A 57,671-nucleotide genomic window follows, 5' to 3' on the forward strand; every position below is an offset into this window, starting at 1 on the left:
TCTTAAATCCTTCTTCTCCGTATTTCGAAGAATTTAAGAAGGAATGTCCGGAGTACGTGGAAACTCCTTATATTCGGGATTGCGAACGTCTCGCCTTCGAGATCCAAGGATACGAGGAAAGAGTCAGGGAGATCGGAAAGAATGCGGCTATACTCGCGGATTTTTTCCATCATCATCCTAAAATTAAGGCAGTGCATTGGAGCGGTTCCGAAGAAAATCACGGAAATTTTTCGAAGATCGCCAGGGAAAAGGATCTTCATTGCGGGGTAATCACGATAGAACCGGGAGTTCCTTTGGAATCCTTCTACGATTCTCTGCAGCTTTTGAAAGGTCCTAGCTTCGGAACGGAATTCACATTAAATATGCTTTATATGTATTTAGCTCACTATGAATTAGTATCCACCGAAGCAGGAAGAGGATTTCTAAAGGAAGTGGGACTGGATCCTTGCTTAGTGAGAATTTCCATCGGGCGTGAAAATCCAGACTTCCTGATCTCAGAGTTCAAGAAAGCCCTAGGCGACAAGACCTAGGGCTTATTTTAGAATAAACCGCGATCAGGCCGCCGAACGTACTCCTTGCAGGCTAACGGTTCCTTTTTCGGGAACTTGTAGAACGAGTTTATATAAATACGGGAAGATACCGAATCTGGAAATTCCCAACAGATAAATTCCCGCTATTGCCACTATGCTTCCTAAAATCCACCCCAAACTATGAAGCAAGACGCTGGAAAGAATCGCGAGTCCTAAGGAACCGACGAACACTGTTGCCAAGAAAGCGAGAACGGAAGATAATCCGGAGGGAGAGTTCTTCACCGCTAACTCTTCCTTACCACCCAAGGCCCAACCTTCTTTTTCTATGCTCAGAAGAGATACGATGAGAACAGGAATAAGAATCGCGCCCATGGCGTATAACGTAATTGCTACGTCCGAAAATAGCCAGTTAGCGGCCGTATTCCAGGTCCAGCCGTTCTGAAATTCCGCTGCGGTAGAAGAGAAAAATCTTTTATAGCCGGTTCCGTCCCAACCGTGTACTAAGATGAAGAACATTCCGAAATATCCTAGAGGAACTTGCAAGTAGGCTAAGAAGTTCCTACCGGCCTTTAGGAGAGACCAAACCACCCAATAGCCTAGAATACCTTGGGAAACATTGGTCAAACCGAATAAGGCCACCAACCAACCCGGCATACCCTTATCTCCCGCGTGCATGGTTTCCCAACTCGTAAAATGCCAGACCAAGTACAATCCAGACGGAGCGAATAACAGGGAAAGATAGAGAAGGTTAGCGATAAAATAGGCATTCTTCCAAAAAGAGGCCTTCTCCTCTCTTTTAAAAGAAGGGAGAGAGCCTTGGGTCGCTTCCCCTTTTTGCAATTTCTTAATTTGGCGAGCAGCGGCCATTGCATAGCCTGCCCCCAGGCCATAAGCCCAAAATACGTCCACTTGTACCATTTTCATCTCCTCACAGAGGTTTTAAATAAGAATGACATGTCATTCAGTTTTTGTCAATGGAATTTTCCAGGTCATCTTCTTTCATTTCAGAAGAATAGGAAACGATCGGCGTTCTGAACGTGTTCTAAAATTAGGCTTTACCCGATTCATAAAAGTGACATGAGTATCAATTTCTAAGCAGAAAAATACGTGAGGAAGAATGAAACGAAAAACGCTTATCATCGCATTGACGCTCCTATTCGGGTCTTGTCGATTTTTGGGGGTTGGCTCGATTCCTTTGGAAGAATTGAAAAGCAAATACGCGAATTCAGAATCGAAATTCGCTCCGATCGGAGATTTAAATATCCATTATAGAGACGAGGGTCGTGGACCCGTGATCGTCCTGCTCCATGGAGTTTGCGCATCCCTTCATACTTGGGACGGATGGACCGAAAGATTGAAATCCAAGTATAGAATCGTGCGGATCGATTTGCCAGGGCATGGTTTGACGGGACCGCCGGAAGATATAGATAAACTGAACTTAGAGGAAGGAGTCGAGGTATTGGATCGATTTATGAAATACTTGAATATCGATCAATTCTACCTGGTGGGAAATTCCATGGGGGGCTATATTTCCTGGAATTATTCCCTCAAGTATCCAAAGAAAGTTCGTAAGATGGTTCTAATAGATGCGGCCGGTTATGTGCAACCTATGCCGGATATGATCGCACTCGGAAGCCATCCATTAGTCAGCCCATTTGCTCGATATATGTTACCTTCTTTTCTTGTGGAAAAGAGCGTAGAAGACGTTTATGGAGATTCTTCCAAAGCAACGGGAGAGATCAGAGATCGGTATGTGGATCTTTCGTTTCGAAGAGGGAATCGTCTCGCCTATAATTATTTCTTTAGAACCGCTAGGGAAAAATTCTCCGACCCCAAGGTTTCTGACGGAATCAAATCGATTTCCGTTCCTACCCTTATTCTTTGGGGCAAAAACGACAAATGGTTGAAATTGGAATACGCACAAAATTGGCAGAAGGACATTCCCAACTCCAAATTTATCGCCTACGAAGGTGCGGGGCATATTCCCATGGAAGAAATTCCGGACGAGACTTCCAAGGATTTAAGAGCTTTCTTGGAAAATTGATCCTAGCTAGCGTTTGCCCATTCCTTCCAGCATCAGGGTGGGCATTTCTTCCAACCATCGTTTTGCGAATTTGGAATCCGATTTAGAGGAAAGGCTGATTCGGATTCCTTCGAACATCATCGCGTTGATCGCTTGGGATGCGATTCTAGTATCCAGTTCCTTGCGGAGAAAACCCTTCTTCACCCCATTCTTAAGATAAAGCTCGGTTAATCTGGCGCTCTTATTGATGCCTAACTGAACTTTTCTTTTTACGGTTTCATCTAAGGCCATCGCTTCGAAGAATACGATTTTTGCCTGTCTCGGATCGGAGCTGAAAAGGCGGAAAAGCTCCAAGCCGATATTGCGGATTTGATTTCTATATTCTTCTAGAGTATCGGATTTTTCGGGACTCTCTTTTTTTACGACTTCCAGTAGCCCGATTAGAATCCTATCCACCAAAGCGTGAAGGATATCCAACTTATTCTTAAAATAGCGATAGCAGGTGCCGTGTCCGATATTCAACTTTCCGGCGATATCGGCGATTCCCGCTTCATGGTATCCTTTCTCCGAAAAAACGTCCAGAGCCGCTTCTAGGATTTGTTCCCTTCTTGCCTCTGCGCGATTGGCGATGGGGCTGGGAGCTTTGGTTCTCATCGTGTTCCTTACTCCGATCGAACGCTAGGATAGGCAAGGAATTTTCTTAATTCGGTAGATCGAAGCGAATTAAGAAATCGGTTCCGCTTCCGACTGAACTGGAAAAGTCCAGTTTTCCCTTTAGCTGCTTGGTTAAGACCTGTACTAAAGTGAGGCCGAAAGAAGGAGTCTCGATCGGATTCAGTTCGCTAGGTAGTCCGATTCCGTTGTCGGAGACTTTTAAAATTACGCTTCCGGACTCGAGCGCCGTTTTCACACGGATTTTAGGTTGTCCTCCTATCGGAGTAAAATCTCTCGGGAAAGCGTATTTGAAACAATTCGTAAGTAGCTCGTTCAAAGCTAAACCGAGAGGAATTGCTATATTGATTTCCAAATACAAGGTTTTGGAATCTATTTCTAGAAGTACTTCCGGACCGATCTTGTAAGCAGCTTGTATATTTTCCGCCAATCTTCTGGAATAACCCGAGAATTCCACATTACCCAGATCCGTAGATTGGTAGAGTTCGTCATGGATCAAGGCCATAGTTTGGATTCTATTTTGGCTTTCCACGAAAGCGTCGTGGATCTTAGGATCGTTTTCATATTCCGATTGCAGACTGAAAAGGCTGGAGATCACCTGCAGATTATTTTTGACCCGATGATGTATCTCCTTTAGCATCACTTCCTTTTCGCGTAAGGAAGTTTTGAGTTGTCTCTCCGCTTGCTTCTTTCCCGTGATTTCCATAGCTGTTATAATCACGGATCCGAAAGTGGATTCGAATTCGGGAGCTAGCGCCCAACGGATTGCAGCGTCGAAGGTTTTTCCTTTGCAGGTCCGCAGAATCATATCCGTCTCTAAGATTCTTCCTCCGAAGCGGATACTAAACAGCACTTTTCTGAAATGCATTTCGTTTCCGGATCGAAAGAATTCTTTGGTCAGTTCGATTACTTCCTCTTTGGACTTGGCCTGAAAGACTCGAATCGATTCCCGATTGGCATCCAAAACTTTTACGGACTCGTAGCATCTAGAGACAAAATCCTCGTTCTTAACTATGAACTGAAAGAATTCCTTCTTTGACATGTGAGGCAAGGAATCCAGGGTTTTCTTTACTTCGCTGTAATCGCATTCGAAAATTGCGATGGGAACGTTCTCGAAGAGGCTCTTATAAATCGCTTCGCTATTTCCTAAAGAGCGATTAGAGCGATCCAGCTCTTTGGTTCTTTCCCGCACTATATCCTCGAGTTCCTTATGCGATCTTACTAGTTTCTTTTCGGTATCCAACCTTTCCCGGACCACGGTAGTCACTAAAAGGGAGCAGATGGAGATAGCCGATAAAAAGCTCTGCAAGAGAAGAAGAGTCACTTCTTTGGAAGGCGTTATATAAGGAGTGTTTGAGTTGATTGTTCCTAGGATGGCGATCGCGGAGATAAGAATCAGAACCAAAGAAGATTCTCGTAATCCGAAACGAAGAGAAGAGAGTACTGTGACGGTAATGAGCAGATACGAAAGCGGGAAATATACCGGAATGGAATTGATTTTAAAAAAATAGAATAGTCCCGCTCCGATAAAGGAAAGCAAGGAAACGATACCGAAGCTTTCCCACCAAGAATGGGTTTTGAGTCGGTAGAATCCGGGCCCCAACCAAGAGAGAAAAAACGGGAAATATACGAAAATACCTAGAGTGTCTCCCGTCCACCAGATAACCCAGGTTTTCAAAATCGTATCTAAGGGAAGAATTCCTAATAGGAATAATCCGAAATTAGCGACGGTCGATCCAACGATGCATACCAGAGCAGAGATCCAAAGAAAGCGGATCACATATACTACGTTTTTAGTAAGATCCAATTTAGGAATGAATCGTTGGAATAGACTGGAGCCGATATACGATTGGAGAGTGCTTCCGAATGCGATGAGAAGAGCCTCCACAACGAAAGGCCAGGCTCCGATTTGCTGGATCGCTTGCGATTTGATTTCGTAATTATAGTAAAAGGATCCGAAGAATACTCCTATAAGACAGACCTTACCGAATAATAACGGAGCGGCTAGAGCGAGCCCCGAAGCGGGCCAAATGGGAGACGCGTATTCAGAATAAGCGGCCATACTATATCCGATTTTAGCCAAAGCGAAATAAACGCCTGCTACAATCAGGATTTTTGCCGAAGCCGTTCCGGCCTTTCTATATTCTATGAGCATGAATCTCCGAAAGATTTCCATTTCGCTGTCCGAATTCGAGAGCCGGTTTAAAGTCGGCCTAAAGACCGATCCATGAATTTGAAGCGCTATACGGATATCGACGTTCCCTTTATTTTTTTAGGCGGAGGATTTTCGCCCGAGGGATTGCCGATTCTAGTTCATCCGAAGGAAATTCTTACTACTAATCGACGAAGAGAAGCAAGGAAAATACTAGAAGAAATTCGAGAACGACTCGCAAAAGGATTTTGTGCAGCGGGTTGGATCTCCTACGAGGCGGGGGAAATATTCTTAAACGACTCGGAGGAGGACAAGGACTACGAAACTCCTCTTTTATGGTTTGCACTTTCTTCCGAATACTCGACTCTATCTCACGAAGAATTGAGTCTTTGGGAGGAAAGATTTTCGGACTCGGGATACTTCGCTCAAGTGGGAAATTTTCCCGACCGAAATCATTATCTAAAATCTTTGGAGACGATTCACGAGCATCTGAAAAGCGGAGACGTGTATCAGGTGAATCTTACTTTTCCGATCGAAATAGAACATATCGGTTCTACAGGCAGATTTTTCTTCGACCTCAGGAAGAATCAACCGGTGCCGTACGAGGCATGGATTCATACCGGAAATACGAATCCTTCCGGTCCGATGGACATCCTATCTTTTTCGCCTGAATTATTTTGGGAAAGAAAAGGAACTAAGATCCGTACTTTACCCATGAAAGGAACCAGACCCAGAGGGGAGAATATAGAGCAAGATCTTGCCTTAAAGGAGGAATTATTCCATTCTCCCAAGGATAGGGCCGAGAATCTTATGATCACCGATTTAATGAGAAACGATCTGGGTAGAATTTCCCAGGCCGGATCGGTGGAAGTTTCCAAATTATTCTCTATAGAAGAATATCCTACGGTATTGCAAATGACGAGCGAGATTCGTTCGGAACTCTTACCCGGTACCGATTGGATTTCCGTCCTAGAGGCTTTATTTCCCGGAGGCTCCATTACGGGGGCTCCTAAAAAAAGATCGTCCGAGATCATTCGAAGTCTGGAAGGGGATAGAGGAATTTATACGGGTGGGATCTTCTTCTTAACTCCTGAACGGGATACTGTATCCATCGCGATTCGAACCTTGGAGTTTCGGGAAATTTCCGGAGAGGTTCGAAGAGGAAGAATCGGAGTCGGCTCGGGAATTACGATCGATTCGGATCCGAGTTCCGAGTGGGAAGAATCTTGGTCCAAACTGAAATTTCTAAAGGACAGACTGCAAGATCCGGAAGGAACTTTTTATATTTTTACGACCTTAGCCTATAAACGAGGAACCTTTTATTCTTTGAAAGAGCATCGGGAAAGAATAAGGAGCTCCGCATTAGAGTTGGGATTTCTGTGGTCTGATTCGGAATGGGAAAAAGAAATACTCGATCTTCGATCCCGCCTTTCTCGTATGGAAGGAAATTCTTTTCGTATAAGGATCCGGTTGCATAGGAATGGAAAAATATACTCCGAGCAAAATCCTATGGCCTCTTTTCCCAAATCCGGAAGAGTCCTGGTTTCCAAAAAGAGAATCGATTCTAAAAATCTTTTTCTATATCATAAAACCAATATTCGAGAACTCTATTCTTCCGCATTCTCCTACGCTCTTTCCGGAAATTATATGGATATGATTTTTCTGAATGAAAAAGGAAACCTAACGGAAGGATGTATTCATTCTGTCTTTTTGCAAAAGAACGGAGAATGGTTTACTCCGAATTTGGAACATGGCTTACTTCCCGGGGTGGCTCGGAAAAAATGGATTCGAAGGCTTCACGCGCAGGAAACGTCGATCTCCGAAGAAGATTTAAGAATGGCCGAAAGGATAGTACTCGTAAATTCTTTGCGCGGTCTTCGACCGGTAGCCGGGATCGATTTTGAATGAGAACTTTTATCGGCATATCTCTCTCCGAAGAAACCAAGGAATCTTTGCATAGAATTTGTATCGGCTTGGAAGGAATCCGGTGGCTGGATCCGGAGAATTTTCATTTGACCCTTGCATTCTTGGGAGAATTGGATCCGGACCAAATCGAGATCGTATCCGAAATTTGTTCGGAAATTCGATTCGAACCGTTTAGAATCGATATTAAAGGGGTGGGCATTTTCGGACATAAGTCACCTGAAGTTTTATACACTTCCGTCATCGCTTCCGAGGAACTGAAAAATCTGCAGAAATCATTGGATTCTTCTCTTCGTAGAGTCGGATTCAGCCTCGAAAAAAAAGAATACAAACCTCATATCACGATCGGTAGATTTCGTAAGACCCAGGAAAAGAAGTTGGATCAATATCTGCAGGAGTTCGAAACTTTCGAGTTAACTGGAATCCAGGTTTCGGAATTTCATATTTTTTCCAGTCGGACCGGGCCGGAAGGGGCCATGTACAGGGTCGAAGAAACGTATCCGCTTTCGATAGAGTGAACGATGGAAAATCCGAAACAAAACGATTCTACTCTTCCTATTATTCGGGACTTTTCCGATTTTTTTTCCGACCCGAAGATCAGCACGGAAGAAGTGGTCGGTATAGGAGGAGATTTGAGCCTAGATCGTCTCTTATACGCGTACACACATGGGATATTCCCTTGGGCGGATAAACCTCTGCTCTGGTTTTCTTTGGACCCCAGAGCCATATTCGATCTGAACGTTTTGCATATCAGCTCCCGGGTTAAGAGAAAGATTCGCCAAAAGAAATATTCGATCACGTTCAATCGTGCCTTCGAGCAAGTTATGCGTTGCTGTGCCTACAGGGAAGACGAGCAGACTTGGATCACGGATACATTCTTGCACGGTTTTGCTCGTTTGAATCGGGAAGGCTACGCTCATAGTCTGGAAGTTTGGGACGAGGAAGGACGATTAGGAGGGGGTGTTTATGGGGTCGCGATCGGAAAATTCTTCGCGGGAGAGTCCATGTTCTCTTTTCTTCCCGACTTCGGTAAAATAGGTCTGCATTTTCTTTTCGAAACATTAAAGAAGGACGGGTTCACTCTCTTCGATACCCAGCAGATGAATCCGGTCACTCTCGGGCTCGGCGCCTATGAAATACCCAAGAAGAAATTTCTGGATAGACTTAGCGAGGCGGTCTCCCCGCCTTCCAAATGGAATCCGCCTAGCTTCGAAATGTGATTTTTCTTTAAAATGGATTTGATTTGCTTCGTATAATTGTAAAATTACGACACAAACCAACGTAACTATAGGAAGACCTCTTATGAACCTATTCAAGAAAATTCTTGTAACTCTGCTTGTTTCAGCAATCGCTCTATTCGGATTCACCGGAGTTAGCGCTCAAGAAACCGCAGGAGACGAGCCTGCTAAAACCGAAGACACCGCTAAATCCGAGAAAAAAGGAAAGAAAGCGAAGAAGCACAAGCACAAGAAGAAAGGCAAAAAAAAGGGCAAGAAAGAATCTAAAAAAGGAAAAGAAGAAGGATCCAAGTCCGAAACTCCTGCTCCTGCTGAAGAAGGCGCCGGAGAAGAGCAACAATAATCCGTTGATTCTTTCCATTCCGTCCGAGATATCTCGGACGGAACTCTTCTCGATCGTATAGCGATTGTAATTCTATCCGATTTTGCACTGCACCCTAGCATATCTCCTGCTAAAATTTAGTTGACGCGCCCTCTTCCCACATTAACGTAAACGCCGCTTTATACAATAAGCGTAATATACCCCTTCTTCAATAGGAAACAACTCCAATGTATAAGAATTTAGCAGACATGTACCTAAAGGCGGCCGAGTCATTTGGTGACAGACCGGCGTTTTGGTCCAAGGATGAGACCAAGGAGTATCGTGCTACTTCCTTCAAACAACTCGTAGACCTAGGCCTTTCCTTAGCCGAAGCACTCATAGATTTAGGAGTGAAAGCGAGAGAGCATATCGGCGTGTTAGCGGATAACCGTCTAGAATGGATCATCGTAGACGCTGGAGTATTATTCACCGGTGGCGCCAACGTCCCTCGCGGAACGGATGTGACCGATTCGGAAATGGATCATATCTTAAATCACTCCGAAGCTTCCGTAGTATTTGTCGAAAACGACAAAATGTATGAGAAATTTGTTAAGAATAAGTCCAAACTGAAAGGCGTAGAGACCGTAATCATCATGGACAAAGATAGCAAGACCAAGAGCAAAGGCGTCCTGCATCTTTACGACTTGATCGAAAAAGGAAAAGAACTCAGATCCAAAGGCGGACATAAGGCCGAGAAACGCATAGAGGCGATCAAACCGGACGATTTATTCACACTGATCTATACTTCCGGAACCACGGGTATGCCGAAAGGGGTTATGTTAATGCATTCCAACATGATCCACCAGATGGAAAATGTCGTGCCTTTGATTTTGAAAAAGTCCCTACTTAGGGACGACGATAGCATGCTATCGATTCTTCCCGTTTGGCATATTTTCGAACGGGTGGTCGAATATTCTGCAATTTCCCTGGGGATTTCCACCTTCTATACCAAGGTGGCCGACCTCCGAAACGACCTGGCAAAAGCGAGACCTTCCTTCATGGCTTCCGCTCCTAGGGTTTGGGAAAGTATCTACACCGGAATTTATAACCGGATCAACGATCCTAAACAGACCCCGGCAATTCGTAAGTTTCTCTTCAATACGGCTTATTTCTTCTCTAAGAACTATAACGCCGGACTACGCTTTTTGACCGGAAAAGAGGTGGATTACGAAAATAGAAATATTTTCAAATCCCTGGCTTTGGGCATCCGTTCCATCGTCCAAGTGCTTCTGACAGGACCGTTTACAGTTTCTTTCATCACGGGTGTAGCTTACGCATATGTGAAGATGTATAAGCCTGAGTTGGCTTTCTTAGCTCCCGTGCTTCTGACGGTAGCGATCTTGGGATTGATCTTCAACTTTAAGACTTTGGATGCCGTGGTTCTTGCAAAAATTCGCCAGGCAACCGGTGGACGTTTGAGAGGAACATTGTCCGGTGGGGGAGCTTTGCAACGCCATGTGGACAATTTCTTTAACGATATCGGCCTTCTGGTTTTGGAAGGATACGGAATGACCGAGACAGGACCCGTGATCTCCGTTCGCCATTACGATCATCCGATCATCGGATCGGTCGGTTATGTGGTTCCTAAAACCGAACTTCAATTGAGGGACGACCACGGAAACGTTCTGACACATATCAACGATCAAAAGCAACTTCTAGCCGGAAAACTGGGAGTAAAAGGGATCGTTCATATCAAAGGGCCCCAAGTAATGAAGGGATATTATAAGAATCCGGAAGTTACTAAAAAGACCATCGTGGACGGATGGCTGAACACCGGAGATATCGGGTTCATCAATTACAAGTACACTCTGACTTTAACCGGTCGTGCAAAAGAGACTGTTGTTCTTTTGGGTGGGGAAAACGTGGAACCGGTTCCTATCGAAAACCGTATGGACGAGTCTCCTTACATCAAGCAGTCCATGGTATTTGGTCAAGATCAGAAAGTGCTCGGCGCGATCATCGTTCCGGATCTGGAAGTTTTATCTCCTTGGCTAAAAGAGCAGGGGATCAGCGCTTCCGAGCTGAAGGATATAATTGAACATCCGAAGGTGATTGAATTCTTTAAAAAGGAAATCAGAGAATACAATAGCACTAAACAAGGATTTAAATCCTTCGAATTGGTACAGCACGTCGTTATCGCTCCTAAACCTTTCGAGGTTGGGGACGAGTTGACCAACCTTCTCAAGATGAAGCGACATGTAATCACGGAGAAATACCAAAAGAGAATCGATAAGGTATACAAGTAAGCCTTATCTTTCTAAAATATCGAACGTAGAAAGAATCCCTCGGGTAAGATCCGGGGGATTCTTTTTAGTATAACTTGAAAATTCGGGGAGAAACTTCCTCCCCGGAAGCGGGAAGGGAAGGATCGTGTGAAGTAAGGATTCTTGTCCCTTGGCTTGCTAGTAATTCCGCATAATCTAAAAATTCCCGATGGAGACGTGTAGAATGTACCAACTCGGAAGGGAGTGTCTTCGACTTGGCGCAATCTTCCGGAAAGTAACATTCGTCTCCGGAAAAAAGGATTCTTTCGCCCGGTCTACGCAGCCATTCTACCGCTATCGATCCTTCGGTCCGTCCTTCCGTAAATAGGATGCGAAAGTCGGGAGCTAATTCTATTCCGGGATTTAAGAGGATAAACTTTCCGGCTTTTTGTTTTTCGGTGATGGTCTTGCGGATTCTGGTAGGAGACTTAGCGCTTATCAGAAATTTTGCCGCTTTCGGATGAAGATAGATTTTAGCGTTCGGAAATAGCCAGATCCCGCCGGAATGTTCGGGACGATAATCCGTGAGAACGATATCCGTCACGGATTTAGGAGGTAGTCCCGCTTCGGAGAGAATCTTATCGGGGGAGATCCAACCGCGTATCTCCGGAAAGTCTCGGGTTTCGTAGGATGAGATACCGGAATCGATCAGAATCGTTCTGCCTTTATCCTTGATACAAAAAAAGAGAAAGGATATCTCCTTAGGCTCTTCTCCCTCATCTCCACGAAAAAGGGAAATTTCTCCCTTTCCGTAGAGAATCGCATAAATTCCGTCCGATGCGATTCCCAGCTTTTTTCCGAAAGTTAGCTTAGTCGGAGAAGAGCCGCACTGCCATAGGAATAGAAGGCAAATAAAAATCCGAATTCGAGATGTTTGCATAAAATGAGGGAAAGGTTGCCGATGGAATATTTTCCAAGAAAAAATAAAAGTAAGGTTCTTGGGAAAGGGTTTTTTCGTTTTTTCTTGCATTCCATCCCCCCGATTTGCACCGTAGACGTCTAATTAACAAAAGCAACGGGGACGAATTTGGTTTCGACTGTTGTAGTTAAGGTACGGTGGCATGTAGGGGTGAGGGGCCTCTTAAAAACCTTCAAAACTTTAAACGCTAACAACGAATTAGCACTAGCAGCTTAATCGCTGCTTCGGAAGGAAAGCTTACTCTCCCGGTGGTTCTTCTTCTGACTCAAACGGGAGACTTTCTAAGCCGGTTTTCGGTTCCCGATTTAGAGAGTATTTGGATCGAATAGGAAGGACACGCCTGCTTATGGGCTAAGGCCTTCCGAGATTTAAAACATAAGACAAACACGTAGAGGCCGTATTAAGACGCAATAGGACCCGGGTTCGAACCCCGGCGTCTCCAAGTAATTCTTTCAACCCAAGATTGGGGTTTGAAGCGAGACCGTGAAAGCGGAAGCAGCGACCCATAGGGAGCGTCGCGGACGCGTCCGAGCTACAGGAAGTAGCGAGGCAGGGTCGAGACGGCGTGGAGCTTAGTCGAACAGGAAGTAAGACTGCGTAACGTCGAACCCCGGCGTCTCCAAGTAATTCTTTGTAGTTTAGTTGTTGTATAGCAGCTACTTCGATGCCCATCCCTTCGGGCGCGTTCGTTCTCTACGGATTGCGCTCCGCGGGTTCGAAGCAATCAATTTTGAAGAATCTTCTTTCCTTGCTCGATTCCTAATTGCACCGTTTGGCGGAGCAATTCCGCATTTGTAGTCATGCGTCCCGCCGGTAGTTCGGTTTCCGGGGCGATGATCTTGAATCGGATTCCGTTCGGAGGGTTCTTTAGAATTTGCATCGCGCGATTGTACATCGTATGACGTTGAGCGACTAGCATTCTTCCCATTTCGGGAGATTTAGGAAAGGCAAGATTTCCGAACCAAGGGCGAGTCGGCTTTTGGTAAAAATGAATCGGCTTCGTAAGTACGGTGGTGATTTCCTTGTAGCCCGCATCCAAAACTGCCTCTACAGGGACAGGATCCAATACTCCTCCATCCGTATAAATTCCGCCTTCCACATTTCCAAAGCCGGTCGTCGCGATGGGCAGAGAAGTGGCCGCCTTTAAGAGAGGAAAGAGATTTTCCGCAGTCGCTCTAAGATAGACCGGACGGAAGGATTCGAAACTACTTAAGGCAACGTAAAACGGAACGGTTTTCTTTTTATTTAAGACTTCCGTTCGGATCGGAAATTTCTCCTGAAAAATATTCCGAATCAGATAGTCCTGGTCTAGGATTCTTTTTCCGTGAAGAAGATTCCAAAAGGAGATCAAACGATTTCCCGCTAAGTCAACTCTCCAAATATCCAAAGCCTGTTCGATTTCCTCCTCGCTCGGATTCGGTTGGGTTACGTAATACGCTGCCGAGCAGGACCCCGAAGACACTGCGACCACAAGATCGAATTCTTCCGGAGAATGTAAGGTTGCGAGGCTGGCCAATGCCCCTCCCGCAAAAGAACCTCGCATTCCTCCGCCTTCTATGATGAGTGCGCGGCCTTTTCTTTTTTTGTTAAATTTAGGAAGTTGCATCTTGCTTCGTATTAGTTTTACGGAAAGTAAACCAAATCGCAACGACTAAGCTGATTAGAGCGCCTAAAAATTCCCTTCCGAGTTCTATATACGGTTTTTCCTGGGCCATCTTTGCGGTGATCAGATTCTCCTCTCCGAATCGGAGCCAATTGATAAAACCGTCTCCGGTGATCGCGATTTCTATGAGCGCCATACCTATGAGAATATGGAGTAGAGGAAGATTTTTCTTTCCCATGGCCGCGAGAACGCATGTGAATGCGGAAACCAAATATAATACCGCCCAGTGCAACGGATCCGGATCGTTGTATTGCACTCCGGCCGCAAAAAGAAAGTAAGCGCATAGAAGAATAGAGAGGAAGGAAAACATAGGAATCCCCCTTATAGGAATGACTCATCTTCCGGAAACTTTTCGGTCTGAAAACTCGTTTTTTAAAAAACGTTTTGGGAACCTTTGCTTAGAATCGGCTCTCCTTCCCGTTTAAGATTGTTCTTGCGTATTGGGTTACTTTTCTTTTAAAGCCTCGTCTATTGCTTTTCTCAGTTCCGTATATTTCGCCACATTGGATTTGCGATTCGATTTTTCCGTCTTTAGTTTCTCAATAACTCCTTTCAAATTTTCATCCATGCCGGATTTTTCCGCTTCGGCTCTTTTTCGAGACGATTCTATTTCTTCCTCGGTTGATAATGGAATGTCGTGAATGGTAGCCATTTGGAGTTCTCCTACCGACTTCCAGGCGGTGGTTGAATGTTTAACAAAATCCACTCCTAAGGGATCAATTTTCATTTCCGTATATGCTTGGTAATATTCGGTCACCGCGCTTTCGCCCTTGGTCTTAATTGTTTCATAGACTCGGACATTTGCTACTCTTGTCTGACCCTCTTCCACTAATGTGTTTTGGAAAGTTACGATTCCTCCACCTGCTGCTCCCAGGCCTGAGATGATTGTTATATTTGCGGGACTAGCTGCGGTAAGTGCCGCAATAGAAACGGTTATCAGGATACCAACGAGCGTTAATTTGATTTTCTTATCGGATTGATTGTCCGCATTCTTTTCTACTTTCGCTAAGCTTTCTTTCCAACCGCTTAGGGCTTTTTCAAATTCGGCTTTAACCATATTTAGCTCTTCATTTCGGGTTTTCGTTAAATCGGCTCGGATTTCGTTTTTAATTCCTTCGGCCTTGCTGACGATATTTGTTTCTTTGTTTTTGTTTGCTTTCTGAATTACTTGATCGATCAGTTCAATCGCTTTATTCGGTTCCTTTTTGTCTTGATTTATGAATTTTTCATAAGCTTCTATCGCCTTATTTACTTCATTGTGTCGGGACGCTTCGGGTACGGCATCCTTTAGTGAAGGGTACGGATCGATGATACGGCTTTGAGATTCGGTTTTGGCTCCGAACGAGCACCGTAGGGCAAGGATGATCTGCAAAAGAATTAGGGTTTTTAAGCATGGGTTCATATAGTACCTTATTTCGTAATATACTATATAATTATATTATATAAATCAAATTAAAAAATACATTACATTGTTGCGTTATGCTCTTTTTGTGTAACAAATGGGACATAATTAGGGGAAGAGAATGTGCTTTTCTCTATGAAAAGGATCTTTATGAGATTATTCCGCTTTTGATTCCTGGCTTGGAGATCGCACGAGTTTATAAGCGACCGTTTCCTGATTGATCCAACTCTGGTGGAAAGGAACTCTTTTCACCTTCCATCCTTCCTCGGTCATCAGCTTCCGAATTTCCTTATCTCTAAAAACGGCTTCGGAAAAAACGATCTCTTCCCCTTCGGCGATCGCCTGGAGTTTTGCCGCGAAATTTACGGTGTTTCCGAAATAGTCTATATTGCTATTCAGGTTCACAGCAAGGCAGGGGCCCGCATGTACGGTGATCCGAATCCGAATCGGAGTATCCGGATTGGAATCGGAAAAGAATTCCTGCAATTGAACGGCCGCTCTTACTGCGGTTGCGGGAGAGGAGAAGGAGGCCATCACGGCGTCGCCAATGGTTTTCACAACGGCTCCCTGCAATTCGCGAACTACCTTATAAACTTCTACGAAATGGTGTCGTACTTCCGCGAAGGCGCCCGAGTCCCCTTTATTATAATAGAATTTAGTGGAACCTACTATATCTGTGAATAGAATGGTCTGTATTCCTATATCCAACTGTAAATCCGTGGATAGGGCTTCCTGTGAAAACAGATCCCGAAAGTCCTGAAAATTGAATAAGTCAGTAGGCCTTAAGCTGTCCTGATCCTCTCTTCTTTCTTCTATGATAAAGCCTTGCTGGGCAGAAAGGTCGTTTTTCAGCGTGAGTAAAGGATGAGAATCCGTTTCCACTTCTTCAGGAAGTCGGTTCGGTTGCCAGTTGAGGGAAGGGTTTTCGTTAGATTCCTTTATGTTTAAAAGGGTGTATTTTTTTTCTCCGTTGACTCTCAATCTGTAGGTTCCCGGATCGAGTAGAAGCCTTGCGGAATAGGATTCGCCGGGTTGTAGATATTTTTGGAATCGGATATGGGTTTTGGTCGCCGGTTCTGCCGCACAGAACATTCTCTTTTGAATTTCCCTAATCGAAGGATGCACATGGAACGTGATTTCTATGGAGTTCAATTGATTCGATTCGAATTGGATATCGCATACTTCACAAGCATCCCGAGTAGGAACATCTCCCAGATGTTGAGCTTCGGTCCTGACTCCTCTGCAATGAGGGCACACCACATCCCAGGATAAGGTAAATAAGCTGAGACGACATCCGTGTAGGAACACAAGTAATAGTTCTCTTTCCGGAACGGACCAGGCTTTTGCTAGGGTTTTAACTCGAATTCTATATAGGTCCGTCTCGTCCGCATCTAAAACGTAATTCAAAACCTTGTCTACGAGTTCTCTAGGTTGTCCTTCTCGTATGAATCCTACTCTTATCTGTTGGATCTTTGCTGGAAAAACCGTGCCTCGCTCGGTCTTCAGTTCCTTAAGAAGACTTAACGAACTAGGACCCAAAGAGCTTAGATTCTTGGCTTTGCGCATATCCTCCAAGAGCCCTTGCAGTCCTTTTTGGTAGGACTTTTGCATTTGAACCATTCCGAATTTTAGAAGGTTTTTACCGAAGGCGCCTTTAGGAATCCATCCGAAATATACGAAGAGTCGGGTCCCGTTTTCTTCTAAAGGGAAGAGTAGATATCTGGTACGAACGTAATGCGCAAAACCTTTGGAATATATTCTAGCGTTATTCAATTGCTTGCAATATTCCCATTCCCAAGGAACTTCTTCCCACTCCATTGGAATCCCTGCGTTTCTGGAGGTTCCGAATAGCCTACCTCCGATTTCCTTAAACTTCATTTCCGGAATCTCTATCCGTTTGTTAAAGGAAGAAGTGTCGATCAACCAAGGCCAAAGTTCTTGAGGAGAAGCGTCTAAGTCGAAATGCCAGAGACTTTCGATCGGCTTCCCGAGGCTAATCCATCTTTCCTCCCAAGGAAAGCGGTTTAGATATGCGGGTAGGTCCAATGTATCCGGATCCAATTCGTCTTCGATAGGCGCCGCCTGTTGCATTCTTCTGCTCCGAAAATCGATTATGCGGAATAAAAAAATTCCACTCTTCTTAGATTATCTTTTCGGAACTTTCGCTAAAAGAAAAGTGGAATAAGTATATGACCGAAAAATTCAGACTTTCCGAATTCGGAACCAAATTCAAGAACCAAACCGGGATCGGACAATTGATGGAGGATCTTGGAAATCCGGAACCGGGGGTTTCCATGTTAGGGGGAGGCAGCCCAGCGCTTATACCCGAAGTAGAGGAGGTTTGGAAAAAGATACTCTCCGATTTTACCGGAAAAGGAACATGGGATTCCATTCTAGGAAAGTACGAAAGCCCTTCCGGAAAAGAAGGAACTCTGGAGTCTATCGCGGAATTACTCGGCTCTCAATTCGGACTTTCGGTTCGAAAGGAACAGATCGCGATTACGAACGGCTCCCAGAGCGCATTTTATCTTTTACTCAATTTCTTCTCGGGAGAATACGAAGGCGGAAAATTTAGAAAGGCATTTCTTCCCGTATTGCCCGAATACATCGGTTATTTGGATCAGCCGATCCATAAGAATTCCTTTGCATATGCTATGGGCAAAATACGGGAAATTGGAGAGGATACTTTTCGTTATGAATTGGATCGTGAAGCGCTAAAAAATTGGGACGATGCTCGGGAACCTTTAGGTAGTGTCGTGCTTTCCCGTCCCACGAATCCCACAGGAAGAGTGGCGGATCGAGAGGAGTTGGAGTTTCTACACGAATTCTCCCATTCCCGAAATATTCCTTTTCTTTTAGATAATGCTTACGGCTTTCCCTTTCCAGGGATTTTATTCGGCAAAGACGGATTGTTTCATAAAGAAGGAATGATCCAAGGTTTCAGTCTTTCTAAGATAGGACTTCCCGGTGTGAGGACCGGATTCGTTTTGGCGGACCCTGAGATCGTTTCCGCTTTAAACAAAGCCAATGCAGTTTTGAATTTGGCTAGCGGGAACTTAGGACAGTACATTGCGTTGGAATTCCTTCGTTCCGGAGAATGGGCCAGATTGAGTCGAGACATAGTTCGGCCTTATTATCTTAAAAAGAGAAACTTCATGCTCGAGACCGTTCGAAAAGAATGGAAGGGCAAGTTACGGTATGCGATTCACGAATCCGAAGGAGCCTTTTTTCTTTGGGTCAGATTTCCAGGATTGAGTCGAAAGATTTCCGAGTTATACCCCCTTCTAAAAGAAGAGGGAGTGATCATCGTCCCGGGAAGGTATTTTTTTCCAGGGCAGGGTCCGGATTCTTTCTTAGGAGAGGACTCTGCCCGTATCAGTTTTGCAAGAGAAGATTTGGAAATTCAGGAAGGAATTCGGAAAATCGGTCAGGTTTTACGCCGATATCAAGAATAGAAGGTGTTATTATTTCTAGGTCCTCCGTTATTCTACTGAAACTTCGGAAGGCATAAAATAGTTTCAATCTCCCTTTCTGTTCCGGATTCTGACGGGAAGGAAATAAATAGAAAAACCTGAATCAGGATTGTTATCCGAGTACGTGCAAATATGGAAATCTTGGAGCAGGAAATATCCTTTGAAGAGTTAGCTTCCAACCAAACCAAGGCCCCCGATCTGGAGGCCTTGCAGCCGGACTATATCTTCTTGAATGACGGGGCCGTCGGCCTGTCCGCAACTGCGCGTTGTATCCTAGACGAATTAAGAGATTGGCATAAAAAGACCGAGAAACACGGATCCAAAAGCGTACATCCTTCTTACCTGCTCACTCTGGAAAAACTCGGGGAGTTATTAAATAAATATAGAAACTTAAGCGAGCAGGCCAAGTCTCCTCCTTCCGTGGACATGGCTTTGAAACAGATCCTGGATGTGGAAAAGAGAGGGAGAAATAAGTCGGCTCTCATGTATCCATTTCTAGTTCGGAACGGAAACAAGGTGATAGCAAGAATCGCATTAGCTTCTCCTCAGAAAGAAGCAAAGACGGATGTGACTCCTTATCGTAAGGCTTGCTTTACTTTTTCAGAAGAGACCATAGATCTTATTTTAACCAATCGCGCCAAGAAGCCTAGGGCTTTGGAAGAGGATCGTCCGGGTGCGATGCTTTTGCATAAGAATAAATCCGGACAAATCTGGTTATACCCCAAGCTCGCATCTCTCCAATCCGAGATGGCCAGTCTTTTGCGTAGAGGCTTTCAGCCTTACAGTTATATTCCCATGAACGATTTTCTAGGGGACTTCATCAATTATGCTAAGAATAAGGAAGCGGTGACCGAGATACTTCCGGACTACCATTTGATTATAGACGATTTGCAATTGAATGCGGACGGCACTTATGTAAGTCAACCCGAAGTCATTTCCCATTACAGGGCCCAGAGCGACGCATTGGAAGTTTTTGCTCTTACTTATCTAAAGCAATTGGCGGATCGTGCGGGATATTCGTTGTTCAAATCGAGAATACAAGATTTTGAAAACGTTCACGGGAGCGCCGAACCGGGAAGACGCCAAAATAGCGAAAAGGTTACGGCGCTTATTCAGCTTGTAGAGGATTTTCCTTTCGATAAGGAAAAGGATGATCTCGGAAAACGCGTCGCGGAAGCATGTATTTTATCTACTAGAATCATTCGTAAGCTGATAGAAGAGAAGGCTCTTTTAAGTGAAAGAAAAGTTGAAGGCGCCTACAAAAGTCTGAAGCACAGGATACTGACTCAGATAAAAGAAAATTCCCAGGGCAATCACACATTATATCGTTTCAGCCCTGAAAAAAGATTGGATGCGGTGGGAATCAACGATTCCGAGCAAGTCTCCAAGTATGTGTCGGAGATGGTCACAGAATTCAAATCCAAACTGGGCCTAAAGGAAATCAAGAAAGAAGACGGTACGACCGAAATCTACGCGGTCGATCCCGGATATATGGCCGCCGTTCTCCATAAATTGACCGCTGAGGCTAAAGTGAATCCTTCCGCGGAAAAGGAACTTTCGATCGCGAAGGAGATTAATGCGGCATTGATCGCTTCCAAAGATCCTGCACTGAATTCCATGCTAAAGGCCGACTATGTCGTGAAATTGCAACAAGACGCCCTGCTTATGGAAAAAGAAGTGGAGGACCGCCAAAAGAGTGAGGCGCTCGCCAAGAAGCTGAATCTATCCATGGGGCTCTTGGGCTTTGTGGGAACGATGCTATTCTTCTTGATTGCGAGCGTTCATTTTAACGCAGCCGGAATCATATTGGTCGGACTGCCGGTATCTCTCGTGATCGGAGGTTTACTCGCAGTATTTTTCCGAGATAGGGAGAAATCCGATATTCTCGCGGGAAGCGGGTCTAAGGGCGGCGGAGGTTCCGGATTCAAAGCGGATTATTCCGGAATCGCTTCTTCCGTTGGAGATTATTATGTTAGCGGAGATGAAGACGACGCTGACGAGCATTTCGGAAAATCCGAAAGTCCTAAGGAAAAGAAGATCAACCTGATCGTAAAAGGAGCGGAAAGATTCGTATTTCCGAATCGATTCACTAAGATCCAGGATAAGATCCACGATTCCAAATCTTTGCGTAAGAAGATTTGGGATAATATAGATAATATCAAGCAATCGGTGACCCATCTAAGGGGAGAATCGGATGACGATAAGGTCGCCTCCACGATCGAATACGCTTTACTCCAGAACTCCGCCATCATCGCTATTCCGGACGATATCGTTCCGCCCGGGATGCCAAGTTCCATTATTCTCAGTCATACAGATTTGAAAGCTCCTCTTATACGGGATCAGATTTCCGAATTTCTGCGTAACGAAGCCCAGAAAAAGAAATACGACAAGAAGCTGGTTAAATATTATACATTCTTAATCAATACGATCGAGGTAGAATATTACAAGTATCTACCTAGTCGCAAAAAGAAATAGCTTATCCGCATGCCAGAGCTTCCGGATCTAGTCGTCATAAGAGAGCGTCTGCTCCTCGAACTTCCCGGAGAGATTCTACAGGGAGTGGATGTGGTAGATCCGATCGTTGTCCGCAATATGTCCGCTTCTTCTTTGGAGGAAACGTATTCGAATCTTCCATTCGTAGGTTTGGAAAGAAGGGGGCCTTTTCTGAATTTTCAATTCGGCTCCCGACATATAGTTGTGCATCCCATGCTAGCCGGCAGATTCTCCTTGGATCCTAAATACAAGAAGAAGGATCTATGCGTTCGGATCCGATTCCAAAACAAGGTGCTGAATTATTCCGACGATGTTAGAATGGGTAAGGTATATTTCGCTTCTGCCGAACAACTAGTCCAAATTCCTAAATATCCAGACCAAGGCGTGGACATTCTCTCCGAAGAATTCACTCAAGATACGTTCTTGAATCTGATCAACAAAAGTAGGCAGCAGACCCGAGCGTTTTTAATGGATCAGACCAAACTCAGCGCCCTCGGAAACGCCTACGCGGATGAGGTTCTGTTCGAGGCAAAGATCCATCCCAAGACTCCGTGTCATAAACTTACGGAAGAGGAAAAACTGGGATTGTATTCGAGTATTCGTAAGGTGCTTTTCGATTCCATAGAATACATTCGAGCAAAACGAGCGCCTCTCGACGTGAAAGTCAGGGAGCATGTAAAAGTCAGAAATCGAAAGAATGAGCCCTGTCCTCGTTGCGGGACCACGATTCGTCGGGCAAATGTTCTGGGTTATGACTCTTTCTTCTGCCCGAATTGCCAAAGAATGGCCGGTGAGCAATTCATCGATTGGAATAAATCCTACTAAATTCGATTGACAGCTCGGGCTTCTATTCCACATTGGTCTTAGATTCTCGGTGATTATAGAGAGAGGGTCACACCCGTTCCCATCCCGAACACGGAAGTTAAGCCTCTCATCGCTGATGGTACTGCATGGTTCGCTGTGTGGGAGAGTAGGACGTTGCCGGGTTACCGTTATTATTCCATCTATTTCTGAAATCGTGTCCCTTCCATGGGAAACGGATTGACCCCAAGCCTTTTAGGGAAAAATTTAACCCGAAAGGCCAAACCTAGGGTCCTAAATTGCAATCTTAGATATACATAGGAAACTTATATGAGAAGAACTTACCAACCCAGCCGGATTAAACGTGCACGCACACATGGATTCCGCGCCAGAATGGCGACTCCCGGCGGAAGAAAAACTCTTTCCCGTAGAAGAGCGAAGGGTCGTTATAAACTCACCGTTTCTGACGAAAGAACGGGAAAAAAATTCTAACGAGTTAAGATCGAAGAGACACTTACATCCAAGAAGGATATCCGGGAATTATTCTCTTCCGGAAAAAGGGCGATCCAACCTCCGCTTACGATTATTTACCGCTCCAATCATTTGGAGAAAAATAGATTCCTATACTGCCCGGAAAGGTCGGTAGGTAAAGCGGTCCGGAGAAACCGGATACGGAGAAGATTGAGAGCGGCGGTCGCTGAGATCGCAAACTCTTTCCCTAAGGGCTTCGACATCGCCATCCTCGCGAAACCGGCTCTTTTTGAGAAGGATCACGCCGAACTTCTCGTATGTTTGGGTCTACTGGCTCGGAAAATAAAATGAACCAAGTAGCCATCTTTTTGATTCGGTTATACAAGCGCTGGATTTCTCCTGCGCTTCCTCAATCCTGCAGATTCTATCCAAGCTGTTCCGAATACGCAGTGCAGGCCTATCAGCAATACGATTTTTTTAGCGCTTCCTATCTGGCGGCTAAGCGGATACTTAGATGCAATCCGTTATTCGCTTCCGGAGAGGATCCCTTACCCCCTAACCCAAGAAGGAAATAGGAATGGACGACAGACAAAACAGACTCTTTCTCGCATTATTACTCACCATGGGGATTTGGTTTTTGGGGAATTATTTCCTCAATCCCGATATGGGAAAACCGAAACAACCCGCACCGGTAGAGAATCAAACTTCCGCTCCGGCCGAAACCAAGGAAGCGGATAAGCAAGCCGCTTTGACTCCCGCGAAAACCGCTCCTGCGGTGGATGCAAAAGACGTTCGCAAATTCACCTTTAAAACCGAATCGCATATCGTGACTCTTTCGAGTCTCGGCGGTAGAATCGAGAAATTCTATATTAAGAATTATAAGAATATAGAAGGAACCGAAGTCGATATCGCGAGAGCCGACTACGAGCAAGTCGAAGTGGACGGGCAAAAATTCGACGCGATTGAATTGAGCAGAGGAAAAGGTTTCGATTTCAACTTCTCACATCGCAAGGAAGAAGTCGCCAATTCCGATTGGAATTTGGTGAATTTCAAAGCGGAAGAAGACAAGGAAAATCGAACCTTAGTATTCACCGGTTCCAAAGACGGAATCGTCTTAAAGAAAACTTTCCGATTCTTCCCGAACGAAAATTATTTCAAAACCGAAATTTCCATTATAAATACCGGCCGCGAAAAATTATATTTCGGCGAAAGAGATAAGCCCGCTTATTTAAGAACTTTCGGAAGCTTAGGCCCCGTTCCAAACGGAAGAGACATGAACGGGCAGGAGTTTTCCAAATACTTCCGCGTGTATAGAATGGACGGAAGTGAGAAAGACTTCGTAGACGGAGGAGAGGCCTGGGGATTCTGGGAAGGAATCAGAAACTTCTTCTTTGGTGCTCCAGGAGGAAACGAAAGTTTCAAAGACGTATGGAGTACCGGAGAGGGCGTGGACTTTGTCGGATCCGGAAGCAGATACTTCCTCGCAGTTGCCGATACACTGAATCACCCTGCGGAAGGAATTCTATTCGATAATAGGAAGAAAAACGAGACGGGAACTATCCTCGCTTATTCCAACTTGAGCATCGATGCAGGTAAGGAAGAAACTCTGGAATTCGCAAATTATGTGGGAATCAGAGAATGGGACGGAATGCTCTTCCGGGATTCCAAATTGGATCCTTTCCGCAATCCTAAGTCCGTTTTTGCCGGTTTGAGTACGGACCTGAACAAATCCTTTAACCAAGGAATTTTCACTCCTATCCGTAACGGTATCGTTTGGTTCCTACAGCAATCCTATAAATATACGATTCCGAGCTACGGATTCGGAATTCTTCTCTTTGCTCTTTTATTCAAATTGGTTTTCTATCCTTTGAATCAAAAGCAAGCGGAAGCGATGAAGAAGATGAGCGCTCTTTCTCCGGAACTTAAGAAACTGAATGAGAAATACGCCAACGACCCGGCTAAGAAGCAGGAAAAAATCATGGAGCTTTATAAAAAGCATAACATGAATCCTCTCTCCCAATTGGGCGGATGTCTTCCTATGCTCATCCAATTGCCGATCTTCTTCGCACTGTATGTGGCTTTCGCCGATACGATCGATCTTTGGAAATCGCCTTTCCTTTGGATCAGTGATTTGAGCGAGCCGGACTTTATCTGGACTTCTCCGGCTATTCCTTTCGTCGCTGCGACCGGAGTATCGATAAATCTTCTCGTTCTTTTGATGGTGGGAACCCAATTCGTTTCCATGAAGCTAACCTCCGTTCAAACGGATCCGAACCAAAAAATGATGATGTACATTATGCCGTTGGTTATGGTATTCTTCCTTTGGAGTATGCCGTCCGGATTGACCCTGTATTGGACGGTTACGAACGTTCTTTCTATAGCTCAGCAATGGATCACTAACGTTCGCAAGAAAGACGGAACGCCCGTAAAAGCCTGAACTCATATATCGAGGATACGATATGGAAAACTACATTTTCGAAGCCGAAGGAAAAACAAAAGCCGAAGCCGAAGAAATCACATTAACGACTTTGAGATTGGAACAAGGAGACGTTCGTTTTGAAACGGTCGAATCCGGTAAGTCCGGGTTTCTAGGTCTAACTCAAAAAAAACCGGCGGTAGTCCGAGCTTTCGTTTCGAATGTCGACCTTCCGGCGGAAAAGATCATTCACGGCGTGGTGCTGACCCTTCTGCGCAAAATGGGTGTGGAAGCGGAAGTGGTCGGAATGGGAGACGTAGACGGCAAGATCTATATCGAATTGAGTAGCCGCGAATCCGGTCTGATCATCGGAAAGCGTGGAGCGACTTTGGACGCTCTGCAATTTCTTGTGAATCTGATGGTCGATTCCAAGATCCGCCACGGAAGAAAAATCGTTTTGGACACGGAGTCTTATCGCGATAAGAGAGAATTGTCTTTGATCCGTCTGAGTAAATCAGTCGCTTCTTCCGTCGCTAAGTCCGGAAAATCCAAACTCCTGGAACCTATGAATCCGTTCGAAAGAAGAATCGTTCATATGGCGCTCCAAGAAAACGAAAAGGTCTTCACCAGATCGGAAGGAAACGGGACCTACAAAAAAGTCCGTATCATTCCTATGAAAGACAAACACAAATACAAGGATGTCGTTGAGAAGAGCCCGAACGGAGATCTTCTCGAGGAAGTAAACGACTACTGAGTAGTAGGCAGTGGCTGATACAATAGCAGCGATATCAACGGCTTCCGGTGCGGGTGCGATAGGCATCCTAAGAGTATCCGGCCCGGAAGCTTTGAGGATCGTATTCTCCCATCTATCCTTTTTGGATACGCAAATCCAAATCTCCTCCATCAAACCTAGATATGCGTATACTTGTCATTTCGTGGACGGGGATCGTAAACTAGACCAAGTCGTTTTTCTTTTCTTTGCAGGTCCGAATTCATTCTCCGGAGAAGATCTCTGCGAGATACATACTCACGGGAATCAAATCCTTCTTCGAGAAGCCTTGGAGTGTTTATTCAAGTCAGGCGCAAGACCTGCCAGGCAGGGCGAGTTTACTAAGAGAGCTTTCTTAAACGGAAAGCTGGACTTAAACGAGGCGGAAGCGATCGGAAGAATCATCGGTGCCAGATCCCGTTTCGAATTGGAGTTGGCCCAAAAGAATGCATTCGGAGAAATTTCCCGTCTTGCTTCCAATCTCAGAAGCCAACTCATTTCACTTAAGGCGGAATGCGAAGCAGAGATCGATTTTTCCACGGAGGACCTCACTTATGAATCCTTCGAGGAAAGAAAGAAGCGAATCCAATCGATTATACAAATTTGTTCCAATCTCTTAAGAAGATCCAGCGAAGCGGAAAATCTTTTGGAGAGAAGTAAGGTAGTTTTATACGGAGAACCGAACACAGGGAAATCCAGCCTGATGAATCTGATCCTGGGGAGGGAAAGATCCATCATATCGGAGATTCCGGGAACTACACGAGATTATATCAGTGAGGAGTTCCTACTCTCCGGAATTCCGATCCGTTTGACCGATACTGCGGGGATCCGGGAGACGGGAGATTCCATCGAGAAGATGGGAATCGAAAGGAGCGAAAAGGAATTTTCCCAAGCGGACGTCCGAGTCTTTGTCATAGATGTTTCTCGAAAAACGGATTGGGGGAAATTCGCCGAGGAGAATCGATCCAAATTGGAAGGAGCTATCGTTGCCGCCAACAAGTTCGATATCAAGGATCCATCCTGGGATCGGAATATTCTTCTCGAAAAAAAATTCCGGGGTATCTCCGTTTGCGAACTCTCCTGCAAAACGAAGCAGGGGATAGACGAACTCATCCGCCAAATTTCCGGAAAACTGCAGAGCTTGGAAAGTTCGGAAGATTATGTCCTTTTGGAAGAAAGGAACCGTTATCATTTTTCCAGCATTACCAGAAGTCTGGAAAATTGCCTCTCTCTCATGGAAGAAAACGCTCCAGCCGAGATCTATATTAAGGAGATCGATTTTGCTCTTTTCGAAATAGGAGAAGTGAACGGTAGAGTGGACACGGAGGAAATTCTGGGTAGAATCTTTAGCAAGTTCTGCGTCGGGAAATAAAGGATTCTCTTAGAGCGGATTCCGGAGTAAAAATTTCAGGATTCTTAGTTCCGGACGAAATAGGATAGAATCTAGGTCCATTAGCCGAAAAATTGGTTTTATCCTATGAGAGAAAAATCCCTCGAATACCATTCCCTCCACCCGAAGGGTAAAATAGAAGTAGTTCCTACAAAACCGACCCGGGATTCCTTCGACCTATCCTTAGCCTATTCTCCGGGAGTCGCCTACCCTTGTCTGGAAATTAAGGATAATCCGGAGTTGGTGTACGAATATACGAATCGGGGAAATTTAGTCGGGATCATCACTAATGGAACGGCGATCTTAGGCTTGGGAGATATAGGTCCTAGTGCCGGAAAACCGGTGATGGAAGGTAAGGCCGTCCTCTTCAAAAAATTCGCAGGCATAGACGTATTCGATATCGAGATAGACGCCAAGGATCCGGAAGAATTCGTAAAGGCCGTCAAGATGCTCGAGCCTACTTTCGGCGGGATTAATCTGGAGGACATCAAGGCTCCGGAAAGTTTTTATATAGAAGAAGAATTGATCAAGAGCATGAATATCCCGGTCTTTCACGACGACCAACACGGTACTGCTATCATTACCGTAGCCGGGTTATTGAACGCTTTCGAATTGAACGGAAAACGCCCTAGCGAAGTTAAGATGGTGATTTGTGGAGCCGGTGCAGCCGGTATCGCGATTGCTGAATTGGTGCAACATATCGGGATCCGAAAAGAACATATTTTCTTAGTGGATACCAAGGGTGTGATTCATACGGATAGGACCGATCTAAATTCCACAAAATTGAAATATGCGCAGAAAACTTCCGCCCGCACTCTCGCGGACGTTATGCGTGACTCCGATATTTTCGTGGGAGTATCGACGGCCAATATGGTGGACGAGGAGATGGTTCGTTCCATGGCTCCTAATCCGGTCATCTTGGCTCTCGCAAATCCGGATCCTGAAATTCCTTATTCCGTGGCCAAGAAGGTTAGACCCGACATCATCATGGGGACCGGCAGAAGCGATATGCCGAATCAGGTAAATAACGTTCTAGGTTTTCCTTTTATTTTCAGAGGTGCCTTGGATGTCAGAGCTAAACATATCACTTTGGAAATGAAATTGGCCGCTGCAAGAGCCTTGGCGGAATTAACCAGAATGGAAGTACCGGAAGCGGTGAGTCTTGCTTACGGCGGAGAAAAATTCGTCTTCGGACCCGATTATCTGATTCCAAAGCCCTTCGATCAAAGGGTCCTTTATCACGTCGCGCCTGCAGTGGCGGAAGCGGCCGTTCAAAGCGGCACCGCTCGAAAACCTTATCCGGGAAGGGAAAAATATGTATCCTTCTTGGAAGGTCTGATGAAAGCCTAACTTCGATTCGGATAATAATCGGAAAATTAACGTCTAAACCCTTGTCTCCTATTAAGAAATGGGGTAATGTACTCCGAAAATACTCTAATAGGTTAAATAGATAGAACCTATAATAACGGAGCCTAAAAATGGGAAGCGACCATGCCCGAAGCGGAAAGTAATTCCATCTCTTCAGCTCCGAACCAAGCTCCGGAAGAAGGTGTCATTCCCGTCGAACGGGTGGATCTGATTCCGGAAGAGGAATTGCGTAACCTTCTTCTCCAGACTGCGCCTAAGGCGATGCGGGATTTGGATTTGATCGAGAAGGGAGTCGAAAACTTTTTTCTATTCAACTATTCTCCCTTCGCCCTCGCTAAATTCGAACAACTTCAATTTCTGAAACCTTCCGATCTAAAATACTTCGAAGAGAAGAACGGTTTCGTTCTATACCAATATCTATTCGTTTCCGAAGACACTAAGGAACTCGGGCTCTCGAATGTGGTTATTCGTCCGGCTTCCAGAAAGGCGGAACAGATCCAAAAAATTAAAACAGCATGTTTGGCCCAAAGCGCGGCCGCCTTCCTGCAATACGTTCATAGAAGGGATTTGAGCCTGACCGAAAGAAGAGCCGCCGGAGAATTACGGGATTGGGTTCAAAGGCAGTTTTTGAATACGGACGATAAGGGAAACACCTTGGATATCCAAGATTCCAAGAATCTTCCTTCCTCGATGCGGAATACCAAAAGTCTTTCGATAGAATCTTTCCTGACTCGAAATTTCAAGGTCCGAGAAGATATACTAACTTCTCTCGTTTCCCTACTCTCTAAAAAACCGAACGAAATCGTACAATTCTTAAGCCAGATCAAAACCGATCCCGAGGCTCTACTCGGATTGGAAAAGCGGGGTTCCCGGCCTCCCTTACTTCGATTGCATTTGGAATTTCATCTGATCCAGCCTTCTCTAGAGGAACTCGTAGGAGAAGCGAGCCTCGACGTAAAAAAGGAGAAGAGCAGCGAAGAAACCGAGCTGGAAGTAATTTATGAAATTTTCATATTCCTAGGAAGAAAGATTCTAACCAGTCTTTTGCCTGCGGAGCAGATTTCCTGGATCCAGCCTACGGGAAAAACCCAAGGAGCGGATTTTATCCGGGAATTGAAGAAGCACCCTGCGTTTACTTCCGGAAAAATCTGGGAGGGCTCGGATATTTTCATCCAAGCCTTCGAAGTGCTGCACCAGTCCATGGATTCTCTGTCTACTCTCAGAAGGGAATCTTTGATCAATCTGGCTTTTAGTAATATAGTTGTCGCGATCCGAGAGTCCAAGGAACCGCTCGTTGTGGATTCTTCTTCTATAAAGATCAAGGATAGCTCGATTCAGAATGCCGGGCTGACTAAAGAAGAAGTTTTGGACCACGTATTGGAAAGGTTGAGAGGTCGTAACGACATATTGACTAGGGAAAAGATCGCAGGTAGTTCGGCGGGTGTGGTAGCTCTTGCTTTGGAGAACGTGGTCTCCTCCTTTCTTGCAAACAAAGAGAGGAGAACTTCCATACATAACCTGATCCGTAAGAACGCACAATTGAAAGGTATCTACGCCTTCTTGCGCGAAGTTACCGAAGGTGTGGATTCTGAAATCGTAATAGATGAGCAGATCCGTCTTTCGAAAGCGATAGCCGATTGGGAAAAGGAAAATGAAAAACTGCGCTTGAAGGCGATCCAGGATTCCAAATCCATTCTAGTGAAATTATTGGAATGGATCCTGGGACTTTTCGGTATCAATATAGCTTCTTCCACTAAAAAGGATTTTGAACCCCAGGACGAATTCTCCGTTTCCAGGCCGAATAAGAAACCCGTTCCTGGAAAGAATCCGGAGGCTGAAAAGGAAGTCTCTAAGAAGAAAAAATCCTTGGGCGTTCTTATGGGTCCCAAGGAAAAATCCACCCTGATTCCCGCGAAAGTCCAAAAGTCCATAGATTATGTGGATCGAAAGAATAACGGAATCATTTGGTTGGACGAAGTCGTTAACGCCATATCCTCTCCGGAATTCGGAAAAGACAAGGTAGCCGACCTTATGTATTATGACCAGAAGCGGAGATATATCGAGATTCGCTCTATGAATTCCGTCCGGCATGTGTTCATACGGAAGGAACTGGAATCCGATTCCGCTTGGTTGGACTCCATGTTGGAATACCTACAAAACGTAACGGCGAAGAAACCCGAGTTCGCGGCCTTGGCCGATACGCTTCGTAAATTCCGGGACGAATGATTCTTCGGGACAATACCTAAAAAGTTCCTTACTACCGAAGCTTTCTCGCGTCGGTCCGACCTTCTAAAATTCAAAGTTATCCGACGGAGGATCCATGAAGACTAGGATCGAAACCGATTCCATGGGAGAAATCGAAGTTGACGACTCTAAATACTGGGGAGCGCAAACGGAGAGATCCCTGCATCATTTTCATATAGGCAACGATCGCTTTCCAAGAGAGATGATTCGTGCGCTTGGAATTCTGAAAAAATCAGCTGCGATCGTAAATTCCCAGCTTGGTCTTTTAACGGAAGAGAAGAAGAATCTGATCGTTCAGGCGGCCGACGAGGTTATCTCCGGAAAACTGGACGAGCATTTTCCTCTTAGCGTTTGGCAAACCGGTTCGGGAACGCAAACCAATATGAATTCCAACGAAGTCATTTCCAATCGTGCCATCGAAATCTCCGGCGGAACCAAGGGATCCAAAAAACCGGTCCATCCGAATGACGATGTGAACAAGGCTCAATCCTCTAACGATACCTTTCCTACTGCGATGCATATCGCAGCCGCAGAGCAATTAGTGAACAAGCTCCTTCCGGCTTTGGAGCAATTGAAAAACACCTTGAAGAAGAAATCTGACGAGTTCAAGGATATCATCAAAATCGGAAGGACCCACCTCCAGGATGCGACTCCTTTGACCCTGGGTCAGGAATTCTCCGGGTACGTAAAGCAATTGGAATACAATATCGATCGCGTAAAGGCGGTTCTTCCTTCTGTGTATCGCTTGGCTTTAGGCGGAACGGCAGTCGGAACGGGTTTGAATACTCATCCGGAATTCGCCGTGAAAGCGGCGGCCCAGATCGCAAAGGAGACGGGTTTGCCTTTCACTTCTGCGGAAAATAAATTCGAGGCTTTGGCCGCCCACGATTCTCTCGTTGAGACTCACGGCGTTCTTAAAACGATTGCGGCTTCGTTTATGAAGATCGCCAACGACGTAAGATGGCTTTCTTCCGGACCCAGATGCGGAATCGGCGAGATCTCCATTCCGGAAAATGAACCGGGTTCTTCCATCATGCCAGGTAAGGTAAATCCTACCCAGTCCGAACAGATGACCATGGTTGCTTCTCAGGTGATTGCGAACGATGTTGCGGTGAATATAGGCGGAGCTTCCGGCAATTTCGAATTGAACGTATTCAAACCGTTGATCATTCACAATGTTTTGAATTCCGTTCGTTTACTCGCGGATTCTGCCGTTTCTTTCGAAGAACATTGCGCTCGCGGAATCGAACCGAATCGAGATAAGATCAAGGAACATTTGAAGAATAGTTTGATGCTCGTGACCGCTTTGAATCCGCATATCGGATACGATAATGCCGCAAAGATCGCGAAGAACGCTCATAAGAAAGGCACGAGTTTGAAGGAATCCGGGATAGAACTCGGACTTCTGACTTCCGAGCAATTCGATCAGTGGGTGCTTCCCGAAAAAATGATCTCTCCGGGATTGGATTAAGTCGGTAAGTTTTAAGAAGAACGGAAGATAAAAAAAGGGCGGCTCTTTACGACCGCCCTTTTCGTATTCTAACCGAATTCCCTAACTTATTGTTTAGGTTGGACTTCTACGAATTTGAAAGTTACTCGGCGGTTTTTAGGATCCTTTGCGTCCAATCCGGAAACTGGAGAAGAAGATCCTGCGCTTTTGGTAACGATGCGGTTTGCAGGAAGACCTTGTTTTACGAGAGATTGTTTAACCGCTTTAGCACGGATTTCTCCGTAGAAAACGTTTCCTTTTTTATCGCCTTCGGCTTCTTCGGGACCGATTTGATCGGTGTGTCCGGTGATTTCCAGAGCCCAAGAATCAGGAAGTTTTTGGATTCCTTCTTTGATTACTGCGATGTTTACTTTCGCCCATTCGCTGAAGTCTCCCGCGCTAACGTCGGCCTTTTTGTAGCTGAAACCCGGGCGAGTGATTCCATCCGGATAACGGAAGTCTTTGATTTGATTATTAAATACGTCTGCAGGGGAGTCTACGTTGACGTTACGAGAAGCAGCGGAATTTTGCTCTGGCTCAGGAGCTGCTTGGTCTTTATTTTCCGCAGAAGAGCAGAGTGCTATTGAAAAAACCGTTGCACCGATGAGCAGGATATTTAGAATTTTTTTTACCATGTTGTTTCCTTCCTTGAATAGGGTAGGGGTTATTTCGATGAATTTATCCAAAATATACTAATTCTCGGAAAATGGGAAATCTTTTTTAACGATCCAGCCTGAATGCATCTATCCTTATCTAATAGCTATTTCTTGGGAACCATCTAATGAATCTGGAACTTCATGCCGAAGTTAACGATGAATCCGAGGGAACCAGGATCGATCGGTTTTTAAAGGACTATCTGGGAGACGAAATCTCACGAGCTTCCATACAGCACTGGATCGATTCCGGTTGGGTGGTCGATTCTTCCGGAAAAGCCGTTTTAAAATCCTCTTATAAAGTAAGCCCCGGGGAAGAATTTCGGATCTCAGTTCCGCCCAAGCCTCCTTTGAATTTGACCCCGATCAAAATGGATCTGGAGGTAATTAAGGAAACTCCCCAGTATCTGATTATACGAAAACCTCCCGGAATCGCTTCCCATAGCGGCCCTGGAGACAGATCGGCTACACTTGTTAACGGATTACTTTATAAGTTCAAGGAGCTTTCTCAGGCAGGGGGAGAAGCACGTCCAGGGATCGTCCATCGCTTGGATAAACCTACGGAAGGTCTGATGCTAGTTGCGAAGACCGATCTCGCTCACGCTAAATTATCCGAACTATTCCGAAAAAGAGAGATCACTAAGAAATATCTTGCTTGGGTACAGGGAACCTTACCGGAAGGAGAAGGTACGATCGACAAGCCTATAGGAAGACATCCGGTGGAAAGATTAAAGATGACTGTGACCCCGAAAGGAAGAGCGTCCGTCACTCATTATAGCGTGCTTAGAAGCTTGGTCTCCAATACAGGGCGCAAGTTTTCCCTTATCGAAGCGGATTTGGAAACGGGTAGAACCCATCAAATCCGGGTTCATTTCCAGAGTCTTAGGACCCCGGTGGTCGGCGATTTATTATACTCTAAGAATGCCCACTTGTTCCAAGCGTACGGACTCTTATTGCTTTCTTATTGGTTGGAATTTCAGGATCCGTTTTCGGGAGAAGAAGTGAAAGCGGTCCTTTCGCCTCCGGAAAGGTTCTTGAAATTCGAAGAACATCTGGAACGTTTTTGAATTAGAATTCCTCGCTTGCTTGCAAAAATTCGTCTACATTCTATGATAAAGAAGACGAAAGGAAGTCTGATGGAAGAGGAAAAGATCGAGAAAATCAAGCAGGGCTTTTGGCCCAAAGTAAAGAAGGTCGCAGGTAAGGTTCCTTTCCTTGCGGATGCGATCGCCTTGTACTATGCCATGCTGGATCCAGAAACTCCTTTGAAAGCTAAGTTGACCATCGCGGGAGCATTGGCATATTTCTTAACTCCTTTCGACGCGATTCCCGATATTCTTTTCGGTGCGGGATATTTGGACGATGCGGGAGTCGTAGCCGCCGTTCTTGCTGCAGCTTCCGTCTATGTGAAAGACGAGCACAAAAAGAAGGCTCAGGAGTTCTTGAATTCGGGTCCCCAAAACGCCACCTAGATTTTTCCTTCGCACTTTCTTTCCCCTTCTCAAAACGGTATTTAACTTACTTTACCGGTAAGGCCTGTATCAAAGAATGAGCCTTGCTTGGAACCGCTATGAGTTACGAAAACGAAATTAAAATTAGATACCAACACTTCCTAAATTTCGCTCCCAAAATCATGGAGTTCCTGACCTCGACTCATGAAAGCGAGGACTTGAAAGTAACTCATAAGGGAAGCATAGAATCCGACCTTGTAACGATCGCGGACAAGGGTTCGGAAGAATTGATAGTAACAGAAATTAGAAGCGCTTTTCCCGAAGATCATATTTTGGGAGAAGAAGGAAGTTCCCACGAAGGAACGAGTAGGTTCAAATGGATTATCGATCCTTTGGACGGAACGGTCAATTATTCCCACCGGCTTCCCTTGTACTGTTGCTGCATCGGTTTGGAGGATATGGAAACCCGCTCCGCAGTGATGGGTATCGTCCCCCTGCCTGCTTTAGATCAGGTTTATCATGCGATGCTCGGCCAAGGTGCGTTTCGAGATAAGACTCGGATTCGAGTTTCCGAAACTCATGAAATCAAAAAGGCGTTACTCTGCACGGGCTTTCCTTATGATCGGGACGATAAGATAGATCGGTTGATCTTTAATTTGAGAAATTTTCTGATCAAGGCGAGGGGAATCCGAAGAACCGGTTCCGCCGGATTGGACATCTGCTGGGTGGCCGAAGGTAAATTCGATGCATTCTGGGAAGAAGATCTCAAGCCTTGGGATATGACCGCTGCGGCCGCAATATTACAGGAAGCGGGAGGAAAGCTCAGTACTTTTGCGAATAACACTTTCCATCCGTACGTTTCCAATGTGATCGCTTCCAACGGAAAATTGCACGAGAAAATGGTGGAAGTTCTCGAAGAGTTCGTAGGTCTTCCTTAATTCTTTTCTCGTTCTAGATTAAAATCCGAAAAATCATTTTTACACGGACCGCCTCCGACAAAATGGACTGCATGAGTTGGATATTGTTACTCTTAGCGGGTTTATTCGAGGTGGGTTTCACTACTTGTATGAAACTCTCCGACGGTTTCAAGGATTGGAAGTATATTCTGGGTTTCTTCGCTTTCGCCTGTGTGAGTTTCTATTTTTTAAATCGGGCAACCGCGACTATTCCGCTTGGAACCGCCTACGCAGTATGGACGGGAATCGGCGCGGCCGGAACGGCTATCGTTGGAATCGTATTTTTCGGAGATTCTTTCGGTTTGGGTAGGATCTTTTTTCTGACCACTTTGATCGCTTCCGTGATCGGGTTAAAATTTCTAGGAGGGGATTAAGTCTTCAATCGGAATAACGCCTGCGAATGCAGCGCTCGACGATTTGGACCAATTTCCTTTCAACGGTCTCCGGATTAAAATTAGCCTGCACATATCTCTTTCCGTTCAGTCCCATTTCTCCCCGTTCTTTCGGATGTTGGACTAGAAAGTCGGCTACTGCCGCGAAACTTTCCTGATCGGAATAATACAATCCGGCATTACTTCGGATGCAATGTCCTTGTAAAACGTCGGATTTTCCGTTTACCATGACCGCTTTCTCACGGATCCAAGCTTCCATAAGAATGATGGAAAAACTTTCCATAGGAGATGGGTTGATAAGAATATCGCAGGACTCTATACGAGCGTTCTTTTCCTTTTCGTCCACGAAACCGATCAAGTCCAGATGCGGGAATTTGGAAAGCTTCTGCATCAGCTTCGCATCTCCCCTTCCTACTAAGGATAATTTGTCGTTTCTACCGCTTCTTTTTTGCCATTCCGCAAAGAAGTTCGCCATTTTGAGAACTCCTTTGCCTTCGTCCATTCTTCCTACATACAGGAAATCGAAGGATTTGTCCGGAGATTTGGGAGGAACCTTTTCCGTCGGTTCTTTTTCCGGTATGGATAGATACATTCCGATTACGCTTCCTAAACTAGGAATGTAGCCGTATAAACGCGAGAATAACTGTTTTTCTTCGGGAGTATTGAAGCAATAGGCGGAGTCGTCTTTGAAAAGATTATTATAAACTCCTAATTTAGCCGGAGGTTCGTCGTGTAGGGTCGGAATGACGACGGCTTTTTTGGAAACCAAAGGTAAACCGTAAACCATAGGATAGTATAGATAGGAGACGAAAACGAATACGTCGTAATCCCTTTCGTTCGTTTCGATATATTGGATCAGGTCCGGACAATAAGGGCCTTGCATATCCACCCAGTTTCGTTCCCTTTCTTCCTGGGATTTGAATCGATTCTTTCCCACGCTTTCGAATTCGTGAGCTCGGAATAATTTATCGGAGTAACGATTGAACTTACGGATATTCCTTTCCTTGTCCACGGAAAAGCGAAGGATCCGAATCTTGTTTCCTTCCTCCGTTTCCATCCATTCTCTGCTGATTTTTTTCTCGGAATCCTTTCCTAGGAGAACCGTATCCAAGTCGGTGACCGGGATTTGGTTCTTCCAGGAAATATAATCCAAGGATCGCGTGGATAATACCGTAACCTCGTAGAATTTGGAAAGCATCAGAGTGTAAAGATAGATAAGCTTCTCCGATCCCCCGGAAACTTGTCCGGAAAAGATGGGACTTACTACGGCCAATCTTCTACGCGAGTTTAGCAAGAATCGGCCTCATGATGGATTCCGGATTGACCGTAGAAAAATTTCTCAGTCGATGTTCCTGGGTATCCAATATCTCGTTTCTCAGATTCGAATCGGTGGCGAGTTTGTGAGCCAATTCTGCGACGGTTTCCATTCGTTTTTCTTTAAATAGAATTCCGGCTCCGTCCAGTGTTTCGCTTACGGCTCCCGCGTCGTATGCCAAAATAGGAATCTTATGTATCATCGCTTCCAATAGCGGAACGCAGAACCCCTCGTGCTCGCTCATGGACAGAAAAAGATCGCAGGAACGGTACATTCTTCTCACTTCTTCGTCCGAAAGAAAATCCGTTATGATTACATTCTGCCTTAGCTTATAGAAATCCAACATTCTCTCCAATTCTTCCCTATATAGATAGAGTTCCTTGGAACTGAATCCAACGATGAAGAGTTGGAAATCCGGACCGAATAGCTTGGAGTAAATATGTGCGAAGCGGATCAGATCGTCCTGCTTTTTATTGGGAGTGATTCTTCCTACAAAAAGGAATTTAGGAATTTTAGGGGATTCGTCGATCGGTCGAGGATTTTCAATCGGAAATTTTACTTGCGGAAGTTGGTAAGTGATCGGCAGAACTTCGACATTCTTAAAACCCAGATCGTTCAGTTCCTTCTTGTTATATTCGGATACGGCCAGCACGAAATCGAATTCGTCTCGTAGGACTTCCAATTCTTCTCGTCCTTTTTTTAGAAGATAAGTGAGTTTCAGATCGTATCTTTCGAAATAATGATAAGGCGTTACGTTATGATAGACTAGGATCTTTGGATTCTTGGTTTCTTGAACGAATTCCAATACTTCTGAATGGATGGAATGGTGATAGATCAGGATATCCCTTTTCCGGGGAGAATAGGCCTTATGTTTTTTCACCAGAGCTCCCGTTCCCGGCCCCGTATTTTCTGCGAATATGTCCGAAGAATAACCCATTCTGCGAAACAAAGTTCGAAGAGAACTCATCTCGTTGGAAATCGCATCTCCGGTATTGAATCCGGCTGCAAATTGATGGACGGATCTTCTTCCGAAGTTCATGCGGAGGCGGCTTCCTTATAGGTAAAGATCTGCTTTAGAAAACGGCCGAAAGGCATGGAGTCGTAATCTACGCATACTTTTCTTCTTTTTTCGGAGGCGTAATTTCCGTCCAGAGGATGGTCCGTATTCTCCGCTTCTAAAATGAGATGGATCCACTCCGCTAATTTTCTCAGATTCTCCGGATCCTTTTTTCGGAACAAGTAACCGGCTTCCCTTAAAGTCTCCGGAACCGCTGTGCAAGCGTACGCGAAAACGGGCAGGTCCCGGCTTAAGGCCTCTACCAAAGGAATGCCGAAACCTTCGTGTTCGCTCATACTTACATATGCGTCCATTTCTTCCCAAAAACGGGGCATCTCCGAATCAGTCGCTCCCAAACGGAATTGTATATGAGATCCGATATCCAATTCTCTGGACATTTTTCTTAAAAAGGAGAAGTACTCTTCGAAAATACCGGGAACGTTCCCCACGATCAGGATTCTATACTTGGGTTGGATCTTTTTCAGAAAATAAATCAATACGAGTAAATCTTCGATTTTCTTACTAGGAACGATGCGGCCCACATAACCCAGAGTGTATCCGTTTTTTCTAAAAGAATTTCTAGGGTTCCAACCATATTTTCTGACGATGGGCATTACCTTGGAATTCGTAATGTTTAGGTCCTCCAAGTTAGAGGCGCTATACTTGGAGCTGGGAAGAAAAGTCTCCACGGACCTTTTCATTTTATGTAATTCTAAAACGGATTTTTTATAATCCAATTCGAAGGATCTGAATACCTCGGAAGATACGAAGGATTTGAAGAACTTGGGAGGAGTGATATTCTGGTAACGAACGAATTTTCTCCCCGGAAAATTCAGGAAGTCGTCGACGGGATATCCCGAGCCTCCGTATTCCAATAGATGAACGGAGGAAGAATCCGGATTTTCCTCTCTGAGAAGGTTTTCGGATTTGATCGTAGGAATGGAACCGTCGCTTAAATCCCTTTGGCAGACGATTTTGGATTCGATTCCGGAAGAGTTTAGGGCCTCGCGCAATCCCTTAATATCGTTTCCGATTCCGTCCCGGTCTCGGAATTCGGATATATGAATATAAGCCTTCATTTCCGAAAACTTAATATTACGAAACCGTCTTCCGCTTTCGTATCTACTATATTCTTAAAACCTAATTTATGTAGAAATTCCCTAAAGGAGGAATCGTTGATTTGAGTCAGCAGCGCCGGTTGGAAAGGAGAAGAGAATCGGTTCGAATAATTGGAATACCGAAAGAAGAATTCGGTTCCAGGAGAAGTCTTGACCGCAAGATTTCGAAATAATTTTTCGAGAGTCCAATTAGGTAAAAGGCATAAGTTGGACGGAGAAAGAATCTTAGAGGGAAGCGGAGGATTAGGAAGCAATTCGTCGAAGGAAAGCAATTGTACGGAACCGGTGATTTTCTCGCGAATATAAGAGTATTGGCTCGGATTCCAAGTCACCGATTTGAATTCGATCTGAGCCTTAAGAAGTTGCTTCAGGAATTTTCCCCACTCGGGATTCAGAACGAGTACGGATTCTCCCGGAGAAAGACGGGAGAATAAAAGAGATTCGCTTTCTTCGGAAAGCTCCTCTTCATAAAGGAATTCGCTGGACCAGATGAAATCGGGTTCGAATCGATTTCTCAGGGAAAAATTCAACTCCACGAATTCGCTATAGAACTTTTCGAATTTCCGTTTTAACTTTTCGTGATCCCCTCTAAGTAGAATGAGTTCGTTTAGCACGCTATAAAAAGCGCGGGTTCGATTCTCGGAGAGTTTCTTATCTAAGAATGCGTAAAATTCTATGAACTTGACGAGGAGCCATCTTATCGGTCCTCTTATATACCTGAATTTGGGATTCGTGAATTTAGGTGCGGAGATCCCTTTTTCGAATAGATGTGCGGTCTCCGCGGCATCGAATTCCCGATATCCCTCCGGAGACTGGGGGGAGAATTTCCAACGACTGAGTCGTTCCAATTCTTCCTTGGAGACGGGTCTTCGAGAGAGCCTAGATTCTATCTCCATCATCAGCTCCCGAACGTTGACGGAACTGTCTTTAATTTCTATAATGTCTGAAGATCTTTCTTCCATCTTGGTTCGGGACTTTTATTCGATTGTTTTTTTCTTATTTAACAAAACAATCGTATTTTTACTCCTAAGGTCCGCGTTTGGACAGTATAAGCCGTTAGGGAGAGTGTTTCCTCCCCCCGTTCCTTGGGAATCTCGGATAGCCGTCCTTACTATCTTATATAAAAACAATTTATTGCGGGAAGAGTTGCAGAATCGACGATGAAATACCTGGTAACCGGAGCGGACGGATTCGTAGGGACATATTTGACGCGGGAACTTTTGGAGAATCAGGATCGGGAGATTCTTGGCTTAGGAGTTCGGCCTTCCGATAAGCAACTCGCCTTTCCGTATAAATTCTGCGATCTAAGGGATTTCGACTCTCTATCCGCCACTCTGGGTTCATTTTCTCCGGATATCGTTTTCCATCTTGCAGGGCAGGCCTTCGTTCCAAGGGCTATAGAGAATCCCCAAGAGACATTGATGATCAATGTGGGAGGAACCCTCAACTTACTGGAATACTTTCGACTTTCCGGTAAGCCTGTGCAGATCGTCTATATCTCCTCCTCCGAAGTTTACGGAAATTTGAAATCGGAAAATTTGCCCGTCTCGGAAAATCATCCGGTGGGCCCCGTAAATCCTTATGCCACATCCAAAGTTGCCGCGGAGGAATACTGCTTACAGTATGCTCGTTCTTCCAAGAATATCCGAGCCTTGATTGCAAGGCCTTTCAATCATATCGGAGTAGGCCAGAATCCGAATTTCGTAGTTCCGAATTTTTGCAGACAAGTGTTGGAAAGTATATCCAAGAAAAGCGGATCCAATCCTGCGGAAATTCAAGTGGGAGATCTGACTCCGACTCGGGACTTCCTACACGTTAGGGACGTGGTAAGAGCCTATATTCTTCTCTCCGAATTCGGAAAGAGCGGAGAGATCTATAATATATCTTCCGGTAAAGAAACCTCCATCTCTCAAATTTTGCAATGGATCATCGAGGCTGCGAAGACCGAAGTTTTAGCTAAGCAAGATCCGGAAAGAATGAGACCGATGGAGATGGTCCGTTCTCTGGGAGACAACTCCAAGCTTAAGGCTCTAGGTTGGGAGCCTAAGGTATCTGTAAAAGATGCGGTGATAGAGATCTTCGAGAATATTCAAAAATCCGAATCTATTCCTAAATGACGGAACCCTTCCACGTCTTAACTCCGCTTCCTTCTATGGGAAACGGCTTTCCTAAAAATTTGGGGGCAGTATTGGTTAGATTCATATCTACCCAGGCCAGAGTTCTGGCGAAAAATTCCCTGAATCTACTGAAAGGACCGCTCACATAAAGTCTCCGATCCGATTCGTAGGATTGAAATTCCAAACCGATCTTCTTTGCGATAAAGGCGGCTCTGGGTTGGTGGAATTTTTGGCTTACGAAAATCGCGTCTTTAACTTGGAAAATCTCTTTGGCACGTACTAGAGTATCCAAAGTTCGAAATCCTGCGTGATCCACGAACACGTCCTTTTCGTATACCTTTCTTTCCAGAACGTAAACGAGCATGGGCTTCACTTCGTTGTAATAGCTAGTCCCGTTGTCTCCGGAGAGTAGTATCTTTCTCACTTTTCCTTGTCGGTACAGTTCGATCGCGCAATCCAATCTGTCTTGCAAAACGGGAGAAGGAATTCCTTTGTATACGGAGGCGCCGGGAACGATCGCCACCGTGGCCGGTTTTAAGGAGCGATAATTTCCAGCGTGAGGGGTTCGATTTTCATATTCCCATTCGATGGAAAGGTCTATCGAGGCAGGAATGCCTATGCAAAGACTGATCGCAAAGAGTAGAATGAGACGGATTCTGGCCTTCCACGGTTTGCGAGGCTCCGTTTCCTGTCTTTCGGTCGGGGTTCCTGTCTTCATAAAAGCGATTCGAGGATAGTAATTCCTATAACGACGGGAAGAATTTTTCGCGCTTTCTTCCGGTTTCGATCTAAAATTATGTTCTCTTGCCAGTACCCCTCTTTTTTTCAGAACCTCGAAATTTCGAGTCGATCTTTGGAAACGAGGCGGGTAATTTGGGGTCTTAGGATACGCTAGGTTATGAACCGAGTCAGACTCATGAATCTCCTGAATTCATTCGTCAGAGTTGCTCTGGCCGGTATCTTATTGATGCCGGCGTATCTTTTCTCCGAAGAGAACCGACCTAGTTTCCAGTCCAATAAAGCAGCCAGGGCCCTAGTTTCTTTCCGTACCGAAAAGGCGGCAGGAGTCCTGTTTGGAGACCTGGATTCTCTCCGTAATCGTTATACTCTAACAGATCCGCAACTTGAACGCATCGCTAAGCTGAATCGTAGATTCAAGAGTGAGCATGAAAGATGGCTCCGCCTTTTATCTCCGAAACAAGTGGAACTCGAACTTTTACTAATGGACGAAAATCCAGATCTGGTAAAAGTCAGGCTGCTTGTTCATGCGATTGGAAGGTATACATCCGAAATCCGGATGAACCAAATCGCGCACCGGCTAGCGATCGAAAGGGTCTTAACTTCAGAGCAGAGAAAAAAGGGGAAGGAAAGGGAAACCGTCACCCTACCCGAGGAGCATAGGGAAGCTCCCGGGTTCCCCTTGAACTTGTTCGTTCCCGAAAGAATTATTCTGCCCCTACCGGGCATTCTCCGATAAGGAAGACAAAAATGGATCAAAAGGAATTTGCGGGTCTAATCGAAACAACCAAGCATATCGTGCTTTCTGCGATTAAAAAGAATTTATACGAGGAGTTTTACGACTCCATCGACGATGTGGTTCAGGAAACTTATATTCGCGCCTATAAAAGTTTGGCGGCCAATAAGTTTCGGGGAGATTCTTCCCACAGCACTTGGTTGTATACTATCGCAAGAAACGAATCCCTCAGGATGAACCAAAAACGCATGCGTCAGGCAAATCTTGCAATGCGTTTGAAGGAAAAAGTCACCCAGGACTCCATTCTCAATCCTAGAGAGGAATTCGAGGAAAGAGGTTTGGAGTTGGAGATCCAGGATTTGATTTCGAATCTACCTTGGAAGTATAAGTCCGTACTCGCTCTTGTATCCGAAGGTTATAAGGAACAACAGATCGCTCAGAAATTGGGAATCCCCGAAGGAACCGTTAAATCCCGTTCCTTCCGAGGAAAGCAGATGTTAAAGAAGCTTTTCTATCAGGAGACTTAAGAACCTAAGTTTATGGAAGATAAGAATAGGGAAAAGTTGGACCAAGAAATTTTCCGTAGGTTGGAAAGCTACGATTGGAGTAATAGTATCTCCGAAAAAGTGATCCGTACCCGCAGAATTTCTTTGGTTCGACGTTTTTTAACCATATCCTTCGGTGGAGCGTTAATCGGCTTCTTGGGAGTCTCTTCCTTTTGGGTACAACCCCAAGGAGAATCCGAGTCGGGCGATTGGCAGGTTTGGGTGGAAGAGCAGATCGAAGGCACTTTCGAGGATGCCGAAACGAGTATGCAAACACCCGAATTAACTCAGGACGAATCTACTGCGGAGTTACCGACTCATTCTAATCTAATGGATGTGGATTCTTTAATAGAAACATCTTTCGAACGTAGGCAATGAGTTTTTCCGGAGTATTCTTCGGAAACCTCTTGCTCCTATAGCGACCGATACATAGAATTGCGGCTTGGGATTGGTTGGGTGATCAATCCAAGAAGGCGCTCGATTTCGAGCCAGGAGCAATACCGTGCTTTCCCTCCAAGAAAATACGACGGTTTCGGTCGGTAAAAGAAAGTTAAATCTTCCGCCGGGAGTTTTCGGACTACCCGCACTACGTTATTTGTCCTTACTGGCAAAGAATCCTATCGAATTCTTCCGATTGATGAATCGAAAATTCGGTAAAACCGTTCGTTTCGGTATACGAAGAATCCCTTTTCACCTCATTACCCAACCGGAAGATATACGAAGGGTACTCCAAGAAAACAGTCAGAACTATCATAAAGGCGTTTTTTATAAGGAATTGGGAAGAATTCTCGGACAAGGTCTACTCAACAGCGAGGGAGAATTTTGGAAGAAGCAAAGAAAGCTGATCCAACCTTCGTTTCATAGGCAAAGAATCTCCGAATTCGTAGAAATCATGGGGGACGAAACCGAGAAGATGCTTTCTCGATGGAGGTCCTCTTCTCCCGTTTCTTTGGATATTTCCAAGGAGATGATGCGACTTACATTTGCGATCGTCGGTCGGACCCTTTTTCGGACCGAAGTGGAAAGTTACGCAAGTAGAATCGAAGCGGCTTTGAAGGTCGCTTTGGAACTAACGACAAGGAGAATCACGAGACTCTTTCCTTTACCTTTTCATTGGCCTACTCCGGAGAACCGGAGATTGAAGAAAGCTCTTTTGGAAATGCATTCGGTTGTGGAGGAATTGATCGAACAACGTAAGAAGAATCCTTCCAACGATTTGATTTCCATGTTGCTCGAAGTTCGGGATGAGGAGACCGGAGAAAGAATGAGCGAGTCTCAGGTTAGGGACGAGGCGATTACCATTCTCTTGGCCGGACATGAAACCACTGCGAACGCTCTTTCTTGGGCGTTCTATTTACTCACTCAAAACCCGGACGTATATGCAAAAATCAAAGCGGAAGCGGAGGAGGTATTGGGGAACAAGGCACCCGGTCTGGAAGACATTCAAAAACTTTCATATACTCGTAAGGTCGTGGATGAGACGTTAAGAATGTACCCGCCCGCTTGGGTCATAGAAAGAACGGCAATGGGGCCTGACCAAGTCGGCGGCTATGATGTTCCTGCGGGAACCAATATCTCGATTTGTATCTTCAACGTTCATAGGGATCCGGATTTTTGGGAGAACCCCGATCGTTTTGATCCGGATCGTTTCGACGAGGAGCGCTCCGCAAATCGTCCGAAATATGCCTATTTGCCTTTCGGAGGAGGGCCAAGGATTTGCATCGGCAATATTTTTGCCTTAACGGAGGCCGCTTTGGTCTTGGCGATGGTGGTAAAAAATAGCCGTTTCGATTTAGATTCTAAGGTTCCTGTGGTTATGGAGCCTTTAGTCACATTAAGACCGAAGTATGGAATTCGGTTGAACGTACTTTCCACTTGACCCTATTTTTCCCGGTCGGAATCCTTCTTCCAGGGGGAATTCGACCGTGGAAAAGATGATCAAAAAACGCATCGACCAGGTTAAGGAGAAAGGGCACCAACGACTGACCGTTCTTCTCATTCCTCACGGTTTCGATAAATCCTTTCACTTTCAGATTTCCATATTCACGATCTTCTTTTTAGTCGGTCTGCTATTTGCCATCGTAGGAATCGCAGTCCTCGGAATCGTAAAATATAATAATACAAGAATCCAGATCAACGCCCTCGCTTCCGTTTACGGAAAATACTTCGACGAGTACATCGAATACAGCGAGAATTTGGGAGATATCCGAGACGACTTCACTAGTCTTACGGAAAATCTACAGGAGATTCATTCTTTAGTGGATGGAGAATCGGAAGAACTTCTGAAACTTCCGGAAGAATCCGACTCCGAAGATTTAGCGAATAACGAACTGAAATTGGAAGAGGCGGCGGACAAAGACCTGATGTTGGGAAGATCCTATCTTTCCGAGATTTACGGATATCGCTCCGTACGAGTCGCAATGGATAAGAATCGCGCTCTCGTGGATTCTGTTTTCGATTTCTTAGATACTAGATACGGTATTATGAATTCTCTGCCATTCGGAGAACCTTTGATGTCTTATAACCTGACCTCTTATTACGGAATGAGAAGGTCTCCCACTTTCGGATACATGGAATTCCATGACGGTGTGGATTTGGCGAACGTGCCGGGAACTCCTATCTATGCAACTGGAGACGGAAAAGTATATCGAGCCATTTACTCTCCTCGAGGATACGGAAATCATATCGTGCTCGCTCACGCAAACGGATACTATAGTCTCTACGGTCACTGCACTAGACTGCTCGTGAGAGAAGGGGACTCCGTCCACAAAAACCAGATGATCGGAACCGTGGGTGCGACAGGAAACGTAACCGGACCTCACGTACATTACGAAGTATGGATAGGAGAATCCAATCGGACCGATCCTATGGATTATATGAAAGTTGGACTAGGGCAATACTGACTTCCTAGTCCAAGTTCCGGATCTTACACAGATCCAAAGATACTCACTTTAACAATCAGATCCGAAAGGAAACTCGTGTTCTAAACAGGAGTAGAAAGATATGCCGAAAAAAACTCCCGCTCCCGCAAAAAAATCGACCCGATCCAAAAAAGAAAAGGAAGCGCCGAAGGCCGCCGTCGTTTCCAAAGATCTTCCTACCGACTCGAAGCAGGCTCAAAAAGAAATGCGGGTCTTGGAGGAAAAAATACGGCACCATCAATATTTATATTATGTAAAGAATAAGACAGAAATCTCCGACTACGATTTCGATCATTTATTCAAAAGACTCCAAGCCTTGGAGGAAAAATTTCCCGAACTGATGGATCCCGCAAGCCCTACGTTGAGCGTGGGATCGGATCTGGATAAGGATTTTCAAAAGTTCACCCATAAACTTCCCGTTTTATCTTTGGAGAATACTTATAACGAGGAGGAACTCCTGGATTGGGTCCAAAAGACGGATCCCGAAGGCGAATATTCTCTGGAATGGAAGATAGACGGAGCCTCTTTGATGTTATATTATGAAAATGGAATTTTAGCCAACGGGGTGACTAGGGGTACTGGCGGAATCGGGGACGATGTCACGGAAAATGTGAGGACTATCCGCTCCATTCCTCTACGATTGAACGAACCCGTTTCCGTTTATCTGAGGGGCGAGGTCTATATGACTTTCTCCGATTTCGAGGAATTCAACGAGGCTTATGAGGGAAAATATGCGAATCCTAGAAATCTTTCCTCCGGCTCCTTGAAGCAGAAGAATTCGGCCGATGTTGCCAAGAGACCTCTTCGAATTTTCGTCTATGACGCATTCTTCCCCGGAACCAAATCCAAGTTTAAGACTCATGCGGAAGTGATGAAAAAAGCGGAAGAACTGAAGTTCCCCCTTCCTCCGGATACGGTATTGGTAAAAGGAAAGGAAGTATCTAACGCCATAAAGAATTTTAAAAAGAAAAAAGAAAAGCTCGGATTTCCGACAGACGGATTGGTGATCAAACTGAACGACTTATCCAGAAGGGAATCGCTAGGATACACTTCCCATTCTCCGCGTTGGGCCAGAGCCTTTAAATTCGATGCGGTCATGAAAGAGAGTAAGATCGTAGGTATCGATTACGCCGTGGGTAGGACGGGCAAGATCACTCCGAGGGCCGAGATTGAACCGATCGTACTAGCCGGAACGACGGTAACTTTCGCAACTCTACATAATCAGGATTATATAAACGAATTAGGGGTCGGCATCGGCGCCGTTGTTCGCGTTTCCAAAAGGGGAGAGATCATCCCTGCGGTGGAAGAGGTCGTCACTCCGGGAAAGGAAGTCTTTAAGATCCCTCTAAAATGTCCCTCCTGTAAAACCAAGACGGAAAAAAAAGAAGATTCCGTGGATTATTTCTGTCCGAACCCGGAATGTCCGGATCGGGTCAAAAACGGAATCATATTCTTCTGTTCTCGAAAGCAAATGGACATAGAGGGTCTAGGTGAGAAGCAGGTGGAATTTTTGTACGACCAGGGATACATCAAGGATTTGGCCGGTCTATATTCTCTCGAAAAGCATAAAGAAAAATTAATGCAAGAAGAAGGTTACGGAGAAAAGAGCGTTTCCATCATTCTGAATGGAATCGAAAAATCCAAAGAGAAGGATTTCCGATTCGTTCTTTCTTCTTTGGGGCTTCGCGAAATTGGTCCTAAGGTTTCCGAACTCTTAACGGAGCACGGTTACGATTCCATGGACTCCATTATTTCCGCGGCGAAGAGCCCTAAAAAAACGGAAGCTCTATTAGAAATTCCGGGGATAGGCCCGTCGACGATCCAGGCGATCGCCGAAAGTTTTACCGATAAAAGAATCCTAACATTGATCGATAAATTGAAGAAATCAGGGCTTAAGATGAAGGCCGATCCGGTCCAGAAATCGGAAAAGCAACCGTTTGCCGGCCAGATCTGGTGTGTCTCCGGTTCTTTCGAAAATTTTCAGCCAAGAGATAAGGCTATGGATTTGGTAGTCTACTACGGCGGCAAAAAGGTCGGATCGATTTCTTCTAAAACAACTCATCTTCTCGCTGGCCCGGGCGCAGGTTCTAAGCTGGATAAGGCTCAGGAATTAGGAGTGCAGGTCGTTTCTGAGGAAGAATTCCTAAATCTTCTTTCTGAAAACGGCATTTCCATCTAAGAGTCCAAACTTCCGAGCTCAACGCCGATTTATTCTTACTATCCTTGCGTAAGAAACGGAAAGGATTGAAATTTGATCCTTCCGATCCATCATAGATCTATGACGAGTAAGATATGTCCCGGATGTAGTAACATTTTCGATTGCAGAGCGGGCGAATCTTCTTGCTGGTGTTTAAGCGTTACTCTGGATTCGAACGCACTTCAGAATATAAGGGAAATATACGAAGATTGTTTATGCAAAGAATGTCTTTCTAAATACGAAACGCCTTTGACAGAACGATCCTGAAGTGAATGGCATTAGTTATGTACTTCGTAAACAAACGTTCATTATATGTCGGAATTCGATCTTTCTACAAAAATCGATTGAAGCACAACTCGTCGAAAGTAGTGTTTCCGTGCGTGCGGGTTTATCGCCTTGGATAAGCGGCATTTAGAGGGGGTCTTTTGGAAACGAATCAAAAATATTTTTACGATATGCTGGATAAAACTGCGGCGAATTTTCCAAACAAGGAAAGCTTTTCTCGTAGAACCAAGGAGGGAATCAAAGGAAGAACCTTCTCCGAGATCAAATCCTTAGTGGATCAGCTTACGGCCGGTTTCATATCGGAAGGCGTCCAAAAGGACGATAAGATATTATATTTATGCGATTCGAGCCAAAACTGGATCATAGGGGATATCGCCATCGTTTCCGCAGGAGCCGTTTCCGTTCCAAGAGGAACTGACGTTGTGGACGAGGATATTCTTTATATCGTGAATCATTCCGAAAGCAAATACGCGGTGGTTCAAAAAGAAAAGGACAAGCAAAGGCTCGTAAATCTTTCCTCAAAACTTCCTAGTTTAAAGAAAGTATTCGTAATGGAAAACGATATAGGAGACTTGAAGTCGGGACCGGAAACTATTTCCTCTTTGATTGAAAAAGGGAAGAGTTATCTTTCTTCGAATCCGGACGCAATTCGTAAGAGATTAAAGGAAAAATCTCCTTCCGAACTAGCCACGTTGATTTATACTTCCGGTACGACCGGAGCCCCGAAGGGCGTAATGTTGAATCAAACCGGATGGATTTCCGCTGTGGAAAAAGTGATCGGCTTCGTTCAATTGGACTCCAAGGATTCCGGGGTTAGTCTATTACCACCTTGGCATGCGTTTGAAAGAGCGATAGAGTATTGTATCGTCGAATTAGGCGCCGGATTTTTGGTTTCCAATATCGGCAACCTAAAGGAGGATTTGAAGGAATTCCAACCTACTCTATTTCCATCCGTTCCTAGAATTTGGGAATCCTTATATAGCGGTATTATAAACAAAGTATCGAAGGAATCCGCGATCAAGAAGGGAATATTCGGATTCTTCCTGAAGATAGGAGAAATTTGGGCGAGTCAAAAAGCGGTTCTTTTGGGTTACGATTTCAGAATTAAGAAACCGAATACGATCGCTTATTTATATCGTAAGTTCGTATCTTTGCTCTTTTTGATTCTTCTATCACCTTTAAAATTAGGGGCTATTCTCGTTTTTAAACCCATCCACAAAGCGTTAGGCGGAAGATTGAGGGTGTCCGTTTCAGCTGGGAGCGCTCTTCCTTCCGTAGTGGATAAGTTCCTTTCGGCTATCGGATTGATCGTGCTGGAAGGATACGGAATGACGGAAACCTCGGCGGTCCTTTCCATTCGTAAACCTAGACAACCTTCACCCGGAACGGTAGGAACTCCTATCCCGGGATACGAATGCATTCTAAAAGATGAAAAAGGAAATATCGTAAACGGCGGAGCTAAAGGAAGTCTTTGGGTAAAATCCAAACAAGTTCTGATGGGCTATTACAAGAGACCCGAGTTGAACGAAGTGGTGTTCGATAAGAACGGCTTCTTCGATACGGGTGATATCATGCGCTTCAACTATCGCAACGAGCTCGTCTTTGCAGGAAGGGCAAAAGATACGATCGTATTGGCCGGAGGAGAAAATGTGGAACCGGTTCCGATAGAGGATCAGTTACTCAATTCTCCCTATGTGAACCAAGTATTGGTAACCGGGCACGAATCCAAACATTTGATCGCGTTGATCGTTCCCGACTTCGATCGATTGAGGGCGGAATTTCCGGATCTTCCTGAGGATGCAAACGTTTGGAATTCCCATCCGAAAATTAGGGAGATCTTTAAGTCGGAAGTATCCGCAAGAATTTCCAGAAAGAACGGATTCAAGGCCTTCGAAGTGATACCTCAGAATGCTTTTTATATAGTCCCGAGGCCTTTCGATCCGGATAGGGAAATGACGCGCACCCTAAAGATGAAGCGAAACGAAATATTAGATAGTTTTAAAAAAGAAGTCTCGGACCTGACTAAGAATTAGGCCGAATTTAGGAGAATCATATGTTTTTGAACCCATACTTAAGTTCTTCCGATCTGGAATTCTATGAAATGGTGAAGGATTTCGCTAAAGAAAGGGTTTTTCCTAGCGTAGAAGAAAGAGACGAGCATTCCGTCTGGGGAGACTCTATCTGGAAAGAAATGGGAAGTATGGGACTCTTGGGGATTCCCGTTCCGGAAGAATTCGGCGGTCAGGGTGGAACATGTCTCCAGTGTTGTATCGCGCAAGAAGCGTTTAACGCAGGTTCCTTAGACGGAGGATTTGGTCTGTCTTGGGGTGCGCATATGATCATAGGAACTCTTCCTATTCTATTCCAAGGAACAGAAGCACAAAAGAAAAAATATCTTCCTAAACTTGCCTCCGGCGAATGGATTGCGGGACTCGCGCTTACGGAACCGGATTCGGGATCGGATGCTGCGGCTATGAATACGTTCGCCGCTAAGGTGGACGGAGGCTTTATTCTAAACGGAAGCAAATTATATATTACGAACGGACCGAACGGCCAGGTTTTCATTGTGATGGCCAGAACCACCAAATCCAGAGGCCCCATGGGAGTCTCCGCCTTCATAGTAGAATCGAATATGAAAGGTTTCCATGTGAGTAAGGTTCTAAAGAAACTCGGACATAACACTTCGATGACTGCGGAGCTTTCATTCCAAGATATGTTCGTTCCGGATGAAAATCTTTTGGGACCTCTGAACTCTGGATTTGTTCGAATCGGAAAAGGAACTTTGGAATGGGAAAGAACCGTACTCGTGGCGGCAGTTCCCGGCGGAATGGAATTCGGATTGGAACTCAGCTTGGATTACGCGTGGAAACGTCACCAATTCGGTAAGCCTATCCTTTCTTTCTTCGGAGTTCAGGAAAAAATCGCACGTAACTGGGCTTATCTTTGCGCTTCCCGTAGATTGATATATTTCGTTGCACGTAAAAAGGATTCGGATCCGAGTGCGAGTCTTCCTTTCGAAAGTTCCGCCTTGAAAGTCTTTGTGACTGAAACCGCCGAGGAAGTGGCGAGTGACGCGGTTCAGATCCATGGCGGAATGGGTTATATGAGAGAATGCGCCGTAAGCCGTCAGTATAGGGACGTTCGGCTCGGCACTATCGGCGGAGGAACTACCGAGGTTCAAAAGAGCATTATCTCTTCCACATACAAAGGTTTCGATAAATTGATGGAAGTATTACAACTTTCTCAACCGGAAGAAATCAGAAGCAAATCCGAAAAGCTTCTGGCAAATAGTCCGGAAGAAAAGATTCTCTCCGCGGCAAAAGAGCTTCTCCGGAGCGCCGGAGAGCATTCCGACAGAAAGAAAAAGCAACCTCTTGAATTCGGTTTTGCCGATCTTGCGGTCTTCGTTACTACGGTGCAATTGGGTTTCTGGGACGTAGCTAATTCCACTTCGGAATATAAATCCGAAGATAGAATCAGAGATCTCAAGATTCTAATCTTCTATGCAGGATGCAGATTCTTTAAAAGCGTTCATTTTTTAAAGGAACTGGATGCTGAAAAGACCAAAAATCTCATGAGATTATTCTCCGAACTTCCTTCCGTAGAAAAAGAAGTGGGAGATTGCGTGGAATTCCTGAAGAACGGCGTCTTAGGAGCCGTTGGCGCATAATATCTAAATACATAAGGAATATTGAATGTACGAAAAAGGCAAGAGCTTCGACGAAATTCAAATCGGAGATAAGGCGAGCTTTACTAAGACAATTACCGAGACGGATATCTACCTCTTTGCGGGAATCAGCGGGGATTTCAATCCATTGCATGTCGACGAGGAGTATGCGAAGACGACTCAGTTCGGCACAAGAATAGCACACGGAGGATTGGCGGCTTCCTTACTGGCTCCCGTGCTGGGGATGAAGCTTCCAGGATTGGGAACGATTGCCTTGGAGACGACCACTAAATTTCGCAAACCGGTTTATCCCGGAGATACGATCACTTGTACGGTGGAGGTGAAGGAAAAAATTCCAAGACTGAAAGCCGTCGCCATGAACATAGAGTGGACCAATCAAAAGAAAGAAACCATCGGCAAGGGAGAATGCAAAGTGATTCCTCCCGGAGCCCTATAATATTCAGGAGTTAGGAATGAATTATCCCGTTCTTTTAGGAGTAGCGGACAGTACGATTAAGGATTTTTCAGAAGCGGAATACCAGGCTTGGGACGGATCCCAGAAGGTATTCCACCATTATAAAAAATCCATCGAAACGCTTTTGCATTTTCTAGGTATGAAGAATGAGACCTTGGCTTCCGAGATCACGGACTTCGTGAGTATCGAGGCGGCATCTCTGGGAAAAGGCGGTTACGGTCACACTGTGAGAATCGCGAACGAACTCGGATATACGGGAATGAAAGCTCACTTGATTGATTTGGGAGGCGCAAGCGTTACTGGAGCAATCGGCCAGGCGAGAACGATCCTAGTGGATAATCCGGACGCGGTCGTTCTCGTGGCCGGCGCGGATATTCCAAAGTCCGCATTTCGTTTGGTTTCGGATCTCAAGAGAGTGAACGAAACCGTATGCCATCCGGAATATGAATTGGATAACGGAGCCACTCTTATCTCCATGTACGGTCTTCTCATGAAGAGAATGATGTTCGAAGAAGGAATTACTTCTCAGGATCTTGCGGATATCACCAAGAAATTTCGTTCGAATGCGATCGGAAATCCTAGAGCTCATTCTTACGGACAGGAAATCACGGACAAACAACTTAATCGTAATATCGCAGATCCGTATCCTACTCCTATGATTGCTATCGTAACCGATCACGGCTTCGCAACCTTGCTCGTATCCGAAAAAACCGCGGAAGAATGGAAGAAGAAGGGATGGATTCGAAAAGATCTGAACCCTATTTATTTGGTCGGTGCTTCGCATACGGCCCATAGCGAATATTTTATCCTTAAGGGTGACTTCGGATCTCCTGCGGGAAACTCCGCCGAGAAACTATTCTCCTCCTCCGGATACAAGAGAGAAGAAGTGGATTACGCATGGATTTACGATTGTTTCACCGGAATGGTGATCATGCAATCTTCCGAATATTTTAAAATACGAAAGAAGAATGTCGTATCCTCCCTGAAGCAAGGCGGTCTTAAGCTTTCCGACGGAAAGGAAATCCAAATCAACAAGTTAGGCGGAATTCTGAATTATCAAGCTGCCATGTCCATATCCGCAGCCACCGGACTTGTAGATATAGCGGTTCAGTACGGTTTGTATGCACAGGCGGGAGAGTTAGGCAAAACCGAATCCGCTTTTCCGGAACTATCCCTTTTGGGAGGAAACGGCGGAATTGATAGCATTAATTCCGTTGCGTTATTCGCTAAGAAAGCGCCGGGAACGGAGCGTAAGTCGGCACCTCCTAAATTAGCCCAACTCAAACTCAATCGTTTAGGTGCGGATCCGGGAGAAACGGGAACGATTTGGTCTTCCACTACCGTCAATATGAATCCCGGATTCTCTTGGAAGCCTCCTTATTCTCTTGCTTTGGTCAAATTGGGAGAAAATCGATTCGTGCTGGCTAACGTGCATGAGAAGGACGGATCCTTACGCAAAACCGGTGACGATTTGTCCTACGATCAAACTAAGGTGAAGATTGATCTAGACGGGAAAAGATGGAAAGCTATCCTTTTGTAAATCGATCGTTCGTGCATAAAAGCGCCATTTAGTCCGAAAGAATTATAAACTTTCGGATCCGTTAGACTTATTTTAGGACAAGAAATTTGTATTTCATTATACAAGAAAAAAATTTCCAACTCTGAAATGCGTTTCAATTTCAGTCCGTCAGATTTTGATCTCAGGGTTTTGTTTTTTTGCGGACGAAATCGGGTTTCGTTGGTAGAAAACAAGTCGGGTAAAGGATTCGTCTAATCACTGCCCGGTCCGGCTTCGGGCCCGATTTGAAAAAAAAATGCGAGAACCGTTTCCGCAAAATTGCGTATAGGAGACGAGTTCCTTGTTTATAACGGCAGAGAACATTAGAACTGGAGAAGTTAGAACCTTCCTAGGAAACGAGAGAATATTAGTCCCGGACTCTAAGCAGTCCGGTGGAACTTTCATGCTTTCCGCTCATTGGGAAACGGTGGAAGAATGCTTGGACCTGCGCAAGTATTCCAAATTTTTCTATGTCTCTGAATCGGAAGGCGGATGGAAAAAGGGAGAAGAGGTAAAAATTCCCGTTACCGGACAATTCTCCTCTTCTCCGGATAGGGAAGACCAACAATTCGTCGGAATGGAAAGTTATAGAGTTCTGGGAATTTTTTTGGAAAAAGGTTAAAATCCGAGTGGAAGAAGAAGCGGCAGAAGTTATGGTACGGACCCGAAGTTTCGGAATACAATGGTCCTAAAAAAGAAATCAAAGCCGGGCGCAAAGAAATCGAAAGTAAAGGATACGCCTCCTCGTAAGTCCTCAGGAAAGCATGGCGCTATTCCCAGAGAAAATGACGTAAAAATGAGCGAGATGGTGGATCTTGCGGCCGAAATGTTCGTTCAAACCCTTGAAATATCCACTAAGATACCTAAGAAACTTCGAGATAGGCTGATACGCCAAGTCAAACAAGCAGCTAAAACGACTTTGTCCTGAAACCTTCCCAATCCGGGAAGCTTGCTTGAAATTCCCGGACCCTTCTACTTAAATTTACGCCCAATAAAGCCGGATTTTTGGAAATTTTTTTCCAAAAATCCGATTTCGGAAGGTAGGAATTCCTAACGAGCTACCGTCGAAATTAATATGGATACGATGTTTTTAGCAACGGCCCTTTTTCTGATTCTTTTCGAGCAATATAAGGAAAGAAAAACTAGAGAAAAGGTGTTTATAGAGCCACTCAGAGATTTCCTTCACCGCTAATCTGCGGGAGAGCCCGGCGAAAGGAAGCGCCGGCCCTTTATTTTCCCTTCTAACCTAGGCAGGAACCGGCTTGAATCTTCTCCGAGAGCGGAGATAATGGCTTTGGGCGGAACCAACCTGCTATGAAAAACAAACTCTTAACACCTATCAAAGCGGTAGATACTTTCGTTAAATGTAAGAAAGAAGGCGCTCCTGTGCCTGTTGCCGTGTGGGACACCCTTCGAACCTATTCCAAATGGAACCAGGTGGAACTGACCGGACTTTTAAATGCTAGCGCCTATTATCCCGAAATCCTATTCGAAAGCGGTATGGAAAAGAATATCGCGGGATTATTATCCTCTTTCCAAGATAGAATCGTGGAAATTCCCATTAAATGAATCGAGTGTTAGAACCCAAAATATTATACCAAGAAGCGAATCCGTACGGGGCGTTTACCGCTTATCTGGAAGACGACGGTCGAACGATTTATCTTTATTTACAGGCCGAAGAAAGTCCTGATTTTGCAATCAAATCCGTATGGGTTTGTAATCGTATAGACGCTCCTAAGGAGCGGTCTCAAGAGGATTTGCGTAACGGTTTAGCTCCTTTATTATTGGAAGCCGAAGTTACGGATCCAAAAGGCCAGCCGGAATTCGACGTGAATGAAATTCATTTCATTTGGTCGGAAGAAGGGAACGGGGTCTCATTCTTTTATAAAGAGGAACTCTTCGCGTATCTTCCTCCTTGGTCGGGAGTTAAAGGGTTTCACGGATACTCCAAATTTGCGAAGGTCGAAGCTATTACCGCATATCCATTGGGAAATTCTGAATTCGGCGTAATTCCCGATCGGATCGCTCAAGATAGAAAGTTTTGGGAATATAGATCCACGAAAGGTATTTGGAAGGAAATCCAAGAATCCAGGTTGGGATTTTTAGAATCCGCTTTTGGAAAACATGATAAGTACTGGTCTGCGGACGGAGGAAAATATCCTCAATTGGGAATCGCACGTTTCGCTCCCAAAGAACTTCCGGGCGTATACGTATATTCTACGATAGGCATGAGCGCTCAGAATTTACCGGGAGTGGAATTATACCGTAAGGACTATGAGGATTATTCCAGAGTGGAACTACTACTCGCGGCAAAGATTTCGGACGAAGATAGATCCGAAAGCTGGGTACCTCATCAGATAGGAGAAATCATACGCTTTCCTTGGACCATGGGAAAATGGTTCGGTCACGGACATACGATTTCCATGAGCCGTAAGGATCCGGAATCCCTATATTTGAGTTTTACTCACTTAGCATTAAGAGAAATCGGATCCGAGGAAGGGTTTCCCGCTCTTACTGGATTGAAATCCGAAAAAGGAAAAGAGATCCGCTTTCTGGCCTTGCTTCCTATCTCGGAAGAGGAGAGAATCTTCCTACAAGATAAGGGAGTGTCCGCATTCTTCTCATTGTTCGATACGTTCGGAACGAAATGGATTCACAATCCGGAAAGACATTCCGCCGTCTGAATTAGGAAATCTATCGATCCATGGGTCCGTTCCAATACGATTCTAGTGAAATCTCTGCTTGGAAGAGGAATTGTTTCGTTCTGGTCCTTATACTGACCTTCTATCTTCCCGTTTTTACCGTGTGGGAACTATTTTCCGAAGAAAAACCTTCCTCGATCGATAAGATTTGGGAAAATATTTACTCTCAGGACTTCATTTCGGCCAAAAAACTCGTTCAAAAAGAGCTGAAAGGGGAGAATTCAGAATCCTTACAGCTACTTTCACTGATGGAAATCTGTTTGAACGGTTTGGAAAGATACAAACAGGCCGATGAGCAGAGAAAAAAGATTCTCTCCGTATGGGAGAAGACGCATAAGAAATCGTTCTTAGAGGAAAATTATCCCTTAAATCTGGCCACTTGGACTAGAATGGTAAGCGTGACGCCCAATATTCTGCTCTTAGGTGCGGAATATTACCTTCCTTACCCCGTAAACGCTAAGAAAGAAGGCTTCTATTATCACAAATTCACCGCTTACAATCGATTTACGAAGAAGGCGAATCACTTCTTTAAGTTGGAAAAATCTCCAAGCACGGAAAAAGAATATCGTTTGTTCGAAATTTCGGAAGAAGGACAGTCAACTTTGGTGAAAAGTTACGGAGATTCTCTTCCTGAGTTGCGAGACGAGATGAAAGATATTCTTAAATATCTTAAATTATAGCCCTTCCTTGTCGTTAGAAGGTTATAAAAGCGTATCTATCTGCGGAT

54 protein-coding genes, 1 rRNA gene and 1 other RNA gene (1 of these 56 running past the window's edge) are annotated in these 57,671 nt (G+C 45.0%); 42 read left to right on the plus strand and 14 right to left on the minus strand.

The features are described 5' to 3' along the window. On the plus strand, positions 1–530 hold the end of the coding sequence (locus LEP1GSC061_RS15945; RefSeq protein ID WP_016546184.1) for a PLP-dependent transferase. The gene continues 979 nt to the left of window position 1, outside the view; 530 of the gene's 1,509 nt are visible here — the last part of the coding sequence; the start codon falls outside the window, past its left edge; the stop codon is at positions 528–530. Between the two features lie 24 nt (positions 531–554). Here LEP1GSC061_RS15945 and LEP1GSC061_RS15950 read toward each other — a convergent pair whose 3' ends face one another. Further along, on the minus strand, positions 555–1,448 hold the full coding sequence (locus LEP1GSC061_RS15950) for a hypothetical protein (RefSeq protein ID WP_016546345.1): 894 nt from the start codon (positions 1,446–1,448) through the stop codon (positions 555–557). 199 nt (positions 1,449–1,647) lie between these two features. Between LEP1GSC061_RS15950 and LEP1GSC061_RS15955 the strand changes: the two genes are divergently transcribed. Then, entirely contained in the window at positions 1,648–2,574 is a 927-nt protein-coding gene (locus LEP1GSC061_RS15955) for an alpha/beta fold hydrolase (protein WP_016546008.1), read from the plus strand. A 6-nt stretch (positions 2,575–2,580) separates the two neighbouring features. On the opposite strand, the gene LEP1GSC061_RS15960 is transcribed toward LEP1GSC061_RS15955, so the two are convergent. Then, a complete protein-coding gene (locus LEP1GSC061_RS15960) occupies positions 2,581–3,207 on the minus strand; it encodes a TetR/AcrR family transcriptional regulator (protein ID WP_016546143.1) in 627 nt (208 codons plus the stop codon). A 46-nt stretch (positions 3,208–3,253) separates the two neighbouring features. Next, positions 3,254–5,401 (minus strand): MASE1 domain-containing protein, encoded by a 2,148-nt coding sequence (locus tag LEP1GSC061_RS15965; RefSeq protein WP_016546319.1) that lies wholly within the window; start codon positions 5,399–5,401, stop codon positions 3,254–3,256. A gap of 51 nt (positions 5,402–5,452) precedes the next feature. Between LEP1GSC061_RS15965 and LEP1GSC061_RS15970 the strand changes: the two genes are divergently transcribed. The 5 genes from LEP1GSC061_RS15970 to LEP1GSC061_RS15990 all read left to right on the plus strand — a co-directional run bounded on the left by LEP1GSC061_RS15970 (position 5,453) and on the right by LEP1GSC061_RS15990 (position 11,145). Continuing rightward, positions 5,453–7,285: a bifunctional chorismate-binding protein/class IV aminotransferase gene (locus LEP1GSC061_RS15970; protein WP_016545990.1), complete on the plus strand. Its 1,833-nt coding sequence runs from the start codon at positions 5,453–5,455 to the stop codon at positions 7,283–7,285. Next, positions 7,282–7,818, plus strand: coding sequence for an RNA 2',3'-cyclic phosphodiesterase (thpR, locus tag LEP1GSC061_RS15975; RefSeq protein WP_016546379.1), 537 nt, complete (start codon positions 7,282–7,284; stop codon positions 7,816–7,818). The genes LEP1GSC061_RS15970 and thpR overlap by 4 nt, the downstream gene beginning before the upstream one ends. A 42-nt stretch (positions 7,819–7,860) precedes the next feature. Continuing rightward, positions 7,861–8,520, plus strand: a complete 660-nt coding sequence (aat, locus tag LEP1GSC061_RS15980) for a leucyl/phenylalanyl-tRNA--protein transferase (protein WP_040509296.1) — start codon at positions 7,861–7,863, stop codon at positions 8,518–8,520. An 82-nt stretch (positions 8,521–8,602) separates the two neighbouring features. Further along, positions 8,603–8,881 (plus strand): hypothetical protein, encoded by a 279-nt coding sequence (locus LEP1GSC061_RS15985; RefSeq protein ID WP_016546112.1) that lies wholly within the window; start codon positions 8,603–8,605, stop codon positions 8,879–8,881. A gap of 206 nt (positions 8,882–9,087) precedes the next feature. Continuing rightward, positions 9,088–11,145, plus strand: coding sequence for an AMP-dependent synthetase/ligase (locus LEP1GSC061_RS15990; RefSeq protein ID WP_016546835.1), 2,058 nt, complete (start codon positions 9,088–9,090; stop codon positions 11,143–11,145). A 64-nt stretch (positions 11,146–11,209) separates the two neighbouring features. Here LEP1GSC061_RS15990 and LEP1GSC061_RS15995 read toward each other — a convergent pair whose 3' ends face one another. Beyond that, positions 11,210–12,043 carry an MBL fold metallo-hydrolase gene (locus LEP1GSC061_RS15995; RefSeq protein WP_198014273.1) on the minus strand — a complete coding sequence of 278 codons (834 nt, stop codon included), beginning with the start codon at positions 12,041–12,043 and terminating at the stop codon, positions 11,210–11,212. A gap of 137 nt (positions 12,044–12,180) precedes the next feature. Here LEP1GSC061_RS15995 and ssrA point away from each other — a divergent pair. Further along, positions 12,181–12,525: a transfer-messenger RNA gene (gene ssrA / locus LEP1GSC061_RS21250) on the plus strand. 281 nt (positions 12,526–12,806) lie between these two features. Here ssrA and LEP1GSC061_RS16000 read toward each other — a convergent pair. The 4 genes from LEP1GSC061_RS16000 to LEP1GSC061_RS16015 form a co-directional block, all read right to left on the minus strand. Further along, positions 12,807–13,688, minus strand: a complete 882-nt coding sequence (locus LEP1GSC061_RS16000) for a patatin-like phospholipase family protein (RefSeq protein ID WP_016546416.1) — start codon at positions 13,686–13,688, stop codon at positions 12,807–12,809. Beyond that, positions 13,675–14,055, minus strand: a complete 381-nt coding sequence (locus tag LEP1GSC061_RS16005) for a transmembrane 220 family protein (RefSeq protein WP_016546428.1) — start codon at positions 14,053–14,055, stop codon at positions 13,675–13,677. The genes LEP1GSC061_RS16000 and LEP1GSC061_RS16005 overlap by 14 nt, the downstream gene beginning before the upstream one ends. 135 nt (positions 14,056–14,190) lie before the next feature. Next, the gene (locus LEP1GSC061_RS16010) at positions 14,191–15,147 is read right to left on the minus strand and encodes a hypothetical protein (RefSeq protein WP_016546500.1); all 957 of its coding nucleotides are present in this window, start codon (positions 15,145–15,147) and stop codon (positions 14,191–14,193) included. 156 nt (positions 15,148–15,303) lie between these two features. Further along, positions 15,304–17,238 carry an adenylate/guanylate cyclase domain-containing protein gene (locus LEP1GSC061_RS16015; protein ID WP_016546627.1) on the minus strand — a complete coding sequence of 645 codons (1,935 nt, stop codon included), beginning with the start codon at positions 17,236–17,238 and terminating at the stop codon, positions 15,304–15,306. Positions 17,239–17,336: 98 nt separating this feature from the next. On the opposite strand from LEP1GSC061_RS16015, the gene LEP1GSC061_RS16020 reads away from it, so the two are divergent. The 13 genes from LEP1GSC061_RS16020 (at position 17,337) to fumC (ending at position 32,043) form a co-directional block, all read left to right on the plus strand. After that, a complete protein-coding gene (locus LEP1GSC061_RS16020) occupies positions 17,337–18,602 on the plus strand; it encodes a pyridoxal phosphate-dependent aminotransferase (RefSeq protein ID WP_016546809.1) in 1,266 nt (421 codons plus the stop codon). A gap of 150 nt (positions 18,603–18,752) precedes the next feature. After that, entirely contained in the window at positions 18,753–21,095 is a 2,343-nt protein-coding gene (locus LEP1GSC061_RS16025; protein ID WP_016546159.1) for a hypothetical protein, read from the plus strand. Between the two features lie 9 nt (positions 21,096–21,104). Beyond that, positions 21,105–21,938 carry an Fpg/Nei family DNA glycosylase gene (locus LEP1GSC061_RS16030; protein ID WP_016546718.1) on the plus strand — a complete coding sequence of 278 codons (834 nt, stop codon included), beginning with the start codon at positions 21,105–21,107 and terminating at the stop codon, positions 21,936–21,938. Positions 21,939–21,983: 45 nt separating this feature from the next. Then, positions 21,984–22,100 (plus strand): 5S ribosomal RNA (rrf, locus tag LEP1GSC061_RS16035). Between the two features lie 144 nt (positions 22,101–22,244). Then, positions 22,245–22,406 carry a 50S ribosomal protein L34 gene (gene rpmH / locus LEP1GSC061_RS16040; RefSeq protein WP_016546812.1) on the plus strand — a complete coding sequence of 54 codons (162 nt, stop codon included), beginning with the start codon at positions 22,245–22,247 and terminating at the stop codon, positions 22,404–22,406. A 9-nt stretch (positions 22,407–22,415) separates the two neighbouring features. Further along, positions 22,416–22,736, plus strand: coding sequence for a ribonuclease P protein component (rnpA, locus tag LEP1GSC061_RS21255; RefSeq protein WP_084680526.1), 321 nt, complete (start codon positions 22,416–22,418; stop codon positions 22,734–22,736). Next, positions 22,733–22,960 (plus strand): membrane protein insertion efficiency factor YidD, encoded by a 228-nt coding sequence (gene yidD / locus LEP1GSC061_RS16050; protein ID WP_016546521.1) that lies wholly within the window; start codon positions 22,733–22,735, stop codon positions 22,958–22,960. Before rnpA ends, yidD begins: the two co-directional genes overlap by 4 nt. Positions 22,961–22,962: 2 nt before the next feature. Continuing rightward, a complete protein-coding gene (gene yidC / locus LEP1GSC061_RS16055) occupies positions 22,963–24,822 on the plus strand; it encodes a membrane protein insertase YidC (RefSeq protein ID WP_016546884.1) in 1,860 nt (619 codons plus the stop codon). Between the two features lie 22 nt (positions 24,823–24,844). Beyond that, on the plus strand, positions 24,845–25,555 hold the full coding sequence (jag, locus tag LEP1GSC061_RS16060) for an RNA-binding cell elongation regulator Jag/EloR (protein WP_016546668.1): 711 nt from the start codon (positions 24,845–24,847) through the stop codon (positions 25,553–25,555). A gap of 10 nt (positions 25,556–25,565) precedes the next feature. Further along, entirely contained in the window at positions 25,566–26,942 is a 1,377-nt protein-coding gene (gene mnmE, locus LEP1GSC061_RS16065; protein ID WP_040509001.1) for a tRNA uridine-5-carboxymethylaminomethyl(34) synthesis GTPase MnmE, read from the plus strand. A 105-nt stretch (positions 26,943–27,047) separates the two neighbouring features. Continuing rightward, a complete protein-coding gene (locus LEP1GSC061_RS16070) occupies positions 27,048–28,310 on the plus strand; it encodes a malic enzyme-like NAD(P)-binding protein (RefSeq protein WP_016546522.1) in 1,263 nt (420 codons plus the stop codon). 165 nt (positions 28,311–28,475) lie between these two features. Then, a complete protein-coding gene (locus LEP1GSC061_RS16075) occupies positions 28,476–30,554 on the plus strand; it encodes a hypothetical protein (RefSeq protein WP_040509301.1) in 2,079 nt (692 codons plus the stop codon). A gap of 94 nt (positions 30,555–30,648) precedes the next feature. Continuing rightward, on the plus strand, positions 30,649–32,043 hold the full coding sequence (fumC, locus tag LEP1GSC061_RS16080) for a class II fumarate hydratase (protein ID WP_016546438.1): 1,395 nt from the start codon (positions 30,649–30,651) through the stop codon (positions 32,041–32,043). Positions 32,044–32,129: 86 nt separating this feature from the next. On the opposite strand, the gene loa22 is transcribed toward fumC, so the two are convergent. Beyond that, positions 32,130–32,696, minus strand: coding sequence for an OmpA family outer membrane lipoprotein Loa22 (loa22, locus tag LEP1GSC061_RS16085; RefSeq protein WP_016546477.1), 567 nt, complete (start codon positions 32,694–32,696; stop codon positions 32,130–32,132). 146 nt (positions 32,697–32,842) lie between these two features. On the opposite strand from loa22, the gene LEP1GSC061_RS16090 reads away from it, so the two are divergent. The 4 genes from LEP1GSC061_RS16090 to LEP1GSC061_RS16105 all read left to right on the plus strand — a co-directional run bounded on the left by LEP1GSC061_RS16090 (position 32,843) and on the right by LEP1GSC061_RS16105 (position 35,495). Then, positions 32,843–33,781 (plus strand): RluA family pseudouridine synthase, encoded by a 939-nt coding sequence (locus LEP1GSC061_RS16090; protein WP_016546512.1) that lies wholly within the window; start codon positions 32,843–32,845, stop codon positions 33,779–33,781. Between the two features lie 69 nt (positions 33,782–33,850). Continuing rightward, a complete protein-coding gene (locus LEP1GSC061_RS16095) occupies positions 33,851–34,186 on the plus strand; it encodes a YkvA family protein (RefSeq protein WP_016546136.1) in 336 nt (111 codons plus the stop codon). A gap of 98 nt (positions 34,187–34,284) precedes the next feature. After that, positions 34,285–35,103, plus strand: a complete 819-nt coding sequence (locus LEP1GSC061_RS16100; protein WP_016546254.1) for an inositol monophosphatase family protein — start codon at positions 34,285–34,287, stop codon at positions 35,101–35,103. A gap of 71 nt (positions 35,104–35,174) precedes the next feature. Continuing rightward, entirely contained in the window at positions 35,175–35,495 is a 321-nt protein-coding gene (locus LEP1GSC061_RS16105) for a DMT family transporter (RefSeq protein ID WP_040509303.1), read from the plus strand. Between the two features lie 4 nt (positions 35,496–35,499). Here the strand turns inward: LEP1GSC061_RS16105 and LEP1GSC061_RS16110 are convergent, their stop codons facing one another. From LEP1GSC061_RS16110 to LEP1GSC061_RS16125, 4 genes are read right to left on the minus strand one after another with little or no spacing between them, the layout of a single operon-like run. After that, positions 35,500–36,786 (minus strand): glycosyltransferase family 4 protein, encoded by a 1,287-nt coding sequence (locus LEP1GSC061_RS16110; RefSeq protein WP_016546432.1) that lies wholly within the window; start codon positions 36,784–36,786, stop codon positions 35,500–35,502. Between the two features lie 4 nt (positions 36,787–36,790). Further along, positions 36,791–37,867, minus strand: a complete 1,077-nt coding sequence (locus LEP1GSC061_RS16115; RefSeq protein ID WP_016546843.1) for a glycosyltransferase family 4 protein — start codon at positions 37,865–37,867, stop codon at positions 36,791–36,793. Then, positions 37,864–38,964: a glycosyltransferase gene (locus LEP1GSC061_RS16120; RefSeq protein ID WP_016546713.1), complete on the minus strand. Its 1,101-nt coding sequence runs from the start codon at positions 38,962–38,964 to the stop codon at positions 37,864–37,866. The genes LEP1GSC061_RS16115 and LEP1GSC061_RS16120 overlap by 4 nt, the downstream gene beginning before the upstream one ends. Further along, positions 38,961–39,965: an LIC_10202 family protein gene (locus LEP1GSC061_RS16125; protein ID WP_016546105.1), complete on the minus strand. Its 1,005-nt coding sequence runs from the start codon at positions 39,963–39,965 to the stop codon at positions 38,961–38,963. The genes LEP1GSC061_RS16120 and LEP1GSC061_RS16125 overlap by 4 nt, the downstream gene beginning before the upstream one ends. Positions 39,966–40,163: 198 nt before the next feature. Between LEP1GSC061_RS16125 and LEP1GSC061_RS16130 the strand changes: the two genes are divergently transcribed. Then, on the plus strand, positions 40,164–41,120 hold the full coding sequence (locus LEP1GSC061_RS16130; protein ID WP_016546161.1) for a GDP-mannose 4,6-dehydratase: 957 nt from the start codon (positions 40,164–40,166) through the stop codon (positions 41,118–41,120). Here the strand turns inward: LEP1GSC061_RS16130 and LEP1GSC061_RS16135 are convergent. Beyond that, positions 41,113–41,838, minus strand: a complete 726-nt coding sequence (locus tag LEP1GSC061_RS16135; RefSeq protein ID WP_016546278.1) for a SanA/YdcF family protein — start codon at positions 41,836–41,838, stop codon at positions 41,113–41,115. The two genes, LEP1GSC061_RS16130 and LEP1GSC061_RS16135, sit on opposite strands and share 8 nt — an antisense overlap. Positions 41,839–42,036: 198 nt before the next feature. Between LEP1GSC061_RS16135 and LEP1GSC061_RS16140 the strand changes: the two genes are divergently transcribed. From LEP1GSC061_RS16140 to LEP1GSC061_RS16210, 16 genes are all read left to right on the plus strand, one after another. After that, positions 42,037–42,597, plus strand: coding sequence for a Spy/CpxP family protein refolding chaperone (locus LEP1GSC061_RS16140; protein WP_198014280.1), 561 nt, complete (start codon positions 42,037–42,039; stop codon positions 42,595–42,597). Positions 42,598–42,608: 11 nt separating this feature from the next. Beyond that, positions 42,609–43,121, plus strand: a complete 513-nt coding sequence (locus LEP1GSC061_RS16145; RefSeq protein WP_016546566.1) for an RNA polymerase sigma factor — start codon at positions 42,609–42,611, stop codon at positions 43,119–43,121. Positions 43,122–43,133: 12 nt separating this feature from the next. After that, entirely contained in the window at positions 43,134–43,517 is a 384-nt protein-coding gene (locus LEP1GSC061_RS16150) for a hypothetical protein (protein ID WP_016546178.1), read from the plus strand. Between the two features lie 124 nt (positions 43,518–43,641). Then, positions 43,642–45,018 carry a cytochrome P450 gene (locus tag LEP1GSC061_RS16155; RefSeq protein ID WP_016546059.1) on the plus strand — a complete coding sequence of 459 codons (1,377 nt, stop codon included), beginning with the start codon at positions 43,642–43,644 and terminating at the stop codon, positions 45,016–45,018. A 46-nt stretch (positions 45,019–45,064) separates the two neighbouring features. After that, positions 45,065–46,042 (plus strand): M23 family metallopeptidase, encoded by a 978-nt coding sequence (locus LEP1GSC061_RS16160; protein ID WP_016546415.1) that lies wholly within the window; start codon positions 45,065–45,067, stop codon positions 46,040–46,042. 223 nt (positions 46,043–46,265) lie between these two features. Further along, positions 46,266–48,239 carry an NAD-dependent DNA ligase LigA gene (gene ligA, locus LEP1GSC061_RS16165; protein WP_052006568.1) on the plus strand — a complete coding sequence of 658 codons (1,974 nt, stop codon included), beginning with the start codon at positions 46,266–46,268 and terminating at the stop codon, positions 48,237–48,239. A 99-nt stretch (positions 48,240–48,338) separates the two neighbouring features. Beyond that, positions 48,339–48,524 carry a cysteine-rich CWC family protein gene (locus LEP1GSC061_RS22160; protein ID WP_415751839.1) on the plus strand — a complete coding sequence of 62 codons (186 nt, stop codon included), beginning with the start codon at positions 48,339–48,341 and terminating at the stop codon, positions 48,522–48,524. Between the two features lie 158 nt (positions 48,525–48,682). Next, positions 48,683–50,575 (plus strand): AMP-dependent synthetase/ligase, encoded by a 1,893-nt coding sequence (locus tag LEP1GSC061_RS16170; protein WP_016546621.1) that lies wholly within the window; start codon positions 48,683–48,685, stop codon positions 50,573–50,575. A gap of 20 nt (positions 50,576–50,595) precedes the next feature. Then, positions 50,596–52,212, plus strand: a complete 1,617-nt coding sequence (locus LEP1GSC061_RS16175) for an acyl-CoA dehydrogenase family protein (protein ID WP_016546579.1) — start codon at positions 50,596–50,598, stop codon at positions 52,210–52,212. Between the two features lie 25 nt (positions 52,213–52,237). Beyond that, the gene (locus tag LEP1GSC061_RS16180) at positions 52,238–52,666 is read left to right on the plus strand and encodes a MaoC family dehydratase (RefSeq protein WP_016546769.1); all 429 of its coding nucleotides are present in this window, start codon (positions 52,238–52,240) and stop codon (positions 52,664–52,666) included. Between the two features lie 16 nt (positions 52,667–52,682). After that, entirely contained in the window at positions 52,683–54,224 is a 1,542-nt protein-coding gene (locus LEP1GSC061_RS16185) for a thiolase C-terminal domain-containing protein (RefSeq protein WP_016546189.1), read from the plus strand. Between the two features lie 319 nt (positions 54,225–54,543). Continuing rightward, positions 54,544–54,864: a hypothetical protein gene (locus tag LEP1GSC061_RS16190; RefSeq protein ID WP_040509006.1), complete on the plus strand. Its 321-nt coding sequence runs from the start codon at positions 54,544–54,546 to the stop codon at positions 54,862–54,864. Positions 54,865–54,924: 60 nt separating this feature from the next. Further along, complete coding sequence (locus tag LEP1GSC061_RS16195) at positions 54,925–55,170, plus strand: hypothetical protein (protein ID WP_016546243.1); 246 nt, start codon at positions 54,925–54,927, stop codon at positions 55,168–55,170. A gap of 386 nt (positions 55,171–55,556) precedes the next feature. After that, positions 55,557–55,811 (plus strand): hypothetical protein, encoded by a 255-nt coding sequence (locus LEP1GSC061_RS16200; RefSeq protein ID WP_016546497.1) that lies wholly within the window; start codon positions 55,557–55,559, stop codon positions 55,809–55,811. Next, the gene (locus LEP1GSC061_RS16205) at positions 55,808–56,926 is read left to right on the plus strand and encodes a suppressor of fused domain protein (RefSeq protein WP_016546847.1); all 1,119 of its coding nucleotides are present in this window, start codon (positions 55,808–55,810) and stop codon (positions 56,924–56,926) included. Before LEP1GSC061_RS16200 ends, LEP1GSC061_RS16205 begins: the two co-directional genes overlap by 4 nt. A gap of 20 nt (positions 56,927–56,946) precedes the next feature. Beyond that, positions 56,947–57,624, plus strand: coding sequence for a hypothetical protein (locus LEP1GSC061_RS16210; protein ID WP_016546656.1), 678 nt, complete (start codon positions 56,947–56,949; stop codon positions 57,622–57,624). Positions 57,625–57,671: the final 47 nt, after the last annotated feature.

Source organism: Leptospira wolffii serovar Khorat str. Khorat-H2, assembly GCF_000306115.2.
GTDB classification, from domain to species: Bacteria; Spirochaetota; Leptospiria; order Leptospirales; family Leptospiraceae; genus Leptospira_B; species Leptospira_B wolffii.

Coding starts and splice junctions, on each gene's coding strand:
- LEP1GSC061_RS16030 (WP_016546718.1), top strand. CDS start 21,105: ATGCCAGAGCTTCCGGATCTAGTCGTCATAAGAGAGCGTCTGCTCCTC.
- LEP1GSC061_RS16205 (WP_016546847.1), top strand. CDS start 55,808: ATGAATCGAGTGTTAGAACCCAAAATATTATACCAAGAAGCGAATCCG.
- LEP1GSC061_RS16005 (WP_016546428.1), bottom strand. CDS start 14,055: ATGTTTTCCTTCCTCTCTATTCTTCTATGCGCTTACTTTCTTTTTGCG.
- LEP1GSC061_RS16150 (WP_016546178.1), top strand. CDS start 43,134: ATGGAAGATAAGAATAGGGAAAAGTTGGACCAAGAAATTTTCCGTAGG.
- LEP1GSC061_RS16180 (WP_016546769.1), top strand. CDS start 52,238: ATGTACGAAAAAGGCAAGAGCTTCGACGAAATTCAAATCGGAGATAAG.
- LEP1GSC061_RS16185 (WP_016546189.1), top strand. CDS start 52,683: ATGAATTATCCCGTTCTTTTAGGAGTAGCGGACAGTACGATTAAGGAT.
- yidD (WP_016546521.1), top strand. CDS start 22,733: ATGAACCAAGTAGCCATCTTTTTGATTCGGTTATACAAGCGCTGGATT.
- LEP1GSC061_RS15955 (WP_016546008.1), top strand. CDS start 1,648: ATGAAACGAAAAACGCTTATCATCGCATTGACGCTCCTATTCGGGTCT.
- LEP1GSC061_RS15990 (WP_016546835.1), top strand. CDS start 9,088: ATGTATAAGAATTTAGCAGACATGTACCTAAAGGCGGCCGAGTCATTT.
- LEP1GSC061_RS15970 (WP_016545990.1), top strand. CDS start 5,453: ATGAATTTGAAGCGCTATACGGATATCGACGTTCCCTTTATTTTTTTA.
- LEP1GSC061_RS16105 (WP_040509303.1), top strand. CDS start 35,175: ATGAGTTGGATATTGTTACTCTTAGCGGGTTTATTCGAGGTGGGTTTC.
- yidC (WP_016546884.1), top strand. CDS start 22,963: ATGGACGACAGACAAAACAGACTCTTTCTCGCATTATTACTCACCATG.
- LEP1GSC061_RS15950 (WP_016546345.1), bottom strand. CDS start 1,448: ATGGTACAAGTGGACGTATTTTGGGCTTATGGCCTGGGGGCAGGCTAT.
- rpmH (WP_016546812.1), top strand. CDS start 22,245: ATGAGAAGAACTTACCAACCCAGCCGGATTAAACGTGCACGCACACAT.
- ligA (WP_052006568.1), top strand. CDS start 46,266: ATGCGGGTCTTGGAGGAAAAAATACGGCACCATCAATATTTATATTAT.
- loa22 (WP_016546477.1), bottom strand. CDS start 32,696: ATGGTAAAAAAAATTCTAAATATCCTGCTCATCGGTGCAACGGTTTTT.
- LEP1GSC061_RS15965 (WP_016546319.1), bottom strand. CDS start 5,401: ATGGAAATCTTTCGGAGATTCATGCTCATAGAATATAGAAAGGCCGGA.
- LEP1GSC061_RS15995 (WP_198014273.1), bottom strand. CDS start 12,043: ATGCAAACATCTCGAATTCGGATTTTTATTTGCCTTCTATTCCTATGG.
- LEP1GSC061_RS16115 (WP_016546843.1), bottom strand. CDS start 37,867: ATGAACTTCGGAAGAAGATCCGTCCATCAATTTGCAGCCGGATTCAAT.
- LEP1GSC061_RS16000 (WP_016546416.1), bottom strand. CDS start 13,688: ATGCAACTTCCTAAATTTAACAAAAAAAGAAAAGGCCGCGCACTCATC.
- LEP1GSC061_RS16070 (WP_016546522.1), top strand. CDS start 27,048: ATGAGAGAAAAATCCCTCGAATACCATTCCCTCCACCCGAAGGGTAAA.
- LEP1GSC061_RS16135 (WP_016546278.1), bottom strand. CDS start 41,838: ATGAAGACAGGAACCCCGACCGAAAGACAGGAAACGGAGCCTCGCAAA.
- LEP1GSC061_RS16140 (WP_198014280.1), top strand. CDS start 42,037: ATGAATCTCCTGAATTCATTCGTCAGAGTTGCTCTGGCCGGTATCTTA.
- LEP1GSC061_RS15960 (WP_016546143.1), bottom strand. CDS start 3,207: ATGAGAACCAAAGCTCCCAGCCCCATCGCCAATCGCGCAGAGGCAAGA.
- LEP1GSC061_RS16210 (WP_016546656.1), top strand. CDS start 56,947: ATGGGTCCGTTCCAATACGATTCTAGTGAAATCTCTGCTTGGAAGAGG.
- LEP1GSC061_RS16120 (WP_016546713.1), bottom strand. CDS start 38,964: ATGAAGGCTTATATTCATATATCCGAATTCCGAGACCGGGACGGAATC.
- thpR (WP_016546379.1), top strand. CDS start 7,282: ATGAGAACTTTTATCGGCATATCTCTCTCCGAAGAAACCAAGGAATCT.
- LEP1GSC061_RS16145 (WP_016546566.1), top strand. CDS start 42,609: ATGGATCAAAAGGAATTTGCGGGTCTAATCGAAACAACCAAGCATATC.
- LEP1GSC061_RS16095 (WP_016546136.1), top strand. CDS start 33,851: ATGGAAGAGGAAAAGATCGAGAAAATCAAGCAGGGCTTTTGGCCCAAA.
- LEP1GSC061_RS16090 (WP_016546512.1), top strand. CDS start 32,843: ATGAATCTGGAACTTCATGCCGAAGTTAACGATGAATCCGAGGGAACC.
- jag (WP_016546668.1), top strand. CDS start 24,845: ATGGAAAACTACATTTTCGAAGCCGAAGGAAAAACAAAAGCCGAAGCC.
- LEP1GSC061_RS22160 (WP_415751839.1), top strand. CDS start 48,339: ATGACGAGTAAGATATGTCCCGGATGTAGTAACATTTTCGATTGCAGA.
- LEP1GSC061_RS16130 (WP_016546161.1), top strand. CDS start 40,164: ATGAAATACCTGGTAACCGGAGCGGACGGATTCGTAGGGACATATTTG.
- LEP1GSC061_RS15985 (WP_016546112.1), top strand. CDS start 8,603: ATGAACCTATTCAAGAAAATTCTTGTAACTCTGCTTGTTTCAGCAATC.
- LEP1GSC061_RS16125 (WP_016546105.1), bottom strand. CDS start 39,965: ATGGAAGAAAGATCTTCAGACATTATAGAAATTAAAGACAGTTCCGTC.
- LEP1GSC061_RS16025 (WP_016546159.1), top strand. CDS start 18,753: ATGGAAATCTTGGAGCAGGAAATATCCTTTGAAGAGTTAGCTTCCAAC.
- LEP1GSC061_RS16015 (WP_016546627.1), bottom strand. CDS start 17,238: ATGCAACAGGCGGCGCCTATCGAAGACGAATTGGATCCGGATACATTG.
- LEP1GSC061_RS16195 (WP_016546243.1), top strand. CDS start 54,925: ATGGTCCTAAAAAAGAAATCAAAGCCGGGCGCAAAGAAATCGAAAGTA.
- LEP1GSC061_RS16010 (WP_016546500.1), bottom strand. CDS start 15,147: ATGAACCCATGCTTAAAAACCCTAATTCTTTTGCAGATCATCCTTGCC.
- LEP1GSC061_RS16100 (WP_016546254.1), top strand. CDS start 34,285: ATGAGTTACGAAAACGAAATTAAAATTAGATACCAACACTTCCTAAAT.
- LEP1GSC061_RS16200 (WP_016546497.1), top strand. CDS start 55,557: ATGAAAAACAAACTCTTAACACCTATCAAAGCGGTAGATACTTTCGTT.
- LEP1GSC061_RS16175 (WP_016546579.1), top strand. CDS start 50,596: ATGTTTTTGAACCCATACTTAAGTTCTTCCGATCTGGAATTCTATGAA.
- LEP1GSC061_RS16020 (WP_016546809.1), top strand. CDS start 17,337: ATGACCGAAAAATTCAGACTTTCCGAATTCGGAACCAAATTCAAGAAC.
- fumC (WP_016546438.1), top strand. CDS start 30,649: ATGAAGACTAGGATCGAAACCGATTCCATGGGAGAAATCGAAGTTGAC.